The sequence below is a fragment of the Flavobacterium psychrophilum DSM 3660 = ATCC 49418 genome (assembly GCF_002217405.1).
GTDB lineage: Bacteria > Bacteroidota > Bacteroidia > Flavobacteriales > Flavobacteriaceae > Flavobacterium > Flavobacterium psychrophilum.
Genome location: NZ_MUHE01000048.1, coordinates 1 through 57,671, shown reverse-complemented (window position 1 = coordinate 57,671; position 57,671 = coordinate 1). Strand labels below are relative to the sequence as shown.

Here is a 57,671-nt window from a genome sequence, read left to right as displayed (position 1 = left end):
GACTCAAAACTGGGACGATCATGACCGCTCAGGAAAATACACCGCCGTTTCCTCTGCAAGAGCTTATTTAGACTCTTGCGACAAAAACGCCATTTTATTTACCATTGGCGACAATGACACTTTTCCTATTTGGTACTTACAAGAAATTGAAGGATACAGAACCGATGTTCGCATTGTAAACACCAGTTTATTAATGACCGACTGGTATATAGACCAAATGAAAGCCAAAGCTTACGAATCTGAACCCGTGCCTATTTCGTTTTCACACAAAGATTACGTTGACGGCAAACGAGATTATTTAGTTTTTGATCAAAAAACAGAAGAAAGACTCGATGTAAAAGAATTTTTCGATTTTGTTTCTAGCGACGACCCAAGAACACTCATCGAGATGAAAAATGGTCAGAAAATTCAGTTTTACCCAAGCAATAAAATCAGAATTCCTGTAAACAAAAACAACGTGATAACAAACAAAATTGTTAGTCCAAAATATAATGACTCGATTGTTCCTTATATTGATGTTGATATAAAAGGCGATGCTTTATACAAAAACCGACTCATGATGTTAGATATTGTGAGAAACAACAACTGGAAACGCCCTATTTATTTCTCACCAGGCGCTTTTGCAGATGATGATTACATCTGGATGAAAGATTATTTGCAGCTAAACGGCATGGTGTACAAACTAGTTCCTGTAAAAACGCCAATAGACAAAGAAGCATCAGGTTTTGATATGGGAAGTATCGATACCGATAAAATGTACGACATCATGATGAAACTAGACTGGGGTAATAGCGAAAGCACAAAAATATACCACGATCCAGAAACCAGAAAAAACAGCATTTCGTACCGCACCCATTTAACAAGGCTAATGAACCAGCTCATTGCCGAAGGACAAAAAGACAAAGCCAAAAAAATAATCGAATTAGCACTAACCAAACTACCATTAGATTATTATGAGTTTTACAGCATGGTCGATCCTTTTGCCGATGGCTATTACAAACTAGGCGAAACACAAAAAGCACGTACTTTGCTCAAGCAATTAGAAGCAAAATACCAAGACGAGCTAAAATATTTTAGCCGAACAAAAGCCAGCGAACAAAACACAAACGCTATCGATATTATAACCAACATAGAAAGATACAGAGGTTTGTTAGAAATCATGAAAAACAACAAAGACACTAATTTTTACAATACAGAAAAAGAGGTTTTTAATAGCTACAACAAACGCTTCGATCGTTTTGGTAGAGATATGGAATAAGAATTATAAAAAGGCAGTTATTGTAAAAAAATAACTGCCTTTTTTTTGTGATTGTAGCAACAACAATAATTTAACTGTTAGCAGAAATCAACAATACAAACAACTAATACTTTGCTTATATTTACAAAAAAAATATACAAAAAATGAAAACATACCTATTCGTTTTAGTGTTTTATTTATCTCAAAGTAGTGCTTTTGCCCAAAGCATTATTTCAAATGAATTAAAAGTACCGATACAAAACGCTTTAAATACCAGCTATGAGATTACAAACAAGCAATTAGAAGCCCATAAAACAGAAATAAATGCCGAAAGCGTTCTTGCTAAACTAAAACCCGAAATTTCTGCCAATGCAGTATTAAGCCATTTTTATCAAAGAGGAATTATTGATGTTCCTACGGTTACTTTACCCATAACTGGCCTAAATTTATTTGAAGGATCCCAATCATTTTCAGCAAACGGAAATATAGGTACAGTAGGCCTTTCTGCAACACAAATTATTTTTAGTGGTAATCAGATTCCTAATGCCGCAAAGGCTTTAAAAGAAAAAGCTGAAGCACAACATTTATTAGCTGAAGCTGATAAAGATGCTATTGCCAAAGAAGTAGTAACTACTTTTGACCAACTAATGCTTTTGAAAGAAGCTGAAAAATTAATTTGGGACACCCAAAAAAGACTAGATAAAGAAAGTGAAAAAGTTAAAAAAGCAATTATCAACGGTTTAGCAATTCCTTACGATAGAGATAAAATTGCATTGGCATTGTTGGAATTGGAAGCCAAAAAAGTTGAAATTGTAGGCAACCGCAAATTATTAAATCAACGATTAACCCAACTTACGCACATTGATAATTCTCAAATTTCAAACATTCAATATCCCTTAGAAACTATTGTGCTTTTTGATGTTGATTCAACTACCCAAAACAGAAAAGAGTTGAAAGCCCTAATACATAGTAGTAAAGCGCTAGATTATATGCGCAAAAAAGAAAAAAACTCTGGATTGCCAAGTGTTTTTGCTTTTGGCAACATCTCTTATATGAATATATTCAATTCAAAGATCACATTTAAAGATGTTGCTAATTTGAACGATGTACATTTAAAACTAGATCAGTTTTCGGTGGCACCAAATATTTTATTTGGAATTGGAGCAAAATGGACAATTTATGCTGGAGGCGAGCATAAACACAAAGTAGAACTTGTAGAAATTGACCAAGAAATAAACGAAAATAAAACAAAAGACACAGATGAAAAATTAAAACTACTCATTCAAAAATCTAAAATAGAATATGAAAATGCCTTCGAAAAATTAAAAATAAGCCATCAACAAGTAACCATTTCTAACAACAACAAATTACTAGCTACCAAACAATACGCCGAAGGACTTATAAGTGTTACAGAAAGATTAGAAGCTGAAAATGATTTTTTTAAAGCCTCTCTTAATCATATAATTAACATCAACTCACAGCGTAAAACCGCCTTAGATTTACTACAAGCTAATGGTACCTTACTCACTAAAATTTTAAACTAAAAAGAGAAATGAAAAAAACATTTTATTTAATTTCAAAAAACTCATATATAACCCTAATTATTACTTTTTTAGTAATAAGTTGTAAAGACAAAAATGAAAACACAATCACTTTAGATGGTAAAATAGAAAGAGAGCAAATATCAGTAGTGAGTAAACTAGCTGGTAAAGTTCAAAATGTTTTGGCCGAAGAAGGACAAGATGTGGAAGCTGGCGATACACTTATTATTTTAGAATTACCAGAAGTTGAAGCCAAAAAATACCAAGCAAAAGGAGCACTACTTTCGGCCGAAGCTCAATACCAAATGGCAAAAAAAGGAGCTACACAAGGACAAATCATCCAGCTTAACGCCAAAGTAGCAGGTCTTAAAGAGCAGCTGAGTTTTGCCGAAAAATCGATGCGTAGAATGCAAAACATGCTCTCAGACAGCTTGGTGCCACAACAAAAATTTGATGAAGTTTTTGCAAAATACCAAGGTGCAAAAAACCAATATACAGCATCAGTAGCAGAACGAGATGAGGCACAAAACGGAGCAAGAATAGAGCAACAAACAATGGCATTGGGCCAACAAGAAAGAGCATTAGGCGGAATAGATGAAATAAACATTGCTGCCAATGAGCGTTTTATAAAAGCTCCTCAAAAAATGTCGATCGAAAATATAACTTTAAAAAAAGGCGAACTTGCCTTACCTGGCTACTCTATTATGAATGGTTTTTTAAATGAAACTACTTTTTTTAGATTTACAATAGCCGAAAGCCAATTATCATCCGTAAAAAAAGGCGGCCAGATTCAAGTTCATATCCCTTACGAAAATAAAACCATTACAGGAAAAGTTGTATGGATAAAACCACTTAGTTCGTATGCAAACATTACCTCTGCTTATCCAGATTTCGAACAAGGGCAAACCCTCTACGAAATAAAAATAGCACCCATAAATCCCAAAGAAACAGAAAATCTTTTGATAAAAAGTACCGTTCAAATTTCAATACAATCTGTAAATAAAAAATGAAAAATATTTTACAATTAATCGCTAGGGAATTTAAACTGTTTTTTGGCAATAAAATTTTAAGAATGCTCTTTATTGGAGCACCTATCATGTATGGCTTTTTGGTAGGCAGTGTGTATGAAAAAGGAAAAGTTACCAATTTACCTATTGTTGTGGTAGATGAAGACCAATCGGCAATGAGCCAAAAACTTATACAAATGTTTTCTGAAAACGAAGTCTTAAAAATTGTAAATGTTCTAAATAACACCAATCAATCCAGAACTGTTGCTTTAAAAAGAGATGCACCCTGCGTAGTGGTTATCCCCAGAGATTTTGAAAGTCAAATATTACAAAAACACTACCCAGAGTTAGTTGTTTTTGTAGATGCGTCTAACACACTCACAGCAAATTTCGCCAGTTCAAATATTAACTTATGTGTTGCAACTTTAAAAGCAGGAATTCAAATTGAAGGATTAAAAAAACAGGGATTAAGTCAAAAAATTGCCGAAACGCAGTATGAACCGTTTAAAACAACGTTTATAAAAGAAAATATTCGTAGCGGAAATTATCTGTATTTTATGTTACCTGGTGTCTTACTTACTGTATTTCAACAGGTATTACTATTAGGGTTAGCGCTTTCTTTTTCGTCAGAATTTGAAAACAACACCTTTAAAGATTTAGTAAAAAAAATGAGCAACCCTTTTGGATTAATCTTTGTAAAAGTAATACCATATCTTTTAATGTCGATGGGTATTTTATGGCTGTATTATGGCTTTTCTGTTTACTATCGTTTACCCTTACACACCGATTGGTTTCCTTTTGCATCAGCTACTTTTCTATTCATTTTTTCTGTTTGCTGCATTGGCATATTAGGAAGTATATTACTGCCAAACCAATTAAAAGCTACCGAAGTATTAATGGTAGTAGCCACACCAAGTTTTATTTTAAGCGGTTTTACATGGCCATTAAGCCAAATGCCTGTTTGGGTGCAAAATATAGCTAACGCAATACCACTTACACATTACCTAAAAATATACCGAATCCTTTTTGTTGAAAAAGGTGATTTCACAAAAATAGTTAATCCGCTATGGGCAATGTTAATAATTGGCATGGTGTGCTTTTCCTTGGCAACAGTTTTTTTGCATTTAAAAATAAGAAAATTGAAAAGGAATAATTAAAACTTCTACAACAGGAATTTTTTAATAAATTTTGGCTTTTAGACCTAATTTAAAGTATGTTTTGTACTTTTAATTTTTGATATTTAATCGAAAGTTTTGGGTTTACAAACCCCAAACTACTTATAGCAGGAAAACATTTTTCAAAAAATTAAATAAAATGAACTTCTACTGGATAAAAACCCCACCAATCATCAAGCGATTATTTAGTAATCAGGTTTGGGATATTCCCAATAGTGAGAACAAGATTTACCTCACTTTCGATGATGGCCCAATACCCGAAATAACAGAATGGGTTTTAGAAATTTTGAAAAAAAACAACATTAAAGCCACTTTTTTTTGTCTTGGCAACAACATACAAAAACACCCCGAAATTTTTAATAAGGTTATCAGTAACGGGCACAGCATAGCAAACCACACTTACAATCACAAAAATGGTTGGAAAACCACAACTGCTCATTATTTACAAAATGTAGAACTGTGCCAAAATCTTTTTTTAAATCTGAGATCTAAAATATTTCGTCCGCCTTACGGCAAAATAAAACCTTCGCAATCTAAAAAATTACGAAAACTGGGGTACAAAATAATTATGTGGGATATCCTCACTGCCGATTTCGACGAGAAAGTATCTAAAGAAAAATGCTTAGAAAACGCAACCCAAAAAGTAACCTCTGGCAGTATTATTGTTTTTCATGATAGTGTAAAAGCATTTCAAAATTTAAAATATGCTTTACCTAAAACGATTCAAATCTTAAAAGAAAAAGGATTCGTGTTTGATATAATACGATAATTAAACAATACTATAATTGTTCCTGAACCAAGGTAATAATGGTATTTGCATCTAGCTCCCCAGATTGCCTCCACATCATTTGTCCGTCTTTATAAATCATAAGTGTAGGCAAACCTTTTATACGAAGTGCTTCGGCTAGTTCTTGGTTTTTGTCTACATCTATTTTTATCACTTTGGCTTTGTCGCCAAGTGCAGCGGCTACATCTTTTATCACGGGATCCATCGATTGTGAAGATTCATTCCAGTCTGTATAAAAATCGATTAGAACAGGAATTTGAGCATTTATTAGTTCTCCAAACTTTGACATAGTATAATTTTATTAAACTTTGTTATACAAATATAGTCTTTTTAGTATATTAAGCTACATTTTGCCCTTTTTTTAAACGAATTACCGTTATTTCTGGCATAACTCCTACCCGACCAGGATAGGCATGAAACCCAAAACCCCGATTTACATAAATATACCTGCCTACATTTTCGTATAAACCGGCCCATTGTTTGTACATATATTGTGCTAAACTCCATTTAAACCAACCCGGAATTTCGATCCCAAACTGCATTCCGTGTGTGTGCCCAGATAAGGTAAGTTGTATGTTTTTTTTGTGATTTTTTACAATTTCTTCCCAATGGCTTGGGTCGTGACTCATTAATATTTTAAAATCTGAAGTAGAAACCCCTTCTAATGCTTTGTCTATATCACCAAAGGCACCAAAATGCTTTCCCCAGTTTTCTACACCAATCAAAGAAAACGCATCGTTTCCTTTTTTAATTTTCACCTGTTCATTTAACAATAATTTAAAATCTATTTGGCGGTGTAAATCTTTTATATCAATAAAATTTTTGGCTTTTTCAGTTTCAGAATCCCAATCTATATAAGCACCATAATCATGATTTCCAAGGACTGAAAATTTACCAAAAGCTGGTTTTTCTAATCTATTAAAAGTTTCAATCCACGGATGCATTTCCTCTGCTTTGGCATTTACGATATCGCCCGTAAATAATAATATGTCAGATTTTTGTTCATTAATTAAATCGATAGCGTAATTTATTTTCTCAGGGTTATCAAAACTTCCACTGTGAATATCTGAAATATGAGTTATCGTAAAGCCATCGAAAGCATCGGGTAAATCTGGAAAATATATATTTTGTTTGATGACTTTAAAATTATATTTCCCAATGGTCATTCCGTAAATTAATGACAAAAATGGGACAGCAGCCAATCCTAATCCTATTTGACTCACAAATTTTCGTCTTGACCCTAAAAAACCTAAATCGTCCTCTTTATTGCCCATAAAATGATTAACAACTCCAGCACCAACTCTAAAAAGATCTTCTCCAAACACGAACAAAGACAAGACTATTTTTGGGATATAAACCAACAAAAACAAACCAATCGTGAATAAAGTTTGCTGAGTTTGCCCAATTTTACGATCAAATTGCAACACATGATATATTACATAAAACAAGACTAGAACACTAATAATAAGATAGGTTTGCAAAACCCATTTGGTTTTAATAATGATTTTAAATGCCTGATAAGAATATACTTCTACAAAAAGAAGTATAAAAAATACGATAATGAAACGGATAAACATTTTGGTTAAATTTTGCACAAAATAACGAAGAAAGTTAAAGCAAAGTAATTTTGTTAATCAAATTTTAACTAAAACAGAAAAAATACTACTCGAATGTTTATTTTTACAGTAAAAACATTTTAGTACATGTCACAAAAACGCCTTTACCTTCTAGATGCTTACGCTTTAATATTTCGTGGTTATTTTGCCTTTATAAAAAACCCAAGAATTAACTCAAAAGGCATGGATACCTCTGCCATTATGGGCTTTATGAATGCCTTAATGGATGTTATAAAACGGGAAAAACCAGACCATTTAGCCGTAGCTTTCGACAAAGGCGGCAGCACCTACCGATACGAAATGTACCAAGAATACAAAGCGCATCGAGACGAAACGCCCGAAGCCATAAAAATTGCCGTTCCGTACATACAAGATTTACTAAAAGCCATGCACATTCCTATTATTGAAGTGGCAGGTTTTGAAGCAGATGATTTAATAGGTACCTTAGCAAAACAAGCCGAAAAAGAAGATTTTAAAGTATATATGGTTACGCCAGATAAGGATTTTGCACAATTGGTTTCAGAAAATATTTTTATGTACAAACCCGCGCGTATGGGTAACGATATAGAAATTTGGGGAGTTCCAGAAGTTTTAGCAAAATTCGAAATAGAAAGACCTGAACAAGTTATTGATTTTCTAGGAATGATGGGCGATGCCGCCGATAACATTCCAGGATTACCAGGTGTTGGCGAAAAAACAGCAAAAAAATTCCTAAAAGAATACGGATCGATAGAAAACCTTTTAGCCAATACACACCAATTAAAAGGAGCAATTAAAGACAAAATTGAAGCCAATAAAGAAAAAGGAATCTTATCTAAGAAACTCGCTACAATATTACTAGATTGTCCTGTAACCTTCAACGCTTCTACTTACGAATTATCTAAACCTGATGTCGAAAAAACAGATGAACTGTTTCAAGAATTAGAATTTAGGCAAATGAAAACACAGTTTGACAAATATTTTGGAACAGGAAAAGATTATGACGAAATTGACACTAATGAAAATGACAATAGTCAAATTCAGAAAAAAACTGTGGCTAAAAAAACCAACGAAGACCAATTCGATTTATTTGGTTTTTCGGACCAAGAAAGTGGCGAAATAAAAACAGACTCTCATTATGCAAAATTAGAAAACACAGAACATTTTTACCAAAGTATTGAAGGCGATTTTGCTGTAAAATTACTACTTCAAAACCTACTCAATCAAACTTCAGTATGTTTCGATACTGAGACTACCGGAATTGATGCCTTAAATGCCCAATTGGTTGGAATGTCATTTTCTTTCGAAAAAGGAAAAGCTTTTTATGTTCCTTTTCCAGAAAACCAAGAAGACGCACAAGTTTTGGCAGACAAATTTAAACCTTTTTTCGAAAGTGAAAGCATCGAGAAAATTGGTCAAAACATCAAATATGATTTAAAAATCCTTTCGCATTACGGAGTTCAAATCAAAGGAAAATTATTCGATACCATGATTGCACATTATCTGATTAATCCAGATATGCGTCATAATATGGATGTTTTAAGTGAAACCTATTTAAAATATTCGCCAAAATCGATTGAAGATTTAATTGGCAAAAAAGGCAAAAATCAAAAATCGATGCGTGACGTTTCTTTAGAAGAAATTAAAGAATACGCTGCCGAAGATGCTGATATTACCTATCAGTTGAAACAAAATTTTAGTCCAATTCTTGACAAAGCAGAAACCAAAAAACTTTTTGAAGAAATAGAAATTCCGCTAATTCCTGTTTTGGCAGCCATGGAATTAGAAGGAATTAATCTCGACGTTCCGTTTTTAAAATCGATGTCGGCAGAAATGGCCCTCGAAAGCAATGCGCTAGAACAAAAAATATACGAAACCGCAGGGGAGAAATTTAATTTGGCTTCACCCAAACAACTCGGCGATGTTTTATTTGACAAGATGAAAATTGGCGGAGCAAAACAAAAGAAAACCAAAACAGGGCAATATGCCACTGGCGAAGAAATTTTAAGCTATTTAGCCAATGACAATCCAATTGTAAAAGACATTTTAGAATGGCGCCAAATGGTAAAATTACAAAGCACTTATATTGATGCCTTACCCAACCAAGTAGATAAAAAAACAGGACGTGTACACACAGATTATATGCAAACTGTTGCTGCAACTGGTCGTTTAAGCTCTAACAATCCTAACTTACAAAATATTCCTGTGCGAACCGAAAGAGGACGATTAATTCGAAAAGCCTTTATTCCTCGCAATGAAAATTACACGTTAATTTCTGCCGATTATTCGCAAATAGAGCTACGAATTATTGCCGCTTTATCTGGTGAAGAAAACATGATTGCAGCTTTTCAAAACAACCAAGACATTCACAAAAGCACCGCTGCAAAAGTATTTAATGTTGCATTAGAAGACGTTACAAAAGAACAACGAAGCAATGCTAAAACGGTAAATTTCGGAATTATTTATGGCGTTTCGGCTTTTGGGCTTTCTAATCAAACCTCACTTTCAAGAAAAGAAAGCGCAGAGTTAATTGATGCCTATTATGCAACGTATCCGAAACTAAAATCGTACATGTCCAACCAAGTAGATTTCGCTAGAGAAAACGGCTATGTACAAACTGTTTTGGGAAGAAGACGCTATTTAAAAGATATTAATTCGGCCAATATGATGGTAAAAAGTGGTGCCGAACGAAATGCTGTAAACGCACCTATTCAAGGCTCTGCGGCCGATATTATTAAAATTGCGATGATTAATATTCACAAAAAACTAACCCAAGAAAACTGGCAATCGAAAATGTTATTGCAAGTACATGACGAATTGGTTTTTGATGTTCATAATTCTGAATTAGAAAAAATTCAACCGATGATAAAATACGAAATGGAAAACGCCTTTAAAATAGATGTTCCGTTAGATGTTGAAATTGGAATTGGCAAAAACTGGTTAGAAGCGCATTAATTAATATTTTTCAAGATCAAATATATTATGAAAAAAACAATCTTATTATTAGTATTTATATTCTCATTATCGCTTTCGGCACAACAAAAAACACGTTTCGACAAAATAGATAGTTTGCTGGTTTATTTAAATCAAAACAAAAAATTTATGGGGCAAGTTTGCATTCGCCAAGCAGGAAATGTAGTATTCGAAAAAGCGTATGGTTTTGCTAATGTAGAAAATAATTTGAGTGCCAATAAAAACACCAAATACAAAATAGGCTCCATTACAAAAACATTTACTGCCGTAATGATTATGCAATTAATCGAAGAAAAAAAGTTGAAACTAGACTCGAAATTATCTAAATTTTACCCCCAAATTCCAAATGCTACTAAAATCACGATTCATGATTTATTGCATCATCGCACGGGTATTTTAGATTTTATTAATGGAGATTCGACTGTAAATGTTTACCAAAAAGTATCAAAAGAAGAAATGATTGCAAAAATTTCAGGTTACAAACCAGTTTTCGAACCCAATACTAAATTCGAATACAGTAATTCTAACTATTATATATTAGGCAAAATATTAGAAGAGGTGACTAAAAAAGAGTACGCAACCAATCTTGAGGAAAGAATTACAAACAAACTACAATTGCAAAACACATCGATTGCAACCAATACAGACCCAACAAAAAACGAAAGTTATTCTTATAATTATACTAACAAAAAATGGACTATTAATAAAGAATGGGATCTCTCACAAGCTTTTGGCGCAGGAAATATTGCCGCTACCACCGGAGATTTGACCCTTTTTCTAGAGGCCATTTTTAATGGTTTATTATTAAAGAAAACTTCTGTAGATGAGATGATAAAACTCGAACAATCTTACGGAAAAGGATTGGTTGCCTTTCCTTTTGGTGAAAGAAAATTTTATGGTCATACCGGTGGGATAGAAGGTTTTCGTGCTGTTGTAGGGTATTATCCAACAGAAAAAACAGGAATTTCACTTATTGTAAATGGCGATAATTACAACCGAAACGATATTATGATGGGTATTTTGAGTATTTATTACAAAATGCCGTATCAATTCCCTAATTTAACCACCTTTGAAGTTCCTAAAGACAAATTAGCAAGTTATCAAGGCATTTACGCATCGGCACAATTGCCTATCAAAATCACCATCAAAATCGACAAAGGAGAATTAACGGCACAAGGCACCGGTCAAAATTCATTTGCTTTAAACCCAATTAGTGAAACCGAATTTGTATTTGATCCAGCGGGAATAAAACTTATTTTCGACACAAAAAGCATGACCTTAAAACAAGGTGCCGGACAATATCTTTTTACTAAAGAATAAAAAAATATTTTATTACAAATTATATGATATAAGACTAATTTAATGCTAATTATAAATTTGGCAACATTAATTATTATATTTTAAAATCTGTAAATCTGGGCTAAAAAACGAGTCTGTAAAGCAGACAAACATAAAACAAAACCAAATGAACTGGGAACAATTATTATCATTAAAACGCCAAGGCGACACAAGCAAACGATTACGAAAAGAACAAGATGACACCCGTTTGGGTTTTGAGGTCGATTATGATCGAATTATTTTTTCGGCCGCTTTTCGCAGTTTACAAGATAAAACACAAGTGATTCCGCTTTCTAAAACAGATTTTGTACACACCAGACTAACCCATAGTTTAGAGGTTTCGGTAGTTGGACGATCTATAGGTCGATTGGTTGGTAAAAAAATAATCGAAAAATATCCTCACCTTCAAGAAATACATGGGTATCAAGCAAACGATTTTGGAGCTATAGTCGCTGCGGCTTGCTTAGCTCATGATATTGGCAATCCGCCATTCGGACATTCGGGCGAAAAAGCTATTGGCGAATATTTTTCGATAGGAAAAGGACAACAATTTAAAGACAAATTAACCAATAAGCAATGGCAAGATTTAATCGACTTTGAAGGAAATGCCAACGGCTTTTCGGTCCTAACAGCAAGCCGTCCGGGTGTTACAGGAGGTTTAAGACTTACTTATGCCGTTTTAGGGGCTTTTATGAAATATCCTAAAGAAAGTTTGCCTAAAAAACCAACTTCAAATATTGCCGATAAAAAATACGGTTTTTTTCAAACAGACAAAGATTTCTTTCAAGAAGTTGCTACAGAGTTAGGAATGATTCCTAATAAAACCGGAAACGATATGGGTTACGAACGCCATCCTCTTGCTTATCTTGTCGAAGCTGCCGATGACATTTGTTATACGATTATCGATTTCGAGGACGGAATGAATCTAGGATTAGTTTCGGAAGATTTTGCACTAGAGTATTTAATAAAATTAGTCAAAGACAGTATCGATTCTAACAAATACAACACTTTAACCACAAAAGAAGATCGTATTAGTTATTTGCGTGCTTTAGCCATTGGCAGCTTAATAAATGATGCTGTAAAGATATTTATTGAAAGTGAAGAACTAATATTAGCAGGAAATTTTCCGTATTCACTAATGGATAAAAGCAAATACAAAGCCCAAATGAACGACATCATCAAATTAAGTGTAAAAAACATTTACCAAAGTCGTGAAGTTATCGAAAAAGAATTAATAGGATATCAAATCATTAACAATCTTCTCGATAAGTTTATTACCGCTTACAACAACAATTACCAGGAAAAAGCAACAAATTTTGATGCCTTATTACTAAAAATTTTACCCGAAAAATACCATTTAGAAAAAGATAGTTTATACGAACGGTTATTACATATTTGCCATTTTATATCTATCCTTACAGATGGTAACGCATTATTATACAACAAAATCGTAGCTTCTAATAATTATTAAAAATTCATTTTTATATCATAAAAAAAACACATAGTTAATTATTAATTATATATTTGTGAATAATTAACCAAAATTTGATATAATAATGAAAAAAACTACATTACTGCTTTTTTTTCTAACATCAGCTTTAGGGTTTTCACAAGCCCCTATCGAGAAAATACAAAGCTACATGAACGGAAATCGTTCTAAGCTTGTACTTACCAATCAAGACCTTTCAGACCTTGTAATTGTTAATGATTTTAGTTCAGAAGCTACTGGAATAAACAATTACCATGTAAAACAACGCTACAAAGGAATTGAAATTTATAACTCTGATTCTAATTTTTGGATAAAAAACGGAGAAGTCATAAAAGGCGGAGAAGGCTTCATACAAAACATAGCTTCAAAAACAAACTCAGACAACCCTAGCATTAGTGTTATTGATGGTTTTTCGAAAGCTTTAGCCCAACTTAACGAATCTCCTATTAATGCGGTTCAAATAATAAAGACTAACGATACTAAAAACAATTTAAATAAATTTAAATTAACCAATGGCCGTCTAACAGAAGACCCTATAAATGCGCAATTGGTTTATTTCGCAGCAAACGCAACCACTTTAAAATTAGCCTGGAGCTATGAGTTTTATTCTCAAGATGGCGATCATTTATGGAACGTTAAAATAGACGCTCTAAACGGAAAACTTTTGTATGAAAAAGATTTGGTTCTTTCTTGTGATTTCGAACAGCACAACACAACAACTAACACGGTTGACAAATCAAATGAGTTTACAAAAATTTTCATAAAAGAAAACACTAAATCATTAGTCGCAAACCCAGGAACAACAAACTACAGAGTCATCAAATGGAACTGGGAAAGCCCCAATCATGCAGCTAGAACCCTTGAAACCAACCCAGAATCTACAGCTTTAGCCTCCCCAAATGGCTGGCACAATACTACTGCTACCATTGGAGCATCTACAACTACCTTCAATTACACGAAAGGAAATAATGTTTTTGCCTATACAGACGTAAATAATGATAACCCAACAACACCCATAACATACACAACTGCTTCATCAGGAACATACCCTAGTTTAACTTTTGATTTCCCTTACGGAGGAAATGCCGTTACAGCTACGACATATCAAGCTGCCGCAACAACGAATTTATTTTACCAAAACAACATCATGCATGATGTGTGGTACCAATACGGATTTAATGAAGCAAATGGTAATTTTCAAACAGCTAATTTTGGAAGAGGCGGTAACGGTAATGATGCTGTAAATGCTGAAGCTCAAGACGCATCTGCAAAAGATAACGGACCAACAAGGCTTACTCCCGCACAACCAGTTGGCCCTGCTAAATTTAACAATGCCAATTTTTCAACTCCATCAGACGGTTTTAAACCAAGAATGCAAATGTATCTTTGGAATGTTAAAAAGCCAAATAATTTATTAGTAAATACTGGAACATTAGCCGGAACAAATTATGTAGTAAGTGATAATTCATTTACCAATGGGCATGTAAATTTACCTGTCGCACCCGCTACACTAACCAACAGTCTTGTACTTTATGTAGATTCAACTCCAGACACATCAAATGCATGTAACCTTACAGCTGGCGATGCTGCAATAAACGCAGCCGAATTAGCTGGTAAAATTGCTGTAATAAGACGCGGAGGCTGTTCCTTTGCTATTAAAGTAAAATTTGCACAAAATGCAGGAGCTATTGGCGTAATTATAGTAAATAATACCACAGGCAATATATCAATGTCTGGAGACGATGCAACAATTACCATTCCTGCAGTAAGCATATCTCAAGCAGACGGAGAAGCGTTAATTAATGCCATGAACTCTGGAAACATAAACGTAAGTATCTCAAACCCTGAAGTATTCGTTAATGCCGATGGCGATTTTGATAACGGAATAATTGCCCACGAATATACCCACGGTATTTCAAGCAGATTATCAGGAAATTGTTTAGGCGGATCAGAACAAATGGGAGAAGGCTGGTCTGACTGGGCGTGGCTAATGATGCAAATTAAACCAGGAGATACAAGAAATGACGCTAAAGGTATTGGAACTTTTGCGCAAAACCAACCTACAAATGGGGGTGGAATTAGAAAATACAAGTATTCAACAGATATGACTGTTAACCCTCATACCTATAACGATTCAAACGCTCAATGGTTTAACACTGGCGCTACTGGAACACCTCCAAACACAGACAAGATAGATGTGCACGGACTTGGCTCTATATGGTGTGCAACACTGTGGGATTTAGCATGGAATTATATAGACAAGTATGGTTACGACCCTAATATTTATAACGGAACAGGCGGAAACAACAAGGTAATGCAACTCGTCCTAGATGGCATTAAACTAACAGGTTGCGACCCAACATTTATTTCTGGAAGAGACGGACTTATTGCAGCCGACGAAGCTACAACAGGAGGTCAAAATTATTGTATGATATGGAAGACTTTTGCAAGAAGAGGTGTTGGCGTAAACGCATCTGCTGGAGGCAATGATGGCTCTGCAACTGACATTAAGGATCAAGTTGCAGATTTTACAGAACCACCTGCAGGACCAAACTGTACATTAGGGTTGAATTATTTCGAAAATAAGGATATGATAAAAATATACCCAAACCCATCTAACGGACTAGTAAACATAAAAATTAATCAGTTTACAGGAAAAGTTAACCTACAGGTTATCGATCTAAATGGCCGTGTTGTTTACTCATTAAAAAACACAGATTTTAACGTTGAAAAAACAATCAACTTAAATAATTTACAATCTGGAATGTATATTATAAAAATAGAAGGTGACGAATTAAATTATACTAAGAAAATTATCTTAAACTAATTATCTTTAAAACTTAAAGAGAAAAGCGTTCACAAATTGTGAACGCTTTTTTTATACCTTTTTACACCATGAAGTCATTTGAATTTTTCCATTTATCAAAAAAAACTTTTGCCTCCTCATTTTTTGTCTTTTTTAGCTCTATAGTACTCAATGCGTATTAAAGTATATTTTAATCGAATACAAAACCCTAAATTTTCATCTAGACATAAAAATTTTTAAAACAAATTAATTAATAGCAATGCAAAGTTATATACTTTTTTTAATACTTTTTTGTCGAGTTTCACAACACTGCTGATAGCATTTCTTTCGCTTTGATTTTTCTTTGAAGGTAAGCCGTAAAGAAAAATCACAAGAAAAAACACAAAAAAAAAGCTGTTTTTTTTCACACAAACACTAATAATCACACTTCCTATCGTATTAAAAAACAGCAATATAAATCGGTTTTGAACACATCAAAAAAAACAAACAACACCTTTACTTTTGAAGGATCTCATAATTACTCCCTCTTACAAAAGAGAAGAAAATAATTTTACATCTCTAATTATTTATTATATATTTGAAAAAAGTTAACCAATATCTAATATAATAATGAAAAAAACCACATTACTGCTGTTTTTTCTAACATCAACTTTAGGGTTTTCACAAGCCCCCATCGAGAAAATACAAACCTACATGAACGAAAACCGTTCTAAGCTTGCACTTACTAATCAAGATCTTTCAGACCTTGTAATTGTTAATACTTTTAGCTCAGAAGCTACTAAAATAAATAATTACCATGTAAAACAACGCTACAAAGGAGTTGAAATTTACAGCTCTGATTCTAATTTTTGGATAAAAAACGGAGAAGTCATAAAAGGCGGAGAAGACTTCATACAAAACATAGCTTCAAAAACAAACTCAGCCACCCCTAGCATTAGTGTTATTGATGGTTTTTCGAAAGCTTTAGCCCAACTTAACGAATCTCCTATTAATGGGGTTCAAATACTAAAGACTAACGATAGTAAAAACAATTTAAATAAATTCAAATTAACCAATGGTCGTCTAACAGAAGACCCTATAAATGCGCAATTGGTCTATTTCTCAGCAAACGCAACCACTTTAAAATTAGCCTGGAGTTATGAGTTTTACTGTCAAGATGGTGATCATTTATGGAACGTTAAAATAGATGCTCTTAACGGAAAGTTATTAGACAAACAAGATTTAGTTATCTCTTGCCATTTCGGAACAAAAAACCACGCAATTACTAACGAAAACAATAACACAAATAATTTTACAAGATTTTTCTTAAAAGAAAACACTAAATCGCTAGTAGCAAACCCAGGCACAACAAATTACAGGGTCGTTAAATGGAACTGGGAAAGCCCCAATCATGCAGCTAGAACCCTTGAAACCAACCCAGAATCTACAGCTTTAGCTTCCCCAAATGGTTGGCATAATGCTAGTACTACTATTGGAACATCTACAACCACCTTCAATTACACGAAAGGAAACAATGTTTTTGCTTATACCGATGCAAACAATGACAACCCGACAACGCCTACAACCTATACAACTGCTTCATCAGGAACCTACCCGAATTTAACTTTTGATTTTCCTTACGCAGGAAACAGTGTTGACGCTACAACTTATACAAATGCCGCTACAACAAACTTGTTTTACCAAAACAATATCATGCATGATGTATGGTATCAATATGGTTTTAATGAAGCAAATGGTAATTTTCAAACAGCTAATTTTGGAAGAGGCGGTAACGGCAACGACGCTGTAAATGCTGAAGCTCAAGACGCATCTGCAAGAGACAATGCACCAACAAGACTTACTCCCGCAAGACCAGCTGGTGCTGCTAAATTTAACAACGCTAATTTTTCTTCTCCAAGAGATGGCTCTAAACCAAGAATGCAAATGTACCTTTGGGATTTTCAAAAACCAAATAACTTACTAATAAACACTGGAACATTAGCTGGAAAAAATTACCCAGCAGCTGATAATGGTTTTACCAATGGACATGTAAATTTACCTGTGGCACCCGCTACGCTAACAAACAACCTTGTGCTCTATGTAGGTTCTATTCTAGGTACCCCACACGCATGCGATACTGCCAGGAACAGTGCCGAATTAGCTGGTAAAATTGCTGTAATAAGACGTGGAGGATGTACTTTTGAAAGAAAAGTAAAATCTGCACAAAATGCAGGAGCCATTGGCGTAATTATAGTAAACACTGAAGATAATAGCACAATGTATGGAGACGACGCAACAATTACCATTCCTGCAATAAGCATATCTCAAGCTGATGGAGAAGAATTAATTAATGCTATGAGTTCAGGAAACATAAACGTAAGCATATCAAAACCTGAAGTTTTCGTTAATACTGATGGCGATTTTGATAACGGAGTAATTGCCCACGAATATACCCACGGTATTTCAAGAAGATTATCAGGAAATTGCTTAGCGGGATCGGAACAAATGGGAGAAGGTTGGTCTGACTGGGCGTGGCTAATGATGCAAATTAAACCAGGAGATACAAGAAATGATGCTAAAGGTATTGGAACTTTTGCAGAAAACCAACCTACAAATGGGGGTGGAATTAGAAAATACAAGTATTCAACAGATATGACTGTTAACCCTCATACCTATAACGATTCAAACGCTCAATGGTTTAATACTGGCGATTCTGGAACACCTCCAAATACAGACAAGATAGATACTCACCAACTTGGCTCTATATGGTGTGCAATATTATGGGATTTAGCATGGAATTATATAGACAAGTATGGTTACGACCCTAATATTTATAACGGAACAGGCGGAAACAACATGATAATGCAACTGGTACTAGACGGTATTAAGCTTACAGGCTGTAAACCAACATTTGTTTCTGGAAGAGACAGTCTTATTGCAGCCGACGAAGCTACAACAGGAGGTCAAAATTATTGTATGATATGGAAGACTTTTGCAAGAAGAGGTGTTGGTGTAAACGCATCTGCTGGAGGTAATGATGGCTCTGTAACTGATATTAAGGATCAAGTTGCAGATTTTACAGAACCACCTGCAGGACCAAACTGTACATTAGGGTTGAATTATTTCGAAAATAAGGATATGATAAAAATATACCCAAACCCATCTAACGGACTAGTAAACATAAAAATTAATCAGTTTACAGGAAAAGTTAACCTACAGGTTATCGATCTAAATGGCCGTGTTGTTTACTCATTAAAAAACACAGATTTTAACATTGAAAAAACAATCAACTTAAATAATTTACAATCTGGAATGTATATTATAAAAATAGACGGTGACGAATTAAATTATACTAAGAAAATTATCTTAAACTAATTATATTTAAAACTTAAAGAGAAAAGCGTTCACAAATTGTGAACGCTTTTTTTATACCATAGAATCAAACAACTGAATCAAACTCATTTCGTCAATCCCACAAATCTTATGAAGCTCAGAAACCGAGCCTTGCTCGATAAAACAATCTAGTATCCCGATATTTTTAATCAAAATAGCATCTTTATTATTATTATTAAAAAACTGATTAACGGTACTACCAAAACCTCCAATAATTGCATTTTCTTCGACCGTTATTATTTGGTCATATCTCATAAATATATCTTTGAGTAATTTTTCGTCTAAAGGCTTTATAAATGGAAAATGATAATGCGAAAACAAGTCTGGTTTTTTATTTTTAGAAAGTGATTTTATAACATTATTCCCAATAGTTCCAGTAGATAAAACAGCAATAGTAGTGCCTTTTTTTAATTGAACTCCTTTACCAATTTCAATTTTTTGAAAGGGTAATTGCCAATCCTTAATCACACCACGACCACGAGGGTAACGAATGGCCATGGGATGTTTTAATCCTAATTGTGCTGTAAACATAATATTTCGTAGTTCGATTTCATTTATAGGTGCATAAATAATCATATTGGGAATACAATTCAAATAAGAAATATCGAAAACACCATGGTGCGTTGCGCCATCTTCTCCAACCAATCCAGCTCGATCTAAACAAAAAACAACTGGAAGATTTTGCAAAGCTACATCATGAATAATCTGATCGTAGGCTCTTTGCATAAATGACGAATAAATATTACAAAAAACAACCATTCCTTGGGTTGCCATTCCTGCCGATAAGGTTACTGCATGTTGCTCGGCAATTCCTACATCGAAAGCTCGATTTGGGAAAGCTTCCATCATAAATTTCATCGATGACCCAGATGGCATAGCAGGAGTTATGCCTATTATTTTTTCGTTTTGCTTGGCTAGTTCGACTAAAGTTAATCCAAAAACATCTTGAAATTTTGGAGGTAAATTCTCTTCTGCCTTCAAATGTATTTCGCCAGTAGCCGCATCAAATTTACCTGGTGCATGGTATTTTACTTGGTCTGCTTCGGCAAGTTGTAGTCCTTTGCCTTTGGTGGTAATTATATGTAAGAATTTCGGCCCTTTTATATTTTGTAATCGTTGCAATTCTTTAACAACCGCAAAAATATCATGTCCGTCTATTGGTCCTGAATAATCAAAATTCAAAGACTTTATCATGTTATTATCTTTGTGATTTTTTCCTTCTTTTACGGCAGTGAGATAATCTTTAAGCGCGCCAACACTTGGATCTATTCCAATAGCATTGTCATTTAAGATGACCAATAAATTAGCATTTGTAACTCCCGCATGGTTTAACCCTTCAAAAGCCATACCGCTTGCAATAGATGCGTCACCGATAACTGCAACATGCTGTTTGTTGAAATCGCCTTTAATATGAGAAGCAATTGCCATTCCTAATATCGCAGAAATTGAGGTCGATGAATGACCAACTCCGAAGGCATCGTAAATACTTTCGCTTCGCTTAGGAAATCCTGAAATACCGCCTAATTTTCGATTGGTATGAAAATTATCTCGTCGTCCTGTTAATATTTTATGACCATACGCTTGATGACCTACGTCCCAAACTAACAAATCATCGGGTGTATTAAAAACGTAATGCAAAGCAATTGTAAGCTCGACAACACCCAAACTTGCTCCTAAATGTCCTTCATTTTTTGAAACGACATCGATGATAAAATTACGTAATTCTTGAGCAATTTGTGGCAACTGATTAACATCTAACAGACGTAAATCGTTTGGATTGTTTATGTTTTGAAGTAAATTGTTTTTCATTTTTCTATAAAAAACAAATTTACATTTTTAAATTGTAATTATTACGCTATTTGGTTTTTAGCGAATCTATAATTGGTTCTACAGATATATCTCCCATGATTTCTCTATAAATTATGTTTGTCTCTGGTTTTTTTAAGCCTTTATATTTTTTAGTAGGCTTCATTATTCTGACTTCACTATTTTTTGGATTTGCAGGGTCTGATTTATACAATGAATCATTCCCTGCAGGAGAAATTACTTCCACTGCTGTATTTTCAATTACAAGACTATCTGCAACCTCAACTTTATTAATTTTTTGCTTATTGCCATTTTTATCTGTACAGCTAAACAATGTTGTCCCCATACTTATTAGCAAAGCCAGCAAAAATATTTTATAAAAATTGGTTTGGGAATGTAAAACCTGATTTGATATTTGTATGATAACCGAATTTAATTGCTGGCTACTAAATCGGCCGCAAATTTTTTTTCCTTGATTTGAAACAAAATAGTTTTGAATTTCTGTCGAATTCATATTGGTAAAATCGACTACACTTTTTTCGCAATTTTCGCAAAACCTTCCTATCGAATTAGGTGGCATAGCATTCCAATCTTCATGGCATGGTTTTGAAATTGTTAATGTATATTTTACTTCCATAATTTTTTTATTTCGTTCTATTAAATATAGCTAAAATTATACCAATTTTGTATTTTTACCGTATGGAAAATATTTTTACCGACGAGTATTTTATGAGAAAAGCTTTGCAAGAAGCTTATGTCGCTTTTGATAAAGAGGAAATTCCTGTGGGTGCCATTGTGGTTATAAATAACCGAATTATTGCCAAAAGTCATAATCTAACCGAATTATTAAATGATGTTACGGCTCATGCCGAAATGCAAGCTATTACGGCTTCTGCTAATTTTTTAGGAGGAAAATATTTAACCAACTGTATTTTGTATGTTACGCTAGAACCTTGCCAAATGTGTGCGGGTGCTTTATACTGGAGTCAGATTTCTAAAATTGTCTTTGGTGCTAGTGACCCACAACGTGGTTTTACTAAAATGGGAACGCAATTACACCCTAAAACTATTGTGGTTAATGGCATTTTGGAATCCGAATGTGGGGAATTGATGAAAGAGTTTTTCAGGAAAAAACGCTGATGCGTGTTTTAGCCCAGATTGCTTCGCCTGTTCGCTCTTTCAGACTAGGGTGCTAGAATTGCTCCTAAGAACTTAAAATATAGGCATAAAAAAAACCGCTTCAATATGAAACGGTTCGTTTTTTCGGTAAGCTAAAAAATATTTTATTATCCTTCGATAACTACTACTTGAGCAGCTACTCTACCTTTTCTTCCTTCTTCTTCTTCATAAGAAACTTTATCTCCTTCTCTTAACTCTTCAGCTTTAATTCCTGAAGCGTGTACGAAAATATCTTTTCCTGTTTCGTCGTCTGTAATAAATCCGTAACCTTTAGATTCATTGAAAAATTTTACTGTTCCTGTGCGCATTTTAATTGTAATAATAATTTATAATGTAGCAAATGTAATCTTTAAAATAATACAAACGTGAATTTGTGTTAATATTTTTTAAAAATATTGATAATCAATGCTTTCTATTTTAAATCTAGTTGAATATGCAGCTCTTTTAACTGACTATCATCAATAATAGACGGTGCATCAATCATTACATCTCTTCCTGAATTATTCTTCGGAAAAGCAATAAAATCGCGAATAGTTTCTTGACCTCCTAAAATTGCAACTAATCTATCTAATCCGAAAGCTAGTCCTCCGTGTGGGGGTGCTCCAAACTGGAATGCGTCCATTAGGAATCCGAACTGATTTTTGGCTTCTTCTTCGGTAAATCCTAAGTATTTAAACATTAATGCTTGCGTATTTTTATCATGAATTCTGATAGAACCTCCGCCTATTTCGTTTCCGTTGAGGACCATATCGTAAGCATTGGCACGAACAGATTTTGGGTCGGTTTCTAACAAGTGCATGTCTTCTGGTTTTGGCGAGGTAAATGGGTGGTGCATTGCATGGTAACGACCTGATTCTTCATCGAATTCTAATAGTGGAAAATCGACTACCCAAAGTGGTGCAAATTCTGCGGGGTTTCTTAAGCCAAGTCTAGTTGCTAATTCCATTCTTAATGCAGAGAGTTGCGCTCTAGTTTTGTCGGCTGGGCCGGAGAGTACAAAAATCATATCTCCTGCTTTTGCACCTGTTGTTTTTGCCCAATGGCTCAAATCGCCTTGGTCATAAAATTTATCGACTGATGATTTATAGGTTCCATCTTCGTTACATTTTACATAAACCATTCCTGATGCGCCTACTTGTGGACGTTTTACCCATTCTATAAGTGCATCTATTTCTTTTCTAGAATATTCGCCTACTCCGGGAACTGCAATTGCAACGACTAGTTCGGCAGCATTAAACACTGGAAAATCTTTGTGCTTCGCATATTCGTTTAGTTCTCCAAATTCCATTCCGAAACGAATGTCTGGTTTGTCATTTCCGTAGGTTTTCATAGCATGATTATATGTCATACGAGGAAATTTTTCTACTTCGATTCCTTTTAATTCTTTGAGCAAATGGCGTGTTAGTCCTTCAAAAACATTCAAAATATCTTCTTGTTCTACGAAGGCCATTTCGCAATCTATTTGTGTAAATTCTGGCTGACGGTCGGCACGTAAATCTTCATCTCGGAAACATTTTACGATTTGAAAATATTTATCCATACCACCCACCATCAATAATTGTTTGAATGTTTGTGGAGATTGCGGAAGGGCGTAAAATTGTCCCTCGTTCATTCGAGATGGCACTACAAAATCTCTTGCTCCTTCTGGCGTAGATTTAATTAAATACGGTGTTTCTACTTCACAAAAATCTAAATCCGATAAGTATTTGCGCACTTCCATAGCTACTTTATGACGAAAAAGCAAGCTGTTTTTTACAGGATTTCGTCTAATATCAAGGTAACGGTATTTCATACGAATATCTTCACCGCCATCTGTTTCGTCTTCAATTGTAAACGGCGGCGTTAGCGAGCTGTTTAGGATAGTCATTTGGGTAACTAAAATTTCTATCTCACCTGTTGAGATGTTTTTGTTTTTGGCCTCACGTTCTATAACGGTTCCTTTTACTTGAATTACAAATTCACGACCCAATGTTTTTGCGAGTTCGAAAACTGTTTTATCAGAGCGACTTTCGTCGAACATGAGCTGCGTAATTCCGTAACGGTCACGCAAATCGACCCAATTCATAAATCCTTTATCACGAGATTTCTGAACCCAACCTGCTAGTGTAACTTCTTTATTGATATGCGTAGCGTTTAATTCGCCACAATTATGACTTCTGTACATTGCCTAAATTTTAGGTTGCAAAAATACTATTTTGTTTGAAGTTTGTACTTAAAATATTCGAAATAATTGTAAGTTTGATTGCATATAATTAAAACAACACACATGAAAAAAATATTTTCAATAGCATTAATTACTTTTTGCTCTATTTACAGCTTCGGACAATCTAAAAACGCAGTGGCTTTTCAGGCTGAAATAGCCAATAGAAATGGCGATATTATTTATATTAAAGACGCTAAAAACAAAACCATCAAAGAAATAAAGGTAAATGACAAAGGTTTTTTTAAGGACACTTTTGAAATTGAAAAAGAAGATTTTTATTTCTTTTTTGACGGAACCGAATACACAAAATTATTCTTAAAAAATGGATATAATTTGAAATTAAAAATGGATACCAAACAATTTGACGAATCTATCGTTTATACTGGAAAAGGTGCTGAAGAAAACAACTATTTAGCACAAGAAGTTATAAAAACCAATAAAATGGATTCTGAAAAATTGGCTTCTTTAAATGAAAAAGATTTCAAAAAAATGACTGAAGAAAAAAAACTAACTGAAGAAATACTTTTAGACAAATCTAGTTTAGATAAATCGTTTATCGAAATTCAGAAAAAAAATATTGCCATAAACATTAGAGGATTGCAACAATATTATAACGAAAGCAAAGCCATTCAGAAATTAAACAATGCTACTGCACCAACATTTAATTATGCAAATCACAAAGGCGGAACGACAAAACTTGAAGACTTTAAAGGAAAATATATATACATCGATGTTTGGGCAACTTGGTGTGGTCCTTGTCGTGGCGAAATTCCTTTTTTGCAAAAAATAGAAGAAAAATACCACGAAAAAAATATCGAATTTGTTAGCATATCTATCGATGCGCAGAAGGATTTCGAGAAATGGAAAAAATTTGTAAGCGACAAACAATTAGGAGGAACACAACTTTTTGCGGATAACGATTGGAATTCAGATTTTGCAAAAAAACTTAACATTACTAGCATTCCTAGATTTATATTGATTGATACCTACGGAAAAATTATAAACGCCAATACCGAAAGACCATCATCGCCAAAACTTCAAGAAGTACTAGACAAGCTTTTAAATTAGCCTAAATCTTGCAAATAAAATTTATCGATCAAATAATAAGTAATATATATACAAAAGCTTCTTGGAAACGAGAAGCTTTTATATTTTTGTACCAAATTTAAATCATGAACATTCAAACAATAAACAATAAGATACAGCCCCAGAAAGACATCTTACTGCAGCACTCGTTATACAAAAAAGTACAAACGATTGAAGACTTACATCAATTTCTTGAAAATCACGTATATGCAGTTTGGGATTTTATGTCCCTACTAAAAGCACTACAAGCTAACCTAACCTGCACCACAACGCCGTGGTTTGCAACTACGAATCCAGAAATTCGTTATCTAATTAACGAAATTGTACTTGCAGAAGAAACAGATTTAACGCTAGACGGTAGGCGCCAAAGCCATTACGAAATGTATGTCGAAGCGATGCAAGACTGTGGCGCAAACACAGGAAACATAACTCACTTTTTACTAGAAGTACATTCGCTTCAAAATGTATTTATTGCAATTAAAAAAAGTAACCTACACCCCAATATTAAAGACTTCTTAGACTTCACATTTAGAGTCATCAATGAAGGAAAGCCTCATAATATTGCGGCTGCCTTTACCTTTGGAAGAGAAGATTTAATTCCGTCTATGTTTACCGAAATATTAAAGAATTTTCAAATTAATTTCCCCGAAACAGACTTGAGTAAATTAATATATTATTTTGAAAGACATATCGAATTAGATGCCGACGAGCATGGCCCAATGGCAATGCAAATGATAACAGAACTTTGCGGAACCGATGCTAAGAAATGGAAAGAAATCGAAGCCGTTTCAATTGAAGCGTTAGAAAAACGAATTGGTCTTTGGGATGCGATTGAGGAACAAATAGATAAAAGCCGAATGGTAATTACATAAAAAAAACGAGCAATGCTCGTTTTTTTATGTAATTACCATATAAGTTAGGCGAGCGTTCGCTACTAATCCTAAAACAAAACCATATATACAAAAGAATTATTACAAATTAAGAGAAGAATTTTATTCACTGCTAAAAAATTCGCAACAAAACAACAACTTAGTACAAATTACCAATCCTACTAATTTAAATAATAAATATACCCGAAGTTTAACCAAAGATTCCAATCATTAGCTTTATTTTCTTTATAAACTGCTGGATTAGGGTTTAAACCATCAACCCAGTTAGAGAAATAATATTGCGCACGTAAATCTAGCATTAAATCCGAAAGAGGTGTTAGCTTGTATCTAGTCCCAATACTTGAGACTACAGACCAAACTGTGCCGTTTTTATTTGTAAAACCATGCGCTTCACCTTCTGAGGGAGCCCAATATTTAGGGTTAATATTTACGTCATTTAATTTACCTAAAGTCGAATGAACTTCCGGATTATAAAAACTAAAATGCGCTCCTAGACTTACAAAAGGAGCAAACGCACCATTAGTAGCTGCAAAATCTCTAATACTAAACGGATAAAATTCTAATTGCATCCCTATATCAGTAACAGCGGTGCTCCCTTCCATCGATTTTAACTGTTTTGCATCATTTGGCACACCTAGAGCAGGATCAGGTTTATTAACTTTTTCTGGAGTAACCCATTCGCCAAACATGTTAAATTTTGTTTTGCTATAAGACAATTCGCTTCTAACTTTGAAGTGATCATTAAAATAGGTTTCTGGCGTATAACAATTACATTCTGCTTTATACGAAAAATTTAAGTAATGTACCAGTCCTATTCCTATTCCTGTATTTCCCGCATTTGTTGCAAAATTATGACGTTGCCCATAATCCGATTGAAAAGCTACAGGACCAGCAATTATTCCTACTTCATGAGAAAAACCAAACTGTGCCCGTGCCGTATTAAGAGAAACAAGCAAAAATAAAACCATTAAACTAAAATATCTAGGCATGATTAAAAGTTTTAATACATTAGAAGACAAATATATAAAAACATCAAACATTTCAGAAAAAAAAGCATGTTATTTTAATATTAATTCAAAAATGACTTTAACACAAAAATATCTTGGCTATATTTTTATAAAATGTATATTTGCTACTCATAACGAAAACGTTTATTTTAAACATTAATAATCTATAAATCATGTCACAAAGTATTGATGCTTTCATCCAAGCAGTAAGTAAAAGAAACCCAAATGAGCCTGAATTTATGCAGGCAGTTAAAGAAGTTGCAGAAACTGTAATTCCTTTTATCGAAAAAAATAAAAAATACGAAGGCAAAATGCTTTTGGAAAGAATGGTCGAAGCAGAACGTGTTATCATGTTTAGAGTAGTTTGGCTAGATGACGCTGGAAAAACACAAGTAAACCGTGGTTACCGTATCCAGATGAGTTCAGCAATTGGGCCATACAAAGGAGGAATTCGTTTTCACCCTTCGGTAAATTTAAGTATCTTGAAATTTTTAGCTTTCGAACAAACTTTCAAGAATAGTTTGACTACTTTACCAATGGGTGGAGGAAAAGGTGGAGCTGACTTTGATCCAAAAGGAAAATCAGACAACGAAATCATGAAGTTTTGTCAAGCATTTATGACAGAATTATGCAAACATATTGGGGCTAATACTGACGTTCCTGCCGGAGATATTGGGGTAGGAGGAAGAGAAGTTGGTTATATGTTTGGCCAATACAAGAGAATTAGAAACGAATTTACAGGGGTTTTAACTGGTAAAGGAATTTCTTTCGGAGGTTCGTTAATTCGTCCTGAAGCAACAGGTTATGGCGATGTTTACTTCGCTTATAGCATGCTTAAAACTAAAGGTGAAAGCTTCGACGGAAAAACTGTTGTAGTTTCAGGTTCTGGTAACGTAGCGCAATATGCAACGCAAAAAGCAACGCAATTAGGCGGAAAAGTAGTTACAATGTCAGATTCTGCAGGTTATATTTATGACGAAGCAGGTATTGATGCTGAAAAACTAGCTTATGTAATGGAAATTAAAAACGTAAACTACGGAAGAATTTCTGATTACGTAACAAAATATCCAAGTGCTAAATATATTGCAGGAAAACGCCCTTGGGAAGTTAAATGTGATATCGCTTTACCTTGCGCAACTCAAAACGAGTTGAACGAAGAAGAAGCAAAAACGCTTGTAGCAAACGGGTGTATCTGTGTGGCCGAAGGAGCAAATATGCCTTCTACTCCAGAAGCAGTTACTGTTTTTCAAAACGCAAAAATATTATTTGCACCAGGAAAAGCCTCTAACGCTGGTGGTGTTGCAACTTCAGGATTAGAAATGTCTCAAAACTCATTAAGATTAAGCTGGACTTCAGAAGAAGTTGATGACAGACTAAAAGTTATCATGAAAGACATTCACGAAGCATGTGTACAATATGGTTCTGACGGAAACGGATATGTTGATTATGTAAAAGGAGCAAATATTGCTGGTTTCGTAAAAGTAGCTGACGCTATGTTAGCACAAGGAATAGTTTAATTCCTTAAAAAACTACAATAAATATAAAAGTGTTCACAGAAGTGAACACTTTTTTTTATGTACAAGTATATTAAAAACAAAATAAAAACGTTTTTATTCTATATTTGTAATTGCTAAATTCCCCCCTAATGAAAAATATTTTTTTATACATCCTAGTACTAATCTCAAGTTTTGCATACTCTCAGGAAAACAAATTATGGAAAGGATATTTTTCTTACAATACAATTAAAGACCTTTCGCAAAGCACAAATCAAATTTATAGTGCTGCAGAAAATGCTTATTTCAAAAAAAACTTAGCCACAAATGAAATTACTACGGTTTCGACTGTTGAGGGTTTATCAGGACAAAACATCACGCAAATTTATCATAGCGAAATATATAAAAAAACACTTATAGGTCATACCGACGGATTAGTTATTATTATAAACGACCTTGACGGAAGCGTCCTAAATGTAGTTGACATATTAAACAAACCTTCTGTGCCACCTAACAGCAAGAAAATTAACCATTTTATGGAATATAATGGCAAAATTTATATTTCGACAGATTTTGGTATTTCTATATACGATTTAAATCTTTCCGAGTTTGGCGACACTTATTTTATCGGATCTGGAGGTTCAAACATCGAAATTTTACAAACAACAATTTACAATGGCTTTATATATGCTGTTGCCAATGGCTACGGATTATTAAAAGCAACGGTAACAAACCCAAATCTTATAGATTTTAACCAATGGACAAATATTTCGCCTGGAAGCTGGAAAACTATCGAAGCAACAGCGACACAACTAATAGCCGTTAATTTAAGCGGTTCTATCTATAAATTAATTAATGACAATCCTAACCTAATTACAAGTTATCCGCAAATCACTTTAGATACTAGACACAATAGCAACCATTTAATCATAACTACCCAAAACCATATTTATATATACAACGAACAATTAATTGAAGTTTTACATCTAACAAGCATTCCAAACATAACCGCTAATTTTACTTGCGCCACAGTTATAAATGACAAAATTTATATAGGAACGCAAGAAAATGGAGTTTTTGCAACATCGCTAAACAATCCTACCTTTTTCGAGAACATAACTCCTAAAGGACCAGATAAAAACAGAATTTTCGCTATTCAATCATTTTCAAACGGACTATGGGCTGCTTATGGAGATTACGACAGCAACTACAACCCTTATCCTATAGATTCTTTTTCAGTAAGCAAATACACCACTAATAATTCATGGACCTCAACTCCTTATCAAGATTTATTTGGCGCAAAATCTATTTGCCGAATTATTGTGAATCCAAAAAACGAAAATCAGGTTTATTTTAGCTCTAATTTTTCTGGTTTATTAAAATTTGAAAACAACCTACCCTCAACACTATACGACAATTCTAATAGTAGTTTACAAAAAATAACAATAAATGGTTATAACGCCATTGACATTAGAATAAACGGCTCTGTATTTGACAAAGATGGTAATTTATGGATTACAAACTCGCTAGTAAGCAAAGGTCTCCATGTACTAAAAACAGATAATCAGTGGCAAGGATTTGCACTCACAAGCCTTGCTGCACCACTTGCTATCTCATACGGAAGACTAGCTATCGATAAAAACGGAACAAAATGGGCTTGCACAAACCATGAAGGACTTATAGGATTTAATGAAAAATACAACAACAAATGCCTTAGTATTAATGAAGGACAAGACCACGGAAACCTACCCAACAAAGATGTTAGTGCAGTTGCAGTAGACAACAAAAACAAACTCTGGATAGGAACAAAATACGGACTAAGAATATTACAAAACGTAGACTCCTTTTTAAACCAAAACGAATTAACTGCAAACGCTATTATTATTCTCGAAGACGGCTTAGCACAAGAGCTTTTATACGGACAATCTATTACAGATATCGTAGTAGATGGTGCAAACAACAAATGGATTAGCACCTCAGGAGCTGGCTTATTTTACATCTCCTCCGACGGACAAAAAACATTCAATATCTTTACCAAAGAAAACTCTCCACTACCCAGCAATACAATATTAGACATAGACATTAATTCACTAACAGGCGAAGTTTTTATAGCCACCGAAGCAGGTATGGTATCCTTTAAAGGAACAGCCACAAATGGTGCCGAAAATTTCGAAAATGTAATAGTATATCCAAATCCCGCAAGACCAGAATACAGCGGAAGCATATTTATAACTGGACTAATGAATAAAGCCAATGTAAAAATTACCGATATTGAAGGAAATCTAGTTCATGAAGAAATATCTGAAGGAGGAACCATAATATGGGATACAAAAGCCTTTGGAAAATACAAAGTAGCATCTGGCGTTTATATGATTTTTATGTCTTCTAGTGATGGCGAAGAAACCAAAGTAAAAAAAGTAATGATTGTAAGATAAAATAAGTTACGGGTTTGCCACACACCAAAAGACGATACCCATAACCCGAGACAAAAAAATGCAAATTAAAACCAAAGCTATTGTAATTTCTGCCATCAAATACCAAGAAAAAAGTTTAATCGTTAAATGCTTTACGCTTTCCGATGGACTAAAATCTTACTTTGTTCGCGATGCGTTTTCATCTAAAAAATCAAACCAAAAAATCGCTTATTTCCAGCCCTTAACAATACTAGAAATAGAAGCTGTACATAAAAACAAAGGCACTTTAGAGCGTTTTAAAGAAGTAAAAATCGCAACACCTTTTCATTCTATTCATTATGATGTGATAAAAAGCACTATTGTAATATTTATTTCCGAAATTTTACATCATTCGATTCACGAAGAAGAAAAAAACGAAGCCTTTTTTACTTTTCTCGAAACCGCTTTGCATTGGTTAGACAATCATGACCAGATTGCTAATTTTCACCTCATTTTACTCTTAGAAACCACAAAATATTTAGGATTTTATCCAGACATCTCAAACACAGAACACCCTTTTTTCGAAATGACCGAAGGCCTGTTTTCTCCCTTTCACGCCATTAGTTCGCTTACCGAGCACGAAACCAATTTATTTAAGAAACTCATCGATTTAAAATTTGACAACTCAAATACAAATACCTTACACAGTACAGAGCGTCAAATTTTATTAAAAATCCTCATCAATTATTACAGTTATCATCTTGATGGTTTCAAAAAACCAAAATCTTTAGAGGTACTCAAAGAAGTTTTTTCATAATATTTGCTAATAAATTAGCACCCAAAATTAGTTTACACATGGCCATTGTACATCTATACGCTTGCAAATTATAAAACTTACATTTTGTCGCTTAATTATATAATAAACAGTTTTTTTAAATCTCCTTTTTTGAGGTTACCACAAGAGTCGGACTTTTAGTTACAAACGAAGTGCACTAAACTGCAACAAGAGCATGGTAAGCAAACTTTATCTGACAAAAAAATCCTCAAAAAGAATTTTCGCTTCAACCCTAACGAAAAGCAGTATTTACCGCACAATTAAACCCGTTTTAGCTTTAAAAACAAGACCATATTTGTTATGTACATTGTCATTCTTCAAATACCAAACTGTGCGTTTATTATTTCAACAAATTCAACAACAAAATGATATTAACCTTTAATTAAATTTATTTTTACCAAAAAAAAAGTTAAGATTAATTTGCAATTCGATTTCGTTTCATACATTTGTAACCGAAAATCGAGAGGAAAAATTTGAACTGATTGCAACCTCGTTAAAAAAATGCTAAAGCAGAAATTCTTCTTTATCATTCCCTTGCAATCACATTTTTTTCTTCACTAAATTAATTTTAAATAATTATATTATGGCATATTTATTTACGTCAGAGTCAGTAAGTGAAGGACATCCAGACAAAGTTGCAGATCAAATTAGTGATGCATTAATAGATAATTTTTTAGCCTTCGATGCACAATCGAAAGTAGCTTGCGAAACATTAGTAACTACCGGTCAAGTAATTCTTGCTGGAGAAGTAAAGTCTAATACGTATCTTGATGTGCAAAACATTGCAAGAGAAGTGATTAGAAAAATTGGATACACCAAAAGCGAATACATGTTTGAAGCTAATTCTTGCGGAATTCTTTCGGCAATACATGAGCAATCGGCAGATATAAACCAAGGTGTAGATAGAGCAAGCAAAGAAGAACAAGGTGCTGGAGACCAAGGAATGATGTTTGGTTACGCCACTAACGAAACCGAAAACTACATGCCTTTAGCATTAGATTTGTCGCATGCTTTACTAATTGAATTGGCTAACTTAAGAAGAGAAAATAACGACATTAAATACCTTCGTCCAGACGCAAAATCGCAGGTAACTTTAGAATATTCTGACGATAACAAACCACAAAGAATTGATGCGATTGTAATTTCTACCCAACATGATGATTTTGATGAAGAAGCTACAATGTTGGCAAAAATAAAAACTGATTTAGTTAGTATTTTAATCCCTAGAATTAAAGCAAAATATCCGCAATATGCGCATTTATTTAATGACCAAATCACCTACCACATTAACCCAACAGGGAAATTCGTAATTGGCGGACCTCACGGAGATACTGGATTAACTGGAAGAAAAATTATTGTTGACACTTACGGTGGAAAAGGAGCTCACGGTGGTGGTGCTTTTTCTGGAAAAGATCCAAGTAAAGTAGATAGAAGTGCGGCTTATGCAACTCGTCATATCGCTAAAAACTTAGTTGCCGCAGGAATATGCGACGAAATTTTAGTTCAGGTTTCTTATGCTATTGGTGTGGCTAAACCAACATCGATAAATGTGGTTACTTACGGAACTAGCAAAGTAAATTTGACTGATGGAGAAATTAGCAAAAAAGTAGAAGCAATTTTTGATATGCGCCCTTACTTTATCGAGCAACGTCTCAAATTAAGAAATCCTATATATAGCGAAACTGCCGCCTACGGTCACATGGGAAGAACTCCAGAAACGGTAACTAAAACATTCTCTGCTCCTGGCGGGCTAACAAAAACTGTAGAAGTTGAGTTGTTTACTTGGGAAAAATTAGATTTTGTAGATACGGTAAAAACTGCTTTTGGAATTTAACCACAAAGTACACGAAGATTATCACAAATCCCAATAGCTATTGGGACACAAATAAAGAAGCCTGACTAAAATTTTAGTCAGGCTTCTTGTTTTTTTAGCCCAGATAGCAGGGAAAATCCTTTTTTAGGCGATTTTTTTCAGTGAAAAAAAGATTAGAATGATCGCTAGAAATAGCTACAAATTGTACTTCAAACTAAATATTAAATATCTTGGTTGCACTGTGTACTGAGAAGTACTAATTCTTACTTGGTCAAATTTATCATCGTTTAACGAAGTTGTATTTAGCAAATTTGTGCCCGAGATTTTATATTCTGTCTTCCTTCCTTTTTTCTGATAAATCAGACTTGCAGTTAAGAAATCATATTCGTTTTTAACTGTTTTTGTGCTATTTGCATAATTGTAAAATTCATACTCTGACACAAAAGAAAAAGCATCTAAAAAGTAATAATCTATCTTTACAGAAGGTGTTTTGGTATAAAATTTAGAATTTTGATAATCATTTATCAAATAATTATAGCCTAATTCGATATTAGGCAAATTCTTATAATTTGTAGATGCCTTTATAGTATAATTTTGAGTCAAACTTTCGTTGGTTTGCGTCAAATTATTTTGAATATTATTAAATTTAGACCAACTACCAGCTAAGGCTAGCGATGCTTTATAATATCGTAAAAACGAACGTTCGTAATTTGCGGCACCACTTATAGATTCGTCGGCAAAATTTGAATTGATTGCCGTACTAACTTGGTTTATCCCCAAAAATACTGATGAGTTTTTTACTGGATTTACTTTTCGTGAATAAGAAATACTAGCAAATATATTTTCGAAATTAAACATATTGTATTTAAAATATCTTAAAGAATGGTTTTGCAACAAGGTGTTTTCTAAACGACGATTCCCTTTAAATAATGAGTTGTAGCTAGAAAATACATTTCCTGCGGCAAACTTATTTATATCAGTAAAATCAGTAGTTAAGCCATAATTATAAGTTAGTGTTTCCGATTTTTTTATTTGATACAAAGCATACACATCTGGCAAAATCCTATAAAAATCATTTTTTAGATTTGTTCCCAATTGTGCATCAGTTGTATTGTATTTATGAACCGAAAGACCTGGGTTAAATGTAAATTTCCCTGTCAAAAATTTATAATGCAATCCCAAAAAGACATCGTTGAAACTATATTTCACGTCATTTCTATTTTCAACAGAATTAATATTATTTGTCGTACCGTTGTCTAGAATTTGAAAAATATTTGAGTTGAATGACTGATAAGAATACGTGTTTCCTAAAGTTATATTGATGTTGCTTTTTGGTGTAAGCATATCATAATAATCTAACTTCGAATCTGTTTTATTTGTTTTTATAAAACGATTTTGATTGATATTATTTCTTGCTTCGCCCAAAACGTAACCACTAAAAAGGAAGGGTTGATTTTCTAAATTGGCATTATAAAATGGGTTCTCGTTTTGATACAAATGTTGTACTTCTAGCGCAAAAACATTTTTGTCGCTCTTAGTATAATAGGCATTAAAACACTGATTTAACGAGAATGGATTTTGCTTTTTATTTGTAATTATGTCTTGATTGTGGATAAAAATTGAATTTGGCTCAAAAACATCTTGGCTCAAATTGTTGTTTTCATCTTCCTTGGATTGTTTTGCTAAAGCATCGTAATCTATTTGCAATTTTGCATTTGGCTTATAAGACCCACTTAATTTATACAATGCCAAATTGCTTTTTTGGTGTGTGATTTCATTTCTTTTTTCTGTACCTCTCGTGGTATGGTCTGCATTTAGATAGTTGGTTTGATTTTTTGTTTCTAAATTTGTTTCTGTGGCAGAAAGAATTACAAATCCTGAAATACTTAATGTTTTTATTGGGTTGTATGAAAAATTTGTTGCCCCGAATTTGGTTTTAATTTCCTTTGCTTTGTCGTTTCTAAGGAGCGAAATTCCTAAATCATTTGAAGAAATATTGAAGTTTGTTCCGCCTTTTTTCATCATATTTTTGAAACCGCCTGTAAATTTAAAATAATCTTGAACTGTAAATGGTAATTCGCCAATATTATTGAAATTTCCCAACACATTAACACTGTATTTCGGACTGTAATAAAACAATTTCGGGTTTACTTCATGCCTACTTTCTGTATGACCAACGCCTATTGCTGCTGTCATGTCGCCAAACCAGAAATTCTTTTTTCCTGATTTTAGTTTGATATTTATCGCCACATTGTCTTCGTTATTTTCTAGGCTTTTTAGTGCGCCCACTTCGTTATAGTTTCTTAAAACTTGTACTTTATCTATCGCATCGGCTGGAATATTTTTGACTCCAAGTTTTGTGTCCCCGTCAAAAAAATCTTTGCCTTCCACCATCAATTTTGACACTTTTTTACCTTCTACTTCTACTTCCCCATCTTTGTTTACGGTAACGCCTGGTAATTTTTTGAGTACATCTTCTAACTTGCGTTCCGTTCCCGTTTTGAAAGAATCAGCATTATAAATAATAGTATCGCCTTTTATAGAAACTGGCATTTCTCGTACAATTTCGACTCCTGCTAATTCTGTGACATCCGCATTTAAGGTGATTGTTTGGGAAATATCTTCTGCTTTTGTAGCCATAACAAGGCTTTTTGTTTTTAATCCTAAGTAAGAAAACTTAATATTATAATTGGCATTTGCTTTTAGCGAAAGCTGAAATTTTCCTTTGTTATTGGTTATCGAATAAGAATCGACTGTTTTTGTAACTTGATTGATCGCCATGACATTTGCCATTTCGAGCGGCGCATTTGTGGTGTCTTTTACAATTCCTTGAAAAGTGATGTTTTGACAAAAAGAAATCGTTGTTGCTAATAATAGCAACAACGAGAATATATTTTTAATTTTCATACTGTTTAAACAAAAATGTGGTTGTTTATTGTGTGGTTCGTGCAGCCCGACTTGAGCGGAAATCCTTTTGAGAGGAGGAACGACGAACAAAAGATTGGGAGCGGAAGGCGGAAAAGCTGCCCAAATAATTTTTTAAATTTTATCTTCCCATTCTTATTTGCATACCGCCATTGCCATCATGATCTTGATGTGTGTGGTTTAGCTCGTCCATTTTTTTAGCAACGATTTCATCATATTTTTTTTGAGTGATTAATTTTGCGTTTGTTGGCGCTTTTATTTCTTTTTTGTCCTTTATATTCATTGCTATTTTAGAACATAATAAGGTTGTTTTTCCTGCGTTGACTTCGAGAATTAAACCCGGTAATCCGAAATAATTCTCAGGGCCATTGCTTACGGGGATTTCTGGTGTGTACCAAGCTATTATTGTTTTATCTTTAGGTTCTTCTATTTTAAAAAACTGAGTGTTGTTTTTTTCTTGCTCCGCTTTTTCTTCTTCATAATCTGCTTTTTCTTTTTGGGTTACGGGTATGATTGTAGTCGCTTTGTAACACAAATAGCTTCCTATTTGTTTTGTTTGTGAGGACAATTCCCATTTATAATCTGCTAAAGAATTTTGAACATTAAATATTTTGCTCATCAAATCTGTTTGAGTAATAGACTGTTTTGTTTTGATGTTCTTATAATGCGAAATTATTATTCCGTTAGGTGACCAATCCCCTCCACCGTCTTGTTTGTTTATATCTAATGTTTTTTCTTCTTTATAAATAGAAATGTTCTTGTCGAAATTGAGAACAAAAGTTTTGTTAAATAATTTGCTCATCCTATCTTCAATAACTTTTCTCATGGCTGGATCCATTTTGGGATCGGAGAGAACGGTGTTTTTAAAATCTTCGGAACTTTGTTTCCATTGATAAATGGCAGTACCTTGAAAACCTTGTGCAAAAAGGGTTGAAGTTATTAATACAAATAATATTGTTATTTTATTTTTCATGTTATTATTTTTCTGGTTTTATAACCAAATCTACAATCATTGCTATCTGAATTTTTGGTTTATTAAGTTTTTTTGTATCTCGTTCATAATCTATATTTGGCATAAATTTATGACCTTCTGTTCTAGATCTAGTCCATGCAATAATTGGACGAATGTTTTTGCTCTCAGAAAAATCAATCGCTGGTCCAATGAAAGCCCCCGTAGTTTTTGGGTTTTTATATTTTGTGTTAATTATTTCTACCCCTATACAAACTCCGTTTTTAGGGAACGAAATGTTTAACGAATCTACATCGATCACAAAAGAATAGGATTTGTTTTCTGGATATACAATTATATCTTTAGAGAAAATTTCTTTTTCTGGAATATGGTTTATACTATCATAACTATAAAATTTTACATTATAAGAAGCTAAATAATCCATCTTACATTTTTCACAAATAAAATTGTCTTGCATCTTATTTAAACTTAAAATAACAGATTTTACTTTTCCTTTTTTATAGTCTGAATTTTCAATATATGTACAATTTTCTGTTCCAAATTGAAATCCAACTTGTCTAGTTTTCCCTCTATAAAACTTTATTGTTTTCTCCCAACCATATTCTGTTTTTTTATTTTGAACAAAAACTTCATTAAGTCTTTCTGTTGTTGAACTTAAATAAAAAATAGAATTATTCTCTTTTGTTTTTATAAAATTAGAAGCACAAACTTTTTTAGTAGTATAACCCAAATAAGAAATCAGCAAATAATCATTCTCATTTGTTAAACTGATTTTAAATTTTCCTTCGGCATCCGAATAAACACCTCGATTAGTTTTATTCAAGGTAACACTAGCTAATTCTAATGGTTTTTTCGAAATACTATCTAATATAATCCCTGAAATATTCTGAGAATAAGAAAAAGTTATAATTGAAAACAATAAAAAGGTGAAGGTTTTTTTCATGTCTTTTTAAAACAATATGAGTTGGTTTATACATTTAAATTTAAGTAAACGTCACATACCCCATATCTATATAACCACCGATGTACCAAACCATTAAATGGCTTCTACTATCTATATAGTTTTGTGGTCTTGCCTAAGTTGAGATTGATGAAAGCAAAACTAATCCTAGAATTGCTAAAAAACCAAATTTTTTCATTTTATTTTTATTTATTATTTACCTACTCATTCGCTTTTCGGTTTACGCGATAAAAATATTCTTGATGGCCATCTTAATGTTTTATCTTACGAAATTCAAAAAAAAAGCATAAAACAAAGTTTTTTTTTGTTAAAAAAAGAAAAACTTAAAGAAAATTTCGATTTCATTAAATATTTAGATTTCAAAGATATTGTTTACCTTGCATCGATGAAAAAAATTGTACTTCTTACTGTTTTTCTTCTCTCATCGTTAGCCCATTGCCAAGACACAAATCCTGTGGTTTCGAAAATAGCGTCGGAGTTTATTGAAGCCGACCAATATATTGGTCAAGATGCTTTTGGGTATAAGTATTATATAAAAAATTGGGTTTTATTTAAAATTAAAAAAGCAGAAAATTATCAGTACAAAAACATTTCTTTAGGAAAAATTTCGAAGGTTGATATTCAGAATTCATTAAAAATTGTTTTGTTTTACGAAAACTTCAATACCGTTATAATAACTGACAATCAGCTAAATGAGATTCATAAAATTAGTTTTTCCCAAAATTCAAAAAACATTATAGCAAGTGCTGTTGGAATCTCTTCGCATAGTAATCTTTGGGTTTTCGATTCCGTAAATCTGCAAATAGGACTATATGATTACTTAAAAAATGAATACAAAAACATAGCCGTTCCTCTTACCCTTGGCCTCAAATATTATGAAACAAGTTTTAACAATTTTTATTGGATTGATGAGAATAACTACTCTTATTCCTGTGATATTTTTGGGAAAATAAAACCTTTAGGAAAAATTCCCGATTTCGATTTGATACAATTTACTTCAAACTTAAGCGTTATCTATAAAAAAAATGATTTATTGTATTACTACGATTTAAATAACAGCAAAAAAACATTAATCCTTTTAGACCAAAAAAGCTACAACAGTTTTTATTATAAAGACCAAAATTTATCTATTTTTACACTCGAAGATATTACAAATTACAAAATTAATTTACCATAATGCACATAGCGATAGCAGGAAACATAGGAGCAGGAAAAACAACACTAACTAAACTTTTAGCAAAACATTTTAACTGGGAACCTCATTTCGAAGACGTTGTAGACAATCCTTATTTAGACGATTTTTACCATCAAATGGAACGTTGGTCATTTAACCTTCAAATTTATTTCTTAAATAGTCGTTTTCGCCAAGTATTACAAATTCGAGAAAGTGGCAAAAAAATTATTCAGGACAGGACTATTTATGAAGACGCCCACATATTTGCACCCAATCTTCATGCAATGGGATTAATGACAAACCGAGATTTCCAGAATTACTCATCACTTTTCGAGCTAATGGAAGGCTTGGTAGGCCCGCCAGATTTACTTATTTATTTGCGAAGTTCGATACCTAACTTAGTAGGACAAATACACAAACGTGGTCGTGATTACGAAAACTCGATTTCGATAGATTATTTGAGCCGACTAAACGAACGTTATGAGGCTTGGGCCGAAAGTTATAACAAAGGAAAATTACTTATTATTGACGTAGACAATGTAGATTTTGTAAACAATCCCGAAGACTTAGGAATGATTATAAATAGAATTGATGCCGAAATAAACGGACTATTCTAAAAACATAAAAAACACAACACAATTATAGGCAAACGAACCCTCAAATCTAAACATCACAAAGCAACTTCCCAAACCCCAAAAAAGCAAGTTATTTCTTAACAAAATACAACCGTTTAGCCCTAATTTATAAATTATTGGCGTGTAATTTACATTTACACTTCATTATTTGTGTTAAAGTTTTTTAGTAAACTACTGATTATCAATATAAAAATAAATAAAACCCCATTAAACCCCATTCTATTTTGAAAATATTTCTAAATAGCAGTCAAATTAATTAAGTTTGTGACATTAAAAAACCAAATTATGAAAAAAAAAATATTTTTATTAGGATTAATGGCTTCTGCCATGACAATGGTAGCACAAGAAAGCAAAAAAAATGAAAGCTGGTATTTTAAACTAGGAGGCTCTTATTTTACACAAACAGCAGCAACAGAATTCCCAACAGTAGATGGTCAGTTACCAAACTCAGACACATACACAACTAACGCCATAGGAATAAACACCTTAGCCTCAAGAGAGACAAATCACGGATCTTTTGGAGAAGGATTTCGCACAAGTTTAAATATAGGATACCGCTTCTCAACACACTTAGGTGCTGAGATGGGAATAAACTATTTTACAGGAAACAGCAAAACAATGGTAGAAACTAAAAATAGACTAGTAGGACCTACTTTTGTAACAGGAAAAGCAGAGGGAAAAATTAGAGCGCTAGATCTAGCACCTGCACTTGTTTTGTTTCTAGGCGAAACTAAAGGATTCGAACCATACACTAAAGTTGGAGTTATTATTCCTATCGTTGGAGATTTAACCATCGAAACAAACAGAACATACACAAACCCATTAGCAACCACAAATACCCACGCAAAAGATGTGGTAAAACCAAACCCAACCCTTGGTTTTATGGCAGCATTAGGAACATCGTACAAATTAGGTAAAAACATTTCTGTTTTTGGAGAACTAGAATACCGTAATTTTACAGTACACGGAAAAAGCAAAGAAACTACAGAATATACCGAAAACGGTATCGACAAATTGAATACCCCAACTGCTTTCCGCCCCGATGCCACTTACTCTGCAAGCCACGTAAATTATGTAGACCAAATAAATTCAACATCAAATAGTAGAGTAACTAATTCCGCTAATTTCGACTCTTCTAGAGCAAAAGACGACATTAGTTCATACGTAGGAATTAGTGGTTTAGGTCTAACTTTAGGTCTAAGATACCACTTATAATATCAAACAAATCATATTATAAATTTTAGGAGCTGCACAAACAGCTCCTTTTTTTTGTTTACCCCCTAAGAAATTCAAACCAAAGCCCCATTTCCAAACCCTTTTTAAGTTTCATAAAAAATGTCAATACATTTATAGTTAAAACTGATTTTCAATCAACAAACTATCCAAAATAAAATTCTACTTTTGTATAACAATTAATAAAGAAAAAAAAATGGCATTAACAATAACCGATGCAACTTTTGAGGAAGTAGTATTAAAATCATCACAACCAGTATTAGTAGATTTTTGGGCAGCTTGGTGCGGTCCTTGTCGCATGGTTGGCCCAGTTATCGAAGAAATCGCAACCGAATTTGAAGGAAAAGCAATAGTAGGAAAAGTAGATGTCGACGCAAACCAAGAATTTGCTGCAAAATATGGCGTTCGAAATATCCCAACAGTCCTAGTTTTCCAAAACGGAGAAGTAGTAGGAAGACAAGTAGGCGTTGCCCCTAAACAAACTTACGCAGACAGCCTAACCGCCCTATTGTAAGAAAAAAAAAAATCTAGGTCTAACAAAAAGTTAGGCCTTTTTTTTTTAGAGGAGCGACCCGCTTGGGCATTCTCAGCAAACCATTTTCCCGCTTTTCGCCTTTATCTTTGTTCGTACCTCACAAAGGATATCGGCTACAATCGGGGCTAAACAAAAAACCAATTACACTTTTGTTATCTTTTAATTTTTAAATCTTTCAATCTTTCAATACATTTGAAGTATGAATATAGATAGCCAAATAGCCAAAACATCCAGTTTCCAACATCTAGAATTACTTGCCAATCAAATTGTAGAAGGTTTCATATCCGGGATGCACAAAAGTCCATTTCATGGCTTTTCAGCAGAATTTGCCGAACACAAAACCTACAACATTGGCGAAAGCACCAAACACATAGATTGGAAATTATTTGCCAAAACAGACAGACTTTACACCAAAAAATACGAAGAAGAAACCAATTTACGCTGCCATCTCATTATAGACAATTCCTCGTCTATGCACTATCCTAAACTAAAAGAAAAACAGTTTTTTTACGAGAATAAAATTGGATTCTCGGTTCTAGCCTCGGCAGTACTAATGAAATTACTCAAAAAACAACGCGATGCCGTAGGACTAAGCATATTTTCTGACACCTACGAATATTACGCTCCTGAAAAAGGAAGCGAACGTCACCACCGCATGCTTCTAGACAAACTAGAAAACACACTACAAACACCAAAAGAAGCAAAACAAACCAACACAATCACCTTCCTACATCAAATTGCCGAAAAAATGCACCGACGCTCTATGATTGTACTCTTTACCGATATGTTACAACCAGAAGAAGACGAACGACTATTTAAAGCCCTGCAACACCTAAAACACAACAAACACAAAGTAGTTTTGTTTCACGTAATCGACAAAAAAACAGAACAAAATCTTGATTACGACAACACGCCACGTAAATTTATAGATCTAGAAACAGGCGACGAAGTAAACCTTTTTGCCCAAACTATAAAAGACAACTACGAAAAAGCAGTAAACAACTACTTCAACAAAGTAGCAAACACCTGCTCATTATATAAAATAAAGTACGTCCCCGTCTCTGTAGATGAAAATTTCGAAAAAATAATTACAACCTATCTTATTGAAAAACAGAAATTTGGATAATTTTAAGCAAAAAAATTAAAAAAAAATTAAAAAAAGGCTTGCGCAACTCAAAAAAGGTTGTATCTTTGCCACCGCAATAAGGCGCAGGTTTGGTAGTTCAGTTGGTTAGAATACATGCCTGTCACGCATGGGGTCGCGGGTTCGAGTCCCGTCCAGACCGCTAAAATTGGGAAAAGCGATTCAGAAATGAATCGCTTTTTTGTCCCAATAAAGCATCAAAGAAAGTTGTGTTGTTTACGTTACGCCTTTGTAAAGCGTAACACGGTCAGTAGTTAGACCAATGGAAAGCTCTCCCTTTTAGGGATGGCTTTTTTGCTTTATAAGAGCTTCAATTTTTAATTTAGGTAAAGTTCTTTTTACTTCTTTTGCTATTATTCGCCAATAATCCATCCCCTAATCCGTTACCCCATATTTCACAAATCATATTTTCGTTATAAAACGGCTTTCAAATATCCTTTTTGGACATAAGAAAACAGAGTAAGATATAATTAATAAACAAGCATTCTAAAGCATTCAAATTTAGAAGTTATATATTTGGCTTATTAGGTTAAGAAAGGCAATTAAAATCATTAAAATTGCCCATTCTCAAATATATTTAAAACAAGACGGCAGTTAAAATATATTTACCTTGTTATAACTAAATTAGCTTTGTTCTAACTTATCATTCACTTTGGCTATTAGGGGTTATTCTATTTATACTCTCTTGTTTAGGTTATATAGTTTATTTAGCTAATACAATCTACCCTTATTATACTAAACTATCAATTTTCTTCTTTAATGATTGAAGTAACACATTTCTGTAATCAATTTTTTTATCTAAAAAGTATTCATAATTTTTAAAAAACGACTTTACTTTGGTACTTCTGTTTGTGCTTTTATTATTTAATTCAAATTTTTCGAGTTCTTCAAAAAAACCATTTCTCTTGATTGCATTAAACTGTAAATATTTTTGGGCATCTCTTTTTCCAAGTTTGTCAATATTTATTTCTTTTTCATCAGAAATTAAATCTACAAAATGTATCGTGCTGATATGTTCCATAAGTTTATAATTAATTTCTTCCCAGTTTTCTAATATTTTATTCAATGTATCAGTATTTTCTCTATAAAAAGGTACGGCACATACTTTTTTTATAACAATTTCAAATCTAAAGCAAGTAAACTTTTTTTGCACATTCATTTTCTTCAAATCATTTAAGAAATTCATATCATTTTTGTTTATCTCTAAATACTTATCATAGAATTTATATTTAAAAGCACTTTCTTTGCCTTCTTTAGTTTTCTTGCCTTTAAGGTAAACGGTTGTATTATCTACTTCTCTTGTAAAATGTCTATGTTTAACAAAACAATTTATTACTCCTTTAAAATAAGATTTTAATAAAAGTGTAACTCCGATTTCCAATTGAGTTACTTCCGCATTTAACAAGTCAATTTCTCTAATTCCAATTTTATCACTTAATAGCTTTATACATTCGTTTAATTGTTTTTTAGTTAGATTTTGTCTTGTATTTTTTCCAAAGTACCATTTTCTTATACTTCCATTAAATTTAATTGTAAAATCATCTTTTACATCATCGTAATAAAGCATTAGCGTTATTCTGAAAGGTCTTATACAATTAGCTTTGTGGTTTGTTATTTCTCTACTAAAAATATGCCTGTTTGGGTATTTACTTGGTCTGTAATTTCCCCAAAGTTTGTAACTATTGACAAGAGTAAAGTCGGATATTTTTATTTTAATTCTATCCATACCATTTATTTTTTAGTTATGAATTTCTCTAACTCGGTTCTTCTGATTAGAATTTTTCCATTAGTAGTTTTTTGGCTACTCTTTAAACCTTTTTTTCTAAATCCGTCAATTACTTTTCTACTCAAACCAAATTCTATTTCAATATCAAAAATAGATAACCATTCTTTTGTAAATTCAGGTCGTTCCGAAATATCCAAAAGCAATTTTCTTGTTTCAATAACAAACTTTACTAGATTGCTATAAACTCGTCGTTCAACCATAATTTTTGTACCCATAATTTTAAAATTTAAGTGTTCATATATTATAGTTATAGTCGCCAGTTTTTTTTTATTTTTTCAAATCGGTTATTTAACATTTATTTAACGCTATTTATTTTTAACAAATCGGTTAATACTTATAAAATCAAATAGTTATGCAAATAAAAAAATCGCTCTATTTCTAGTGCGATTTCTCTCAATTTTAAAATATTTATGTTTTATTATTTATGAATCATACAGTTTGAATAAAAAATGATGTAATATAAATTCGTTATCTTTTCGTTTATGTTTGCTCGTAAAAGTAAAAGCGTTTCCTTCAATTGAGTTTAATTCTATTCCATTTTCAATTAAATCTCCCTCTGGTGATAAATCTGTGGATATATTTAACTTTGAAATTATTGAGTTTTTAATTTTATCTATCTCTCCATTTAAAACAAAACCTAACATTCCTCCAAAATTATTAAATTGGGCATATTTACCATTAAAATGTCTATATACACCTCCATCTTTCTTTGATTTATTATATACATATTCATCAATTGAAACAGCTTTTTTATTTAGGTTTTTACATTCAATGGAATAATATTTTAATTTCTCATTTTCAATATCGACCCAATCACTATGCTGAAATTTCATATCATAAAAACCTACCTGATTGTATTTAACTTTAGATTCAAGATTAATTACAATACCCTCGAAAAAAATTCTTTTATCATTTTTCTCAAACCATTTATAGATGTAATCTTTGATTAAATCTTCAATATGTTTTCTTTTTATTTTCTTTTTTTCAGCTTCAATAAGTGCCGTTAATTCGTCAAATTCAAACTCTTTGTAGAATTTTAACAAATGAAAATGTATTAGTTTAATCCAAAAAGTATCGTCTTTAACTCTTTTTTTTCTACTACTATCAGGGAGAAAACTGGTTTTAGGTAATCGAATGTATTCTCTATCCATATTTACATTCGATTTAAGATTTCTTGACCATCTTCAAAAGCTTTTGTTTCAGTCCAGTTTATATTTTCATCTTTACGAAGTATGTAAACACAATCTTTTCCAAGAATTTTTTCTTGAGAAGCCAAAAAGTTTTCACTAGGATTTTGCTCGAAAATTTCGTTAATAATAAATTTAGAAACTTTCTCGGCTGATGGTTTTTGATTTTCAGAATTAAAATAAATGCCAAAAACAACAAGTTTAAATTCAGTATAATGATAATGCCTGATAGTTATAACATTTTCAAAATAAACCTCAAGAGATTCTATTAAAGTTTGTTCATATTTTTTTAATTCAGATTTAGTGATTTTAGCTTTATTTATAAAAAAGTCTTCAATCCTCTGTTTTTCGAGAAAGTCAAGTTCGTATAAGTCATAGATAAGATTATTCAATTTAGACTCTGTCTTCTTTGAAAAATCTATTTTACTATTTGATAAATTTCTACTAATATCACTAATTTCGATTATCAAATCACTTTCTAAATTAATTGGAATTGGAATATTTCTTATCGCATCATGACCTATTTTAGGGAATGACCCATCGTTTCTTTTTCTATAAAATGAATTTATTATATAATTCACTAAATTAGAATTTATTATTGCAGTAAATAAGTAATATAAATTTTCGTTTTCAAGAAAAATTGAATAAATATCAAAATTATAATATACTTTTTTATCAGAGTAAACAGCATTCAATTTTTTCCCAACTCTATTTATTAAAATCTTATTTGTATTATAAATTTTCTCATTTCTAATTCTGTGAAAATTAGAAATATCATTAACGAAAATAGAAGCATCACTTATCTTGAAGTCACAAAGGTTTTTCGTTAAAATTAAAGGGTGAGCGAAGTCTTTATCTCTTGTTTGACGTGTATATTTCAATTTAAACTCATCAGAATATTTTTTTCGAGATTCCTTGCTTAAATTTTTAAATTTTTCTTCTGTAATATTAAATTCAGATATTATTTGTTCTTTACCAACTATTTGTATTCCGTTATTAATTTTATCCTTACTACCATTTAATATGATTAAATAATCTTCGAGTTTTTTATTTTTTTCTAATTTTTTAATCAACTTTAAATCAAATTCATTTCCAATCAAAAAATCACGTAATCTAATTTCATCTTTGATTATTTTTTCTTGATAAATTTCAATTATTTTATCTTCTTGAATAATTAAAAGTTCAAACGGTTTTTCAGAAAACAAACCCATTTCAACTGGGTAATATTCAATTATATTTTTATTTCTGATGTTATTGAAGACTAAAGCATTTACACTTTCATTAGCATTTTCAAAAAGTATATTTTTTACTTTCGATAATTCATATATTTTTTCAATTCCATAACTTTCGTAAAAGTATTTTTGGAATTTTTTAGAATTATCATTATAAAAATTTGAGTTATTTGAAACAAAACCGAAGCGAGTATTATCATTGCTCCAGTCTTTTATTTTTATTAAAAAGCATTGAGATATTTGATGCTTACCAACAATTTCTTTTGCTTTTAATTCTTTATCAAAATATTTTATTACATAATCGTTTAAAAAACTTACCTCCTCATCACTTGATTTAATTTCAAAAAAAGGAGGATTACCTACAATATAATCAAATTTTTTATTAGCAAAAGGAGCGTTTTTAGTATCTAGTGAATTACGACAAATAATGTTTTCAAAAAAGGAATATTTTTTAAATAATCTAACTTCATTTTCGTTTTTTAATTCATTAGAAATAAATTCTTTTATTTCTTCAGCGTCCAAATCTCTAAATATTTGTAATGATAAAGAAAAAATTGTAAATCTTTGGGCAATAGATTTTTTTTCAATTCCAAAAATATTTTCTGAAAGTAATTTAATTCTATGCTCTATTTTTTCAGAAACCCTTTCAGAATGACAAGGATTATTTTCTATAAGTTTTTGAAAGGCAACTATTAAAAACATTCCAGAACCACAAGATGGGTCTAATACTTTGCCGATTTTTTGTTTTGGTATTACATCATCAATTATAAGTTGAGCTAATTTTTTTGGGGTATAAAATATTCCGCTTTTTTTCTGATCTTCTTTTAAAAAAATCTCATATATATAGCTTATAAACTCCACAGGAATAATACTGAATTGAAAATCAAAAAGTGAAAGTTGCCCATTAGGTTTTGTTCCAGAAATTGAATGATACATTAAGTCAAACACCTTTTCGTTAAGGTAATCTTCACTTATTTCTGGGGTTACAAATAAATAATTATTGAAAATTTCATTAATTATCTTAAATAGATAATTCACTTTCAAGGCATCTTTATTTTTTAATAATTCCTTGTAGGTTATTGAATTATTATCAAAATAATGCTTGTAGAAAAAAGAATTTATAATATGATTGTCTTCTAAATATTTAATATATAAAGTTCTATCAATTAAAGCTTGTACTATATTTTCATCTTTGGTTTCAATTAATAAATCTTTTTTTAAGTTTTCAAGTGTAAAGACAAGCTCTTTATCAATGCTTTTAGATTTCTTAATTTTATCGATAAAACCCTTGTAGTTTAACCAAAATGCACCACTATCAAATTCCCATTTGTTTATTGAATCTAATTTATTTCTATCAGCAATATTTCCAGAAAAAGTATCTATTTTATAAAGTGAAATTTCTGTTATAGGAGAGATTTTAGCATAATAAAGATTTAGCTTAAAATCATTTTCAAATAAATCAGTTTTCTTTGTTTCTTGAATAGAAAAAATTAAATCTGCTTTATCTTCATTCCATATATATTTTCTAATTTCTTTAAACTCACTATCGGTTAAAGTTTCTGTAATTAAATAAAATGAAGTTTTAGTTTGAGGTGGGCATTCGTAAAAAAATATATGGTTCTCAATTTTATTTGATAAAATTTCATTAGTTCCAAAAAAATCCTTTTTCAATTTTAAATCATCTTTAAAATTAAATCCTTTTGAAATAAAAAAATCTTTTACAACGCTCATTTAAGTTTTAACTATCTGATTAACAATAATTTGAATAAAAATTGAATTTAACAGTGTATTAACCAACAAATATAGACCTTATTTTTTTAAATTCATAAATTTAAAAAAAAATACTAATTATGCTATGTTCAAAATTTAAATGACTATTCAGTGAATAAGATAGAATACTTATATTAAGCATCTTTTTAAGCAGTAAGTTTTATATTTAAACTAATTTATCTTTTTCTTTATTAAAAAGCATTAGCATTGATTATTTAACCAATAATGAGCATGTTACAAACTAAATCTATACTTTTTTTATCCTTTATTTTAATTAAATATTTAGTTATTTTGTAAAATTGTAGATATTTCAATTTTAAAACTTCCTTTTGACGATAATTTATTACTTAAATAAATTACAATTACATCTCCTTTATTTTCATAACTCAAATAATTTTCATTTTTTTCTTCAAGCTTAAAGTTGGTCTTTTTTAATTCTTCGATAACTTTATCCAATAAAATCTTATCGGAAAATTCAAAAGTTACAATTCTAATATCTTTTCCAATACCATTATCTCGACCAATATAGCTTTCTAAATATTGATTGTTATTTACAAATGAGTACCATTCGTTTAGTGGTTCTTCATTTTTAGGATATTCTAATTTTTTCCAATCGTTACTTAAAACAGAATTAATCTCACTTGAAGCAGTTTTAGAAATTCTAATTAATTCATGTATATTTTTTACAAAGGATATTTTTTCGCTTTTGTAATTAGAAATATTATTCAAAGGATTACTTTTTTTGATGTCTTGTAATTCTAAATTTTCTTTGTTTTTTATTATATACCCACCATTTATTTTTTTATTTACAATTACGTTGATTGAGTAACAACCAATTGGTAATTTGTAATCGTTATCAGATTCAGTTTGTAAAGTAACAATTCTATTTCCATCTTCATACATAGAATTAGATTTCAATTTTCCTTTTAATTCAAATCCTTGAAAGGTTAGATTTTTTGTAATTCTACTTAATAAATTTTTATCGTTAGAAACAAAATTTGTTAGCCAAATAGTCTGACTAGTTTGCAAATCCATTTTTCCGCATTTTTTCAAGATTTGCTTTTTATTATCTTGATTATATGAAAAAATATGGCGTTCAGTAATAAATCCTTTTTCAGAAGTATCTTGAATAGGAGGATTTAATTTCCAAGTATTTTGTAATTCTTCAATCGTTTCCTCTACGTTTAATTCAGAAATTTCAAGTAAATCTTTTAGATTATTAATCTGAGAAGTGCCTTTTACAGTAATAAATAAGGCAAGTATTGTAGTAAATATTATTCGTTTCATCATTTTAATTTTCAGCTAAAATAATAAAAAATACATAATATAAGCGGTTTTATTTATGCGGTAAATTATATGCGACTATTTTACAAATTTCGTTAAATGGAAAAATTAGACAAAGAGTCAGAAGAAACGATTTTATTAATCGCTGAAAAGATTAAAACATTACGAAAGGAAAAAGGTTACACAAGCTACGAAACATTCGCTTTCGATTACAATATTAACAGGGTGCAATATCATAGAATAGAAAAGGGTCAGAACATTACGCTCAAAACCCTTATCAATGTTCTCAAAATTCATAATTTAACAATCCAAGATTTTTTTAAGGATTTGTAGAATTAATAAAATTTATTATTCGTAAATTATTTTTACAACTCTTTCGTACTTTTTTAAAAAAACAGAAGATAAATATATTCGTATAGCTAAATCCATAACACCAGTTTTAGAATAAAATAGATTTTTTTTCTCTAATTCAAGTTCTGTTAAAATTAATTCAAAAGCACTATTATACTCATCCTTTGTTAGTTTTTTATTATCAAAATTCTGAAAGTACCAATTATTTAACCTACCTCTTATAACTAATGAATATTTTCCTTTTGTTTTGTTATGATACATATAAAGATTTAAAAAAACCATTTTGCTTTTTTCATTTTTATTATATAATCTAGCTCGAAATAAAAAATCACATTTATTTGAGGCGTACTTTATTTCTTGGTTTTGAAAAGATACATTTTCCCATTTCAAATTCTCTGATGGAATATAATCGTTACAAAAAAATTCTATTTTATTTTTCATATTATATTTGGTTAAATCGGTTATTTTCATTTTTTGGAGTAAAGTTTACATTTGCCATTACGTCTTTCATCTTGTTTACATTTAAACCTGTATAAGAATAAGTTTGGCTCAATTTTTTATGCCCCATCATTTTAGATATTACAAAAGCATTTACATTGCTATTTAGTAATGTAGTTCCAAAAGTATGTCTCGCAAGATGAAAATGGAGTTTCGTTTCTACTTTAGCCATTTCTCCAATCTTTTTTAAATATCTATTAATGGTTTGGTTTTCGATACTTGGGAATATATTTTCGTTTTCATTTCGTTTACTCCAAAACTTGCAGATAATTTTCTTTGCTTGTAAATTAACAGGGATTTTTAAATCAACACCAGTTTTAACTTGTTTTAGAGCAATTATTCCATTTTTATAGTTTTCTTTTTTCAAAGCTACAACATCACTAAATCGCATTCCAGTATAACAACCAAACAGAAACATTAATCGAGCTAGTTCCAAATGCTTTTTAGTAGATAAATCGCAAATTTCTATTTTGTTAATATCGGTAAGAGTCAAATATTCCTCTCTTACTCTAGGTGCTACATTTTGTAAACCTTTCCAAGATTCATTTTTTACTACACCCAATTTTACAGCTTCTTTCAACACGGTTTTCAAAAACTTAATCATATTGTATCTACCGCTTTTAGTTTCTAAAAGATAATTATCAAACTCTACCATAAACGAATAATCTACATCGGAAATTTTTAAGTTCGGTTTAAAATCTTTCATCTTCTTACCAAGAGTAACATAATGGATTTGGGTACTTTCTCTAATCGTCAAGAAATGTCGTTTGCAAAATGTTTCATAAAATTTAGAAAACAATAATTGGTCTTCGATTTCGGTTTCAGATTTTCCATTCCAGAAATTAGAAATGTCAGTTTTAGAAACTGGTTTACCAATGCTCTTATTTTCTCTAATAAAATCTTCAAGGTTTTGTTTTTTCTTTCTAATTAAAGCATTTAGATTACCATAACCTTTGCCGATACCTTGCTCGGCATTTTTGTCCCAAAACTTTTCCTCGATAAATTCAGCCAAGGATAATTTTTGGGTTACATTACTACGTTGTAGAATAATGTAAATAGGACAAGTTCCATCTTTTCTAATTTTGTCCGTTCTTAAAACCGCTCTCACGGTAAAGTAATTTGTTTCCATTTTTTATAATTTTTGGAGTTAATACTTTCTTTAATAACTCTAGTAAGCTTTTTTTTCGATCACGAAATTTCAGCTAAATTATAATAAAAAACTTACAAAATAAAGTTAATGTACTGATTTAGTGATATTTGATAAAATAAAAATTTAACATTTACAACAAAACTTTAACATTATTTAACACTTATATAGTGAAAAACCTCACAGAAATATAACCAAAATCAACTTTTTAAGCACAAAAAAGTTTACAAAAATATTTTTTTATATAAATATTTTGATATATTTGCACCGTTGAATTTTACAGGAAACATCCCCTCGGGCATTACCTATTATAATTCAACCCTTGTAAAGTATAGTATTTACTAACGATATATGGACAGATTCGAGTCCCGTCCAGACCGCTAAAATTGGGAAAAGCGATTCAGAAATGAATCGCTTTTTTGTCCCAATAAAGCATCAAAGAAAGTTGTGTTGTTTACGTTACGCCTTTGTAAAGCGTAACACGGTCAGTAGTTAGACCAATGGAAAGCTCTCCCTTTTAGGGATGGCTTTTTTGCTTTATAAGAGCTTCAATTTTTAATTTAGGTAAGTTCTGGATCACAATCTCAAAACCTCTGGGAAAACAAAAACCACGGATCAAGTCGAAAAAATCCTTTTCGAAGCTTTTACCACTCCAAAAAGATTACTTCGCTATGCTTTTATTTTTACCTAAGCTCAGCAAACTTCACTTGCAACGAAAAACCCACCCCTTGCAACAATGCCCTAATATGGAGATTTAAAAAAACTATTTATTGCACAATTCATCAATTCACATTAAAAACAAAATACTTACTAAAACGCTTTTTATAGATTATTTTTCTGAAAAGAATGAACAAATTAAAAGAAAAAAGAAAAATTATCTAAAATATTATTTTTTTTAGAAAATAAAACTATATTTGCAGAATAAAATTATACTCAAAATGAAAATTACAATATGCAATATATGTCGTATGGCCTCGGAAAATTCCGCAGAGTATCGTATTGCATCATTTTATTTTAAAATATACAATCAAACCTCTGGCAATTGCAGAGGTTTTTTTATTTAATCAAGCATAAAACAAACACAACATTTAAGGTGAATCTAATAGCAAATAAAATGACGGTATGCTGTATGATGTGCATGTGCACAATTTCCTACTATTCCATAAAGCGAAAGAGATAATCTTTATTATAGTTTAAACTATAAGCCCTTTTGGAAAGTGATCTAAAAGGGCTTTTTTATTGCCTTAAAAATTTAAACCAATCTTTAAATCTAAATAAAATGAGTACACAAAAATTTGCAACAAACGCATTACACGCAGGACATGATGTTACTAAAAATGGAGGTACGAGAGCCGTTCCTATTTACCAAACTTCTTCGTATGTTTTTAACAATTCAGATCATGCAGCTAATTTATTTGGTCTTGCCGAAGCGGGATTTATTTACACCCGATTAAACAATCCTACAAATGACGTTTTAGAACAACGATTAGCAGCATTAGAAGGAGGAATTGGCGCTGTGGTAACAGCATCAGGAACCGCAGCACTTTCTACAGCTTTACTAGTATTACTAAAATCAGGAGATCACATCGTGGCCTCTAATAGCTTATATGGCGGAACTTATAATTTACTTAAAGTAACTTTACCCAGATTAGGCATTACCACAACATTCGTAGACCCATCAAATCCTGAAAATTTTACCAAAGCGGCACAAGAAAATACAAGAGTGTTTTTTGCAGAAAGTTTAGGAAATCCAAAACTAGATGTATTAGATTTAAAAGCTATTTCAAAAGAGGCCAAAGCCTTTAAAGTTCCTTTTATTGTAGATAACACTGTTCCCTCACCTTATTTACTAAACCCAATTCAGCACGGAGCCAATATTGTAATTCATTCTTTAACCAAATATATTTCTGGAAACGGAACATCACTTGGCGGAGTCATTATCGATGCTGGAAATTTTGATTGGAGCAACGGAAAATTTCCAGAATTTACAGAGCCATCTGCAGGATATCACGGATTAGTATATCATGAAGCTTTAGGAAATACTGCTTTTATTGCCAAAGTAAGGATTGAAGGATTGCGTGATTTCGGGGCAGCTTTAAGCCCATTTAATGCTTTTCAAATTATTCAAGGTCTAGAAACATTGCCTATTCGTGTTCAAAAACACAGCCAAAACGCATTGGCATTAGCCCAATGGTTAGAAAATCAAGAGGATGTAGCTTGGGTAAATTATCCAGGGCTAAAATCTAGTAAATACTATGATTTAGCACAAGAATATTTACCAAAAGGACAAAATGGAGTCGTAACCTTTGGGTTGAAAGGAGGATACGAAGCAGCTAAAAAAGTAGCAGATCAAACTACATTATTCTCCCTTTTGGCAAATATTGGAGATACAAAATCGCTAATTATTCACCCAACAAGCACAACCCACCAGCAACTTACTAACGAAGAACAAGTTGCAACAGGGGTTACTAAAGATTTAATTCGCCTTTCGGTTGGCTTAGAAGATATCGAAGATTTAAAAGCTGACTTGAAAGCAGTTTTCGAAAACATTAAAAATCCTCAATTAGTATAAGAAATTCGTTTTTTGTTTGTAAAACTGTCTTTGATGACCTGAATTTATCAGAGGCAGTTTTTTATTAAGTTGTTTAAAATGGAAAAATTAAAAAAAATAATCATATCAGATTTTATTACCGAAGGCGGAAAACTTCAAAAGAATTTACCCCTTTTTTATCAAATATTCGGAAAACCCATAGGAATAGCACCAATAGTATTAATTAATCACGCACTAACAGGAAACTCTCAAGTAACAAACGAGAATGGTTGGTGGAAAGAGTTAATAGGTAAAAACAAAACGATAGATACAAACCATTATACCGTTTTAGCTTTTAATATTCCTGGAAACGGATATGACGGATTAAAAGAAAATCTGATTCATAATTACACCCATTTTACAGCTAGAGATATTGCTAAAATATTTTGGAAAGGGTTAGTACAACTGCGAGTAGAAAATCTTTTTTCGGTTATTGGCGGAAGCTTGGGTGGCGGAATTGCTTGGGAAATGGCAGTTATTAATCCCATTGCGATCGAAAATTTAATCCCTATTGCTTCAGATTGGAAAGCTTCGGATTGGGTAATTGCCAATACCCTAATACAAGATAAAATCCTAAACAATTCTAATTATCCAATTCCCGATGCGAGATCACACGCCATGCTTTTGTACAGAACACCACAATCTTTAAAACAAAAATTTAATAGAGAAAAAAACGAATTAAAAAACATATTTCAAATAGAAAGTTGGCTAATTCATCACGAAGAAAAATTGCAAAAGCGATTTCAATTGGCTTCATACAAAATGATGAACCATCTTATAAAAACAATCGACATTACTAGAAACAGAAAAGATTTTGTAACAGTTGCCAAAGTCATTCAATCTAACATTCACATTATAGCGGTAGATACCGATTATTTTTTTACCGCCGATGAAAACCGAGAAACCTATCAAGATTTAAAAAAAGTAAAGCAAAATGTATTTTACCACGAAATTAAATCAATACACGGACACGATGCGTTTTTAATAGAATACAAACAATTATCTAAAATATTAGAATCAGTTTTCAACAAACAAAAACAACAAAATTATGCCAACAATTAGAATAAACATCGTACTTTTCGGAATAGGAAACGTAGGAAGCACATTAATTAACCAAGTTTTAGAAAGTCAGAAATTCTTTTTAGAAAAGAAAAATATCGAACTGCGATTTCCAGTTATTGCAAACTCAAGCTTGGCTTTTTTTGAAAAAGAAGGAATCACAAACCAATGGGAAGCACATTTTTTACAAACCGCCATTCCTTATAAAATAGAAGATATTTTCGAGTATATTCAATCTAAGAATCTCGAAAACCTTATTGCTGTAGATGCAACTGCAAGCCAGGAAATAACAAAAAATTATATTTCATTAATTCAAAACGGATTCAATATTGTAGCCGCCAATAAAAAAGCCAATACATTACAATTTAATTTTTATAAAGAATTGCGAGAAAACCTAACCCTGTTTCACAAATTTTTCTTGTATGAAACAAACGTTGGCGCAGGATTACCAGTAGTACAAACGATTAATAATTTGCATTTTTCGGGAGAAAAAATTACAAAAATACGTGGTGTTTTTTCAGGTTCTTTAAGTTATATTTTTAACAGATTTTCAGACGAGGAAATCCCTTTTTCAAACATTTTAGTCGATGCCGAAAAAATTGGATTAACAGAACCCGACTCTCGAGAAGATTTATCTGGAAATGATGTAGCAAGAAAATTACTCATTTTAGCAAGAGAAATAGACCACGAATTTGAACTTTCAGATATTAAAATCGAATCATTATTATTACCCAACTTAAACGAATCGAATACAAAAGCGGAATATTTAACAAACAAATCATTGTTCGACAAACCGTTCGAAATAGCTAAAATTACCCAAGCAGAAAATCATGTTCTAAGATATATTGGAGAATTTGATATAGAAAAAAAATTACTCGAAGTAAAACTCGTTTCAACACTTAAAAACTCACCGTTAGGACAACTTAAAGGAGCCGATAATCTTATCGAAATTTATACTAAATCGTATGGAGAAATCCCAATAGTTATACAAGGCGCAGGCGCAGGAAAAGAAGTAACAGCCCGTGGCGTTCTAACCGATATTTTAAAAATTGCAGAAACAGTAAAAATAAAAGAAACTGTTTTGGTATAAAAAATATAGCCCACAAAGCCTATTTCTAGTTTGTTTTCCTACAAAAAGCAAACAGCATAATACCAATTTAGCTTT

Annotated in this window: 43 protein-coding genes and 1 tRNA gene (1 of these 44 running past the window's edge); 27 read left to right on the top strand and 17 right to left on the bottom strand. The window is 32.1% G+C overall.

The features are described from left to right. The 5 genes from B0A57_RS11040 to B0A57_RS11020 all read left to right on the top strand — a co-directional run. Nucleotides 1-1,258: the end of a glycosyltransferase family 117 protein gene (locus tag B0A57_RS11040; protein ID WP_011962469.1), read on the top strand. It extends 1,973 nt beyond the left edge of the window; 1,258 of the gene's 3,231 nt are visible here — the last part of the coding sequence; the start codon falls outside the window, past its left edge; its stop codon occupies nucleotides 1,256-1,258. 143 nt (nucleotides 1,259-1,401) lie between these two features. Further along, nucleotides 1,402-2,781, top strand: a complete 1,380-nt coding sequence (locus tag B0A57_RS11035) for a TolC family protein (RefSeq protein WP_034097460.1) — start codon at nucleotides 1,402-1,404, stop codon at nucleotides 2,779-2,781. A gap of 8 nt (nucleotides 2,782-2,789) precedes the next feature. Then, nucleotides 2,790-3,788, top strand: a complete 999-nt coding sequence (locus B0A57_RS11030; RefSeq protein WP_034097458.1) for an HlyD family secretion protein — start codon at nucleotides 2,790-2,792, stop codon at nucleotides 3,786-3,788. After that, nucleotides 3,785-4,942 carry an ABC transporter permease gene (locus B0A57_RS11025; protein WP_038465972.1) on the top strand — a complete coding sequence of 386 codons (1,158 nt, stop codon included), beginning with the start codon at nucleotides 3,785-3,787 and terminating at the stop codon, nucleotides 4,940-4,942. Before B0A57_RS11030 ends, B0A57_RS11025 begins: the two co-directional genes overlap by 4 nt. A gap of 157 nt (nucleotides 4,943-5,099) precedes the next feature. Beyond that, entirely contained in the window at nucleotides 5,100-5,729 is a 630-nt protein-coding gene (locus B0A57_RS11020; protein WP_038465968.1) for a polysaccharide deacetylase family protein, read from the top strand. 10 nt (nucleotides 5,730-5,739) lie between these two features. Here B0A57_RS11020 and B0A57_RS11015 read toward each other — a convergent pair whose 3' ends face one another. Both B0A57_RS11015 and B0A57_RS11010 read right to left on the bottom strand, forming a co-directional pair. Continuing rightward, on the bottom strand, nucleotides 5,740-6,036 hold the full coding sequence (locus tag B0A57_RS11015) for a thioredoxin family protein (protein ID WP_011962464.1): 297 nt from the start codon (nucleotides 6,034-6,036) through the stop codon (nucleotides 5,740-5,742). Nucleotides 6,037-6,085: 49 nt separating this feature from the next. After that, entirely contained in the window at nucleotides 6,086-7,324 is a 1,239-nt protein-coding gene (locus tag B0A57_RS11010) for a metallophosphoesterase (protein WP_011962463.1), read from the bottom strand. Nucleotides 7,325-7,450: 126 nt separating this feature from the next. Here B0A57_RS11010 and polA point away from each other — a divergent pair, with 126 nt between their 5' ends. The 5 genes from polA (at nucleotide 7,451) to B0A57_RS10985 (ending at nucleotide 19,302) form a co-directional block, all read left to right on the top strand. Continuing rightward, a complete protein-coding gene (gene polA / locus B0A57_RS11005) occupies nucleotides 7,451-10,297 on the top strand; it encodes a DNA polymerase I (RefSeq protein ID WP_011962462.1) in 2,847 nt (948 codons plus the stop codon). Nucleotides 10,298-10,324: 27 nt separating this feature from the next. Further along, nucleotides 10,325-11,635 (top strand): serine hydrolase domain-containing protein, encoded by a 1,311-nt coding sequence (locus B0A57_RS11000; protein WP_052079075.1) that lies wholly within the window; start codon nucleotides 10,325-10,327, stop codon nucleotides 11,633-11,635. A 145-nt stretch (nucleotides 11,636-11,780) separates the two neighbouring features. Further along, entirely contained in the window at nucleotides 11,781-13,124 is a 1,344-nt protein-coding gene (locus B0A57_RS10995) for a deoxyguanosinetriphosphate triphosphohydrolase (protein WP_011962456.1), read from the top strand. Between the two features lie 85 nt (nucleotides 13,125-13,209). Next, nucleotides 13,210-15,969, top strand: coding sequence for a T9SS-dependent M36 family metallopeptidase (locus B0A57_RS10990; RefSeq protein ID WP_038465964.1), 2,760 nt, complete (start codon nucleotides 13,210-13,212; stop codon nucleotides 15,967-15,969). 588 nt (nucleotides 15,970-16,557) lie between these two features. Beyond that, nucleotides 16,558-19,302: a T9SS-dependent M36 family metallopeptidase gene (locus tag B0A57_RS10985; protein ID WP_038465961.1), complete on the top strand. Its 2,745-nt coding sequence runs from the start codon at nucleotides 16,558-16,560 to the stop codon at nucleotides 19,300-19,302. A gap of 51 nt (nucleotides 19,303-19,353) precedes the next feature. Here the strand turns inward: B0A57_RS10985 and B0A57_RS10980 are convergent, their stop codons facing one another. Together B0A57_RS10980 and B0A57_RS10975 are read right to left on the bottom strand one after the other, a co-directional pair. Further along, nucleotides 19,354-21,129: a 1-deoxy-D-xylulose-5-phosphate synthase gene (locus tag B0A57_RS10980; protein ID WP_038465958.1), complete on the bottom strand. Its 1,776-nt coding sequence runs from the start codon at nucleotides 21,127-21,129 to the stop codon at nucleotides 19,354-19,356. Between the two features lie 46 nt (nucleotides 21,130-21,175). After that, nucleotides 21,176-21,763, bottom strand: a complete 588-nt coding sequence (locus tag B0A57_RS10975) for a hypothetical protein (protein WP_034097447.1) — start codon at nucleotides 21,761-21,763, stop codon at nucleotides 21,176-21,178. 62 nt (nucleotides 21,764-21,825) lie between these two features. Between B0A57_RS10975 and B0A57_RS10970 the strand changes: the two genes are divergently transcribed. Continuing rightward, the gene (locus B0A57_RS10970) at nucleotides 21,826-22,266 is read left to right on the top strand and encodes a nucleoside deaminase (RefSeq protein ID WP_011962451.1); all 441 of its coding nucleotides are present in this window, start codon (nucleotides 21,826-21,828) and stop codon (nucleotides 22,264-22,266) included. Between the two features lie 146 nt (nucleotides 22,267-22,412). On the opposite strand, the gene B0A57_RS10965 is transcribed toward B0A57_RS10970, so the two are convergent. After that, nucleotides 22,413-22,613, bottom strand: coding sequence for a cold-shock protein (locus B0A57_RS10965; protein WP_011962450.1), 201 nt, complete (start codon nucleotides 22,611-22,613; stop codon nucleotides 22,413-22,415). A gap of 104 nt (nucleotides 22,614-22,717) precedes the next feature. Then, nucleotides 22,718-24,469, bottom strand: a complete 1,752-nt coding sequence (gene aspS, locus B0A57_RS10960) for an aspartate--tRNA ligase (protein WP_034097445.1) — start codon at nucleotides 24,467-24,469, stop codon at nucleotides 22,718-22,720. A 102-nt stretch (nucleotides 24,470-24,571) separates the two neighbouring features. Between aspS and B0A57_RS10955 the strand changes: the two genes are divergently transcribed. Together B0A57_RS10955 and B0A57_RS10950 are read left to right on the top strand one after the other, a co-directional pair. Then, a complete protein-coding gene (locus tag B0A57_RS10955) occupies nucleotides 24,572-25,576 on the top strand; it encodes a TlpA family protein disulfide reductase (RefSeq protein ID WP_034097443.1) in 1,005 nt (334 codons plus the stop codon). A gap of 104 nt (nucleotides 25,577-25,680) precedes the next feature. Beyond that, nucleotides 25,681-26,466, top strand: a complete 786-nt coding sequence (locus B0A57_RS10950) for a DUF3050 domain-containing protein (RefSeq protein ID WP_011962447.1) — start codon at nucleotides 25,681-25,683, stop codon at nucleotides 26,464-26,466. Between the two features lie 179 nt (nucleotides 26,467-26,645). On the opposite strand, the gene B0A57_RS10945 is transcribed toward B0A57_RS10950, so the two are convergent. Continuing rightward, nucleotides 26,646-27,473 (bottom strand): THC0290_0291 family protein, encoded by an 828-nt coding sequence (locus B0A57_RS10945; protein WP_034097441.1) that lies wholly within the window; start codon nucleotides 27,471-27,473, stop codon nucleotides 26,646-26,648. Between the two features lie 191 nt (nucleotides 27,474-27,664). On the opposite strand from B0A57_RS10945, the gene gdhA reads away from it, so the two are divergent. From gdhA to metK, 4 genes are all read left to right on the top strand, one after another. After that, the gene (gdhA, locus tag B0A57_RS10935; RefSeq protein ID WP_011962445.1) at nucleotides 27,665-29,008 is read left to right on the top strand and encodes an NADP-specific glutamate dehydrogenase; all 1,344 of its coding nucleotides are present in this window, start codon (nucleotides 27,665-27,667) and stop codon (nucleotides 29,006-29,008) included. Between the two features lie 128 nt (nucleotides 29,009-29,136). Then, nucleotides 29,137-31,419, top strand: a complete 2,283-nt coding sequence (gene porZ, locus B0A57_RS10930; RefSeq protein ID WP_034097436.1) for a type IX secretion system anionic LPS delivery protein PorZ — start codon at nucleotides 29,137-29,139, stop codon at nucleotides 31,417-31,419. Nucleotides 31,420-31,477: 58 nt separating this feature from the next. Continuing rightward, nucleotides 31,478-32,194 (top strand): DNA repair protein RecO, encoded by a 717-nt coding sequence (recO, locus tag B0A57_RS10925; RefSeq protein WP_011962443.1) that lies wholly within the window; start codon nucleotides 31,478-31,480, stop codon nucleotides 32,192-32,194. Between the two features lie 601 nt (nucleotides 32,195-32,795). After that, nucleotides 32,796-34,046: a methionine adenosyltransferase gene (metK, locus tag B0A57_RS10920; RefSeq protein WP_011962442.1), complete on the top strand. Its 1,251-nt coding sequence runs from the start codon at nucleotides 32,796-32,798 to the stop codon at nucleotides 34,044-34,046. Between the two features lie 174 nt (nucleotides 34,047-34,220). Here metK and B0A57_RS10915 read toward each other — a convergent pair whose 3' ends face one another. The 3 genes from B0A57_RS10915 to B0A57_RS10905 form a co-directional block, all read right to left on the bottom strand. Beyond that, the gene (locus B0A57_RS10915; protein ID WP_052079074.1) at nucleotides 34,221-36,932 is read right to left on the bottom strand and encodes a carboxypeptidase regulatory-like domain-containing protein; all 2,712 of its coding nucleotides are present in this window, start codon (nucleotides 36,930-36,932) and stop codon (nucleotides 34,221-34,223) included. Nucleotides 36,933-37,071: 139 nt separating this feature from the next. Beyond that, entirely contained in the window at nucleotides 37,072-37,923 is an 852-nt protein-coding gene (locus B0A57_RS10910; RefSeq protein WP_034097434.1) for a GLPGLI family protein, read from the bottom strand. A gap of 4 nt (nucleotides 37,924-37,927) precedes the next feature. Continuing rightward, nucleotides 37,928-38,863: a carboxypeptidase-like regulatory domain-containing protein gene (locus B0A57_RS10905; RefSeq protein ID WP_038465953.1), complete on the bottom strand. Its 936-nt coding sequence runs from the start codon at nucleotides 38,861-38,863 to the stop codon at nucleotides 37,928-37,930. Between the two features lie 322 nt (nucleotides 38,864-39,185). On the opposite strand from B0A57_RS10905, the gene B0A57_RS10900 reads away from it, so the two are divergent. The 6 genes from B0A57_RS10900 to B0A57_RS10875 all read left to right on the top strand — a co-directional run bounded on the left by B0A57_RS10900 (nucleotide 39,186) and on the right by B0A57_RS10875 (nucleotide 43,744). After that, nucleotides 39,186-40,058 carry a hypothetical protein gene (locus B0A57_RS10900; RefSeq protein ID WP_227029028.1) on the top strand — a complete coding sequence of 291 codons (873 nt, stop codon included), beginning with the start codon at nucleotides 39,186-39,188 and terminating at the stop codon, nucleotides 40,056-40,058. Next, complete coding sequence (locus tag B0A57_RS10895; RefSeq protein WP_011962436.1) at nucleotides 40,058-40,672, top strand: deoxynucleoside kinase; 615 nt, start codon at nucleotides 40,058-40,060, stop codon at nucleotides 40,670-40,672. The genes B0A57_RS10900 and B0A57_RS10895 overlap by 1 nt, the downstream gene beginning before the upstream one ends. A 303-nt stretch (nucleotides 40,673-40,975) precedes the next feature. Continuing rightward, on the top strand, nucleotides 40,976-41,905 hold the full coding sequence (locus B0A57_RS10890; protein WP_038465949.1) for an outer membrane beta-barrel protein: 930 nt from the start codon (nucleotides 40,976-40,978) through the stop codon (nucleotides 41,903-41,905). Nucleotides 41,906-42,119: 214 nt separating this feature from the next. Beyond that, nucleotides 42,120-42,437 (top strand): thioredoxin, encoded by a 318-nt coding sequence (gene trxA / locus B0A57_RS10885; protein WP_011962434.1) that lies wholly within the window; start codon nucleotides 42,120-42,122, stop codon nucleotides 42,435-42,437. A gap of 220 nt (nucleotides 42,438-42,657) precedes the next feature. Then, a complete protein-coding gene (locus tag B0A57_RS10880) occupies nucleotides 42,658-43,584 on the top strand; it encodes a DUF58 domain-containing protein (RefSeq protein ID WP_034097422.1) in 927 nt (308 codons plus the stop codon). 86 nt (nucleotides 43,585-43,670) lie between these two features. Beyond that, nucleotides 43,671-43,744: transfer RNA gene (locus B0A57_RS10875), tRNA-Asp, on the top strand. Between the two features lie 588 nt (nucleotides 43,745-44,332). Here B0A57_RS10875 and B0A57_RS10870 read toward each other — a convergent pair. The 5 genes from B0A57_RS10870 to B0A57_RS10850 all read right to left on the bottom strand — a co-directional run bounded on the left by B0A57_RS10870 (nucleotide 44,333) and on the right by B0A57_RS10850 (nucleotide 50,867). Next, entirely contained in the window at nucleotides 44,333-45,328 is a 996-nt protein-coding gene (locus B0A57_RS10870) for a hypothetical protein (RefSeq protein WP_038465946.1), read from the bottom strand. Nucleotides 45,329-45,333: 5 nt separating this feature from the next. Next, nucleotides 45,334-45,603: a hypothetical protein gene (locus B0A57_RS10865; protein WP_038465943.1), complete on the bottom strand. Its 270-nt coding sequence runs from the start codon at nucleotides 45,601-45,603 to the stop codon at nucleotides 45,334-45,336. Between the two features lie 207 nt (nucleotides 45,604-45,810). Continuing rightward, nucleotides 45,811-46,539, bottom strand: a complete 729-nt coding sequence (locus tag B0A57_RS10860; protein WP_038465939.1) for a hypothetical protein — start codon at nucleotides 46,537-46,539, stop codon at nucleotides 45,811-45,813. 2 nt (nucleotides 46,540-46,541) lie between these two features. Continuing rightward, nucleotides 46,542-49,538, bottom strand: a complete 2,997-nt coding sequence (locus B0A57_RS10855; protein ID WP_038465937.1) for an N-6 DNA methylase — start codon at nucleotides 49,536-49,538, stop codon at nucleotides 46,542-46,544. A 321-nt stretch (nucleotides 49,539-49,859) separates the two neighbouring features. Further along, nucleotides 49,860-50,867, bottom strand: a complete 1,008-nt coding sequence (locus B0A57_RS10850; RefSeq protein WP_074460272.1) for a hypothetical protein — start codon at nucleotides 50,865-50,867, stop codon at nucleotides 49,860-49,862. Between the two features lie 93 nt (nucleotides 50,868-50,960). Here B0A57_RS10850 and B0A57_RS10845 point away from each other — a divergent pair, with 93 nt between their 5' ends. Next, nucleotides 50,961-51,194, top strand: coding sequence for a helix-turn-helix domain-containing protein (locus B0A57_RS10845; protein ID WP_038465930.1), 234 nt, complete (start codon nucleotides 50,961-50,963; stop codon nucleotides 51,192-51,194). 15 nt (nucleotides 51,195-51,209) lie between these two features. Here the strand turns inward: B0A57_RS10845 and B0A57_RS10840 are convergent, their stop codons facing one another. Both B0A57_RS10840 and B0A57_RS10835 read right to left on the bottom strand, forming a co-directional pair. Continuing rightward, nucleotides 51,210-51,653, bottom strand: coding sequence for a hypothetical protein (locus tag B0A57_RS10840; protein WP_123960891.1), 444 nt, complete (start codon nucleotides 51,651-51,653; stop codon nucleotides 51,210-51,212). Between the two features lies 1 nt (nucleotide 51,654). After that, the gene (locus B0A57_RS10835; RefSeq protein WP_038465924.1) at nucleotides 51,655-52,839 is read right to left on the bottom strand and encodes a site-specific integrase; all 1,185 of its coding nucleotides are present in this window, start codon (nucleotides 52,837-52,839) and stop codon (nucleotides 51,655-51,657) included. 1,297 nt (nucleotides 52,840-54,136) lie between these two features. On the opposite strand from B0A57_RS10835, the gene B0A57_RS10830 reads away from it, so the two are divergent. The 3 genes from B0A57_RS10830 (at nucleotide 54,137) to B0A57_RS10820 (ending at nucleotide 57,596) form a co-directional block, all read left to right on the top strand. After that, complete coding sequence (locus B0A57_RS10830; RefSeq protein ID WP_011962432.1) at nucleotides 54,137-55,429, top strand: O-acetylhomoserine aminocarboxypropyltransferase/cysteine synthase family protein; 1,293 nt, start codon at nucleotides 54,137-54,139, stop codon at nucleotides 55,427-55,429. A 78-nt stretch (nucleotides 55,430-55,507) separates the two neighbouring features. Continuing rightward, nucleotides 55,508-56,509, top strand: a complete 1,002-nt coding sequence (locus tag B0A57_RS10825) for an alpha/beta fold hydrolase (RefSeq protein WP_034097419.1) — start codon at nucleotides 55,508-55,510, stop codon at nucleotides 56,507-56,509. Beyond that, nucleotides 56,496-57,596 carry a homoserine dehydrogenase family protein gene (locus B0A57_RS10820; RefSeq protein WP_034097417.1) on the top strand — a complete coding sequence of 367 codons (1,101 nt, stop codon included), beginning with the start codon at nucleotides 56,496-56,498 and terminating at the stop codon, nucleotides 57,594-57,596. The genes B0A57_RS10825 and B0A57_RS10820 overlap by 14 nt, the downstream gene beginning before the upstream one ends. Nucleotides 57,597-57,671: the final 75 nt, after the last annotated feature.

Excerpts from the sequence above, each read along its gene's own strand:
- B0A57_RS10990 (WP_038465964.1), top strand. The coding sequence starts at position 13,210 with ATGAAAAAAACTACATTACTGCTTTTTTTTCTAACATCAGCTTTAGGG.
- B0A57_RS10865 (WP_038465943.1), bottom strand. The coding sequence starts at position 45,603 with ATGGGTACAAAAATTATGGTTGAACGACGAGTTTATAGCAATCTAGTA.
- B0A57_RS10845 (WP_038465930.1), top strand. The coding sequence starts at position 50,961 with ATGGAAAAATTAGACAAAGAGTCAGAAGAAACGATTTTATTAATCGCT.
- B0A57_RS11000 (WP_052079075.1), top strand. The coding sequence starts at position 10,325 with ATGAAAAAAACAATCTTATTATTAGTATTTATATTCTCATTATCGCTT.
- B0A57_RS10915 (WP_052079074.1), bottom strand. The coding sequence starts at position 36,932 with ATGAAAATTAAAAATATATTCTCGTTGTTGCTATTATTAGCAACAACG.
- B0A57_RS10980 (WP_038465958.1), bottom strand. The coding sequence starts at position 21,129 with ATGAAAAACAATTTACTTCAAAACATAAACAATCCAAACGATTTACGT.
- B0A57_RS10850 (WP_074460272.1), bottom strand. The coding sequence starts at position 50,867 with ATGATGAAACGAATAATATTTACTACAATACTTGCCTTATTTATTACT.
- B0A57_RS11020 (WP_038465968.1), top strand. The coding sequence starts at position 5,100 with ATGAACTTCTACTGGATAAAAACCCCACCAATCATCAAGCGATTATTT.
- B0A57_RS10975 (WP_034097447.1), bottom strand. The coding sequence starts at position 21,763 with ATGGAAGTAAAATATACATTAACAATTTCAAAACCATGCCATGAAGAT.
- B0A57_RS10985 (WP_038465961.1), top strand. The coding sequence starts at position 16,558 with ATGAAAAAAACCACATTACTGCTGTTTTTTCTAACATCAACTTTAGGG.
- B0A57_RS10855 (WP_038465937.1), bottom strand. The coding sequence starts at position 49,538 with ATGAGCGTTGTAAAAGATTTTTTTATTTCAAAAGGATTTAATTTTAAA.
- recO (WP_011962443.1), top strand. The coding sequence starts at position 31,478 with ATGCAAATTAAAACCAAAGCTATTGTAATTTCTGCCATCAAATACCAA.
- B0A57_RS10970 (WP_011962451.1), top strand. The coding sequence starts at position 21,826 with ATGGAAAATATTTTTACCGACGAGTATTTTATGAGAAAAGCTTTGCAA.
- B0A57_RS10820 (WP_034097417.1), top strand. The coding sequence starts at position 56,496 with ATGCCAACAATTAGAATAAACATCGTACTTTTCGGAATAGGAAACGTA.
- B0A57_RS10825 (WP_034097419.1), top strand. The coding sequence starts at position 55,508 with ATGGAAAAATTAAAAAAAATAATCATATCAGATTTTATTACCGAAGGC.
- B0A57_RS10955 (WP_034097443.1), top strand. The coding sequence starts at position 24,572 with ATGAAAAAAATATTTTCAATAGCATTAATTACTTTTTGCTCTATTTAC.
- B0A57_RS10995 (WP_011962456.1), top strand. The coding sequence starts at position 11,781 with ATGAACTGGGAACAATTATTATCATTAAAACGCCAAGGCGACACAAGC.
- porZ (WP_034097436.1), top strand. The coding sequence starts at position 29,137 with ATGAAAAATATTTTTTTATACATCCTAGTACTAATCTCAAGTTTTGCA.
- gdhA (WP_011962445.1), top strand. The coding sequence starts at position 27,665 with ATGTCACAAAGTATTGATGCTTTCATCCAAGCAGTAAGTAAAAGAAAC.
- polA (WP_011962462.1), top strand. The coding sequence starts at position 7,451 with ATGTCACAAAAACGCCTTTACCTTCTAGATGCTTACGCTTTAATATTT.
- B0A57_RS10860 (WP_038465939.1), bottom strand. The coding sequence starts at position 46,539 with ATGGATAGAGAATACATTCGATTACCTAAAACCAGTTTTCTCCCTGAT.
- B0A57_RS10965 (WP_011962450.1), bottom strand. The coding sequence starts at position 22,613 with ATGCGCACAGGAACAGTAAAATTTTTCAATGAATCTAAAGGTTACGGA.
- B0A57_RS11035 (WP_034097460.1), top strand. The coding sequence starts at position 1,402 with ATGAAAACATACCTATTCGTTTTAGTGTTTTATTTATCTCAAAGTAGT.
- metK (WP_011962442.1), top strand. The coding sequence starts at position 32,796 with ATGGCATATTTATTTACGTCAGAGTCAGTAAGTGAAGGACATCCAGAC.
- B0A57_RS10870 (WP_038465946.1), bottom strand. The coding sequence starts at position 45,328 with ATGGATAGAATTAAAATAAAAATATCCGACTTTACTCTTGTCAATAGT.
- B0A57_RS10830 (WP_011962432.1), top strand. The coding sequence starts at position 54,137 with ATGAGTACACAAAAATTTGCAACAAACGCATTACACGCAGGACATGAT.
- B0A57_RS10905 (WP_038465953.1), bottom strand. The coding sequence starts at position 38,863 with ATGAAAAAAACCTTCACCTTTTTATTGTTTTCAATTATAACTTTTTCT.
- B0A57_RS10890 (WP_038465949.1), top strand. The coding sequence starts at position 40,976 with ATGAAAAAAAAAATATTTTTATTAGGATTAATGGCTTCTGCCATGACA.
- B0A57_RS11010 (WP_011962463.1), bottom strand. The coding sequence starts at position 7,324 with ATGTTTATCCGTTTCATTATCGTATTTTTTATACTTCTTTTTGTAGAA.
- B0A57_RS10840 (WP_123960891.1), bottom strand. The coding sequence starts at position 51,653 with ATGAAAAATAAAATAGAATTTTTTTGTAACGATTATATTCCATCAGAG.
- B0A57_RS11025 (WP_038465972.1), top strand. The coding sequence starts at position 3,785 with ATGAAAAATATTTTACAATTAATCGCTAGGGAATTTAAACTGTTTTTT.
- B0A57_RS10880 (WP_034097422.1), top strand. The coding sequence starts at position 42,658 with ATGAATATAGATAGCCAAATAGCCAAAACATCCAGTTTCCAACATCTA.
- B0A57_RS10910 (WP_034097434.1), bottom strand. The coding sequence starts at position 37,923 with ATGAAAAATAAAATAACAATATTATTTGTATTAATAACTTCAACCCTT.
- trxA (WP_011962434.1), top strand. The coding sequence starts at position 42,120 with ATGGCATTAACAATAACCGATGCAACTTTTGAGGAAGTAGTATTAAAA.
- B0A57_RS10950 (WP_011962447.1), top strand. The coding sequence starts at position 25,681 with ATGAACATTCAAACAATAAACAATAAGATACAGCCCCAGAAAGACATC.
- aspS (WP_034097445.1), bottom strand. The coding sequence starts at position 24,469 with ATGTACAGAAGTCATAATTGTGGCGAATTAAACGCTACGCATATCAAT.
- B0A57_RS10945 (WP_034097441.1), bottom strand. The coding sequence starts at position 27,473 with ATGCCTAGATATTTTAGTTTAATGGTTTTATTTTTGCTTGTTTCTCTT.
- B0A57_RS11030 (WP_034097458.1), top strand. The coding sequence starts at position 2,790 with ATGAAAAAAACATTTTATTTAATTTCAAAAAACTCATATATAACCCTA.
- B0A57_RS10835 (WP_038465924.1), bottom strand. The coding sequence starts at position 52,839 with ATGGAAACAAATTACTTTACCGTGAGAGCGGTTTTAAGAACGGACAAA.
- B0A57_RS10895 (WP_011962436.1), top strand. The coding sequence starts at position 40,058 with ATGCACATAGCGATAGCAGGAAACATAGGAGCAGGAAAAACAACACTA.
- B0A57_RS11015 (WP_011962464.1), bottom strand. The coding sequence starts at position 6,036 with ATGTCAAAGTTTGGAGAACTAATAAATGCTCAAATTCCTGTTCTAATC.